The 56,424-nt window shown below is 65.1% G+C and carries 53 protein-coding genes, 1 tRNA gene and 1 pseudogene; 33 read left to right on the top strand and 22 right to left on the bottom strand.

Annotated elements, in window-relative coordinates:
* The first annotated feature begins 95 nt into the window (after positions 1-95).
* Positions 96-168: transfer RNA gene (locus J1902_RS12155), tRNA-Ala, on the top strand.
* An 80-nt stretch (positions 169-248) separates the two neighbouring features.
* On the opposite strand, the gene J1902_RS12150 is transcribed toward J1902_RS12155, so the two are convergent.
* The gene (locus J1902_RS12150; protein ID WP_207616516.1) at positions 249-626 is read right to left on the bottom strand and encodes a cupin domain-containing protein; all 378 of its coding nucleotides are present in this window, start codon (positions 624-626) and stop codon (positions 249-251) included.
* Between the two features lie 162 nt (positions 627-788).
* On the opposite strand from J1902_RS12150, the gene J1902_RS12145 reads away from it, so the two are divergent.
* The 5 genes from J1902_RS12145 to J1902_RS12125 all read left to right on the top strand — a co-directional run bounded on the left by J1902_RS12145 (position 789) and on the right by J1902_RS12125 (position 6,572).
* Positions 789-1,922 (top strand): class I SAM-dependent methyltransferase, encoded by a 1,134-nt coding sequence (locus tag J1902_RS12145; RefSeq protein WP_307794438.1) that lies wholly within the window; start codon positions 789-791, stop codon positions 1,920-1,922.
* A 182-nt stretch (positions 1,923-2,104) separates the two neighbouring features.
* Positions 2,105-3,307: an ROK family transcriptional regulator gene (locus J1902_RS12140; protein WP_207616515.1), complete on the top strand. Its 1,203-nt coding sequence runs from the start codon at positions 2,105-2,107 to the stop codon at positions 3,305-3,307.
* Positions 3,308-3,405: 98 nt separating this feature from the next.
* Complete coding sequence (locus J1902_RS12135) at positions 3,406-4,761, top strand: extracellular solute-binding protein (RefSeq protein WP_207616514.1); 1,356 nt, start codon at positions 3,406-3,408, stop codon at positions 4,759-4,761.
* A gap of 90 nt (positions 4,762-4,851) precedes the next feature.
* Positions 4,852-5,697: a carbohydrate ABC transporter permease gene (locus J1902_RS12130; protein ID WP_242701946.1), complete on the top strand. Its 846-nt coding sequence runs from the start codon at positions 4,852-4,854 to the stop codon at positions 5,695-5,697.
* Complete coding sequence (locus J1902_RS12125) at positions 5,694-6,572, top strand: carbohydrate ABC transporter permease (protein WP_372434493.1); 879 nt, start codon at positions 5,694-5,696, stop codon at positions 6,570-6,572. The genes J1902_RS12130 and J1902_RS12125 overlap by 4 nt, the downstream gene beginning before the upstream one ends.
* Before the next feature lie 28 nt (positions 6,573-6,600).
* Here J1902_RS12125 and J1902_RS12120 read toward each other — a convergent pair whose 3' ends face one another.
* Complete coding sequence (locus J1902_RS12120) at positions 6,601-6,804, bottom strand: hypothetical protein (RefSeq protein WP_242701938.1); 204 nt, start codon at positions 6,802-6,804, stop codon at positions 6,601-6,603.
* A gap of 448 nt (positions 6,805-7,252) precedes the next feature.
* Here J1902_RS12120 and J1902_RS12115 point away from each other — a divergent pair, with 448 nt between their 5' ends.
* On the top strand, positions 7,253-8,221 hold the full coding sequence (locus tag J1902_RS12115) for a methylenetetrahydrofolate reductase (RefSeq protein ID WP_207616511.1): 969 nt from the start codon (positions 7,253-7,255) through the stop codon (positions 8,219-8,221).
* A gap of 61 nt (positions 8,222-8,282) precedes the next feature.
* Positions 8,283-10,625, top strand: coding sequence for a 5-methyltetrahydropteroyltriglutamate--homocysteine S-methyltransferase (gene metE, locus J1902_RS12110; RefSeq protein ID WP_207616510.1), 2,343 nt, complete (start codon positions 8,283-8,285; stop codon positions 10,623-10,625).
* Positions 10,626-10,698: 73 nt separating this feature from the next.
* Here metE and J1902_RS12105 read toward each other — a convergent pair whose 3' ends face one another.
* Both J1902_RS12105 and J1902_RS12100 read right to left on the bottom strand, forming a co-directional pair.
* The gene (locus J1902_RS12105) at positions 10,699-11,205 is read right to left on the bottom strand and encodes a DUF2004 domain-containing protein (RefSeq protein WP_207616509.1); all 507 of its coding nucleotides are present in this window, start codon (positions 11,203-11,205) and stop codon (positions 10,699-10,701) included.
* A 50-nt stretch (positions 11,206-11,255) separates the two neighbouring features.
* Positions 11,256-12,221: a LysR family transcriptional regulator gene (locus J1902_RS12100; protein ID WP_242701937.1), complete on the bottom strand. Its 966-nt coding sequence runs from the start codon at positions 12,219-12,221 to the stop codon at positions 11,256-11,258.
* Positions 12,222-12,717: 496 nt separating this feature from the next.
* Here J1902_RS12100 and nrdH point away from each other — a divergent pair, with 496 nt between their 5' ends.
* From nrdH to J1902_RS20005, 5 genes are all read left to right on the top strand, one after another.
* Positions 12,718-12,960, top strand: a complete 243-nt coding sequence (nrdH, locus tag J1902_RS12095; RefSeq protein ID WP_028267421.1) for a glutaredoxin-like protein NrdH — start codon at positions 12,718-12,720, stop codon at positions 12,958-12,960.
* Positions 12,961-13,033: 73 nt separating this feature from the next.
* Positions 13,034-13,504, top strand: a complete 471-nt coding sequence (nrdI, locus tag J1902_RS12090) for a class Ib ribonucleoside-diphosphate reductase assembly flavoprotein NrdI (RefSeq protein WP_207616508.1) — start codon at positions 13,034-13,036, stop codon at positions 13,502-13,504.
* Positions 13,505-13,518: 14 nt separating this feature from the next.
* Complete coding sequence (nrdE, locus tag J1902_RS12085) at positions 13,519-15,660, top strand: class 1b ribonucleoside-diphosphate reductase subunit alpha (protein ID WP_307794439.1); 2,142 nt, start codon at positions 13,519-13,521, stop codon at positions 15,658-15,660.
* Positions 15,661-15,780: 120 nt separating this feature from the next.
* A complete protein-coding gene (nrdF, locus tag J1902_RS12080) occupies positions 15,781-16,755 on the top strand; it encodes a class 1b ribonucleoside-diphosphate reductase subunit beta (RefSeq protein ID WP_207616507.1) in 975 nt (324 codons plus the stop codon).
* Between the two features lie 350 nt (positions 16,756-17,105).
* Positions 17,106-17,372, top strand: a complete 267-nt coding sequence (locus tag J1902_RS20005) for a hypothetical protein (RefSeq protein WP_504739365.1) — start codon at positions 17,106-17,108, stop codon at positions 17,370-17,372.
* 47 nt (positions 17,373-17,419) lie between these two features.
* Here J1902_RS20005 and J1902_RS12075 read toward each other — a convergent pair whose 3' ends face one another.
* On the bottom strand, positions 17,420-17,722 hold the full coding sequence (locus J1902_RS12075; protein WP_207616506.1) for a hypothetical protein: 303 nt from the start codon (positions 17,720-17,722) through the stop codon (positions 17,420-17,422).
* Positions 17,723-18,138: 416 nt separating this feature from the next.
* Here J1902_RS12075 and J1902_RS12070 point away from each other — a divergent pair, with 416 nt between their 5' ends.
* Entirely contained in the window at positions 18,139-18,387 is a 249-nt protein-coding gene (locus J1902_RS12070; RefSeq protein WP_207616505.1) for a type II toxin-antitoxin system Phd/YefM family antitoxin, read from the top strand.
* A complete protein-coding gene (locus tag J1902_RS12065) occupies positions 18,384-18,644 on the top strand; it encodes a type II toxin-antitoxin system RelE family toxin (RefSeq protein ID WP_207616504.1) in 261 nt (86 codons plus the stop codon). The genes J1902_RS12070 and J1902_RS12065 overlap by 4 nt, the downstream gene beginning before the upstream one ends.
* A gap of 38 nt (positions 18,645-18,682) precedes the next feature.
* Here J1902_RS12065 and J1902_RS12060 read toward each other — a convergent pair whose 3' ends face one another.
* From J1902_RS12060 to J1902_RS12035, 6 genes are all read right to left on the bottom strand, one after another.
* The gene (locus J1902_RS12060; RefSeq protein WP_207616503.1) at positions 18,683-19,162 is read right to left on the bottom strand and encodes a hypothetical protein; all 480 of its coding nucleotides are present in this window, start codon (positions 19,160-19,162) and stop codon (positions 18,683-18,685) included.
* Positions 19,163-19,222: 60 nt separating this feature from the next.
* Complete coding sequence (locus J1902_RS12055) at positions 19,223-22,417, bottom strand: type I restriction endonuclease subunit R (RefSeq protein ID WP_207616502.1); 3,195 nt, start codon at positions 22,415-22,417, stop codon at positions 19,223-19,225.
* Positions 22,414-23,505, bottom strand: a complete 1,092-nt coding sequence (locus J1902_RS12050) for a PDDEXK nuclease domain-containing protein (protein WP_207616501.1) — start codon at positions 23,503-23,505, stop codon at positions 22,414-22,416. Before J1902_RS12050 ends, J1902_RS12055 begins: the two co-directional genes overlap by 4 nt.
* A 160-nt stretch (positions 23,506-23,665) precedes the next feature.
* Positions 23,666-24,892: a restriction endonuclease subunit S gene (locus J1902_RS12045; protein WP_207616500.1), complete on the bottom strand. Its 1,227-nt coding sequence runs from the start codon at positions 24,890-24,892 to the stop codon at positions 23,666-23,668.
* Positions 24,889-26,520 (bottom strand): class I SAM-dependent DNA methyltransferase, encoded by a 1,632-nt coding sequence (locus J1902_RS12040; protein WP_207616499.1) that lies wholly within the window; start codon positions 26,518-26,520, stop codon positions 24,889-24,891. Before J1902_RS12040 ends, J1902_RS12045 begins: the two co-directional genes overlap by 4 nt.
* Positions 26,520-28,571: a hypothetical protein gene (locus J1902_RS12035; protein WP_207616498.1), complete on the bottom strand. Its 2,052-nt coding sequence runs from the start codon at positions 28,569-28,571 to the stop codon at positions 26,520-26,522. Before J1902_RS12035 ends, J1902_RS12040 begins: the two co-directional genes overlap by 1 nt.
* Before the next feature lie 244 nt (positions 28,572-28,815).
* Between J1902_RS12035 and J1902_RS12030 the strand changes: the two genes are divergently transcribed.
* Positions 28,816-29,466 (top strand): Rv1352/Rv1906c domain-containing protein, encoded by a 651-nt coding sequence (locus tag J1902_RS12030; RefSeq protein ID WP_207616497.1) that lies wholly within the window; start codon positions 28,816-28,818, stop codon positions 29,464-29,466.
* Positions 29,467-29,506: 40 nt separating this feature from the next.
* Positions 29,507-30,142 carry a DUF4352 domain-containing protein gene (locus J1902_RS12025; RefSeq protein WP_207616496.1) on the top strand — a complete coding sequence of 212 codons (636 nt, stop codon included), beginning with the start codon at positions 29,507-29,509 and terminating at the stop codon, positions 30,140-30,142.
* Between the two features lie 420 nt (positions 30,143-30,562).
* Here the strand turns inward: J1902_RS12025 and J1902_RS12020 are convergent, their stop codons facing one another.
* Positions 30,563-31,453 carry a ribonuclease Z gene (locus J1902_RS12020; RefSeq protein WP_207616495.1) on the bottom strand — a complete coding sequence of 297 codons (891 nt, stop codon included), beginning with the start codon at positions 31,451-31,453 and terminating at the stop codon, positions 30,563-30,565.
* A gap of 106 nt (positions 31,454-31,559) precedes the next feature.
* On the opposite strand from J1902_RS12020, the gene J1902_RS12015 reads away from it, so the two are divergent.
* Positions 31,560-32,534 carry a dienelactone hydrolase family protein gene (locus J1902_RS12015; protein WP_207616494.1) on the top strand — a complete coding sequence of 325 codons (975 nt, stop codon included), beginning with the start codon at positions 31,560-31,562 and terminating at the stop codon, positions 32,532-32,534.
* Positions 32,535-32,630: 96 nt separating this feature from the next.
* Here the strand turns inward: J1902_RS12015 and J1902_RS12010 are convergent, their stop codons facing one another.
* A complete protein-coding gene (locus tag J1902_RS12010) occupies positions 32,631-33,272 on the bottom strand; it encodes an endonuclease/exonuclease/phosphatase family protein (RefSeq protein ID WP_242701936.1) in 642 nt (213 codons plus the stop codon).
* On the opposite strand from J1902_RS12010, the gene J1902_RS12005 reads away from it, so the two are divergent.
* The 6 genes from J1902_RS12005 (at position 33,271) to J1902_RS11980 (ending at position 38,923) form a co-directional block, all read left to right on the top strand.
* On the top strand, positions 33,271-33,486 hold the full coding sequence (locus J1902_RS12005) for a hypothetical protein (protein WP_207616565.1): 216 nt from the start codon (positions 33,271-33,273) through the stop codon (positions 33,484-33,486). The genes J1902_RS12010 and J1902_RS12005 overlap by 2 nt on opposite strands.
* Positions 33,455-34,273 carry a CPBP family intramembrane glutamic endopeptidase gene (locus J1902_RS12000; RefSeq protein ID WP_207616492.1) on the top strand — a complete coding sequence of 273 codons (819 nt, stop codon included), beginning with the start codon at positions 33,455-33,457 and terminating at the stop codon, positions 34,271-34,273. The genes J1902_RS12005 and J1902_RS12000 overlap by 32 nt, the downstream gene beginning before the upstream one ends.
* Positions 34,274-34,285: 12 nt before the next feature.
* On the top strand, positions 34,286-34,813 hold the full coding sequence (locus J1902_RS11995; protein ID WP_207616491.1) for a DNA alkylation repair protein: 528 nt from the start codon (positions 34,286-34,288) through the stop codon (positions 34,811-34,813).
* A gap of 79 nt (positions 34,814-34,892) precedes the next feature.
* Entirely contained in the window at positions 34,893-35,696 is an 804-nt protein-coding gene (locus tag J1902_RS11990; protein ID WP_207616490.1) for a thioesterase family protein, read from the top strand.
* On the top strand, positions 35,696-36,460 hold the full coding sequence (locus J1902_RS11985) for a lipoate--protein ligase family protein (RefSeq protein ID WP_207616489.1): 765 nt from the start codon (positions 35,696-35,698) through the stop codon (positions 36,458-36,460). The genes J1902_RS11990 and J1902_RS11985 overlap by 1 nt, the downstream gene beginning before the upstream one ends.
* 159 nt (positions 36,461-36,619) lie before the next feature.
* Entirely contained in the window at positions 36,620-38,923 is a 2,304-nt protein-coding gene (locus J1902_RS11980; protein WP_207616488.1) for an FdhF/YdeP family oxidoreductase, read from the top strand.
* Here the strand turns inward: J1902_RS11980 and J1902_RS11975 are convergent.
* A complete protein-coding gene (locus tag J1902_RS11975) occupies positions 38,920-39,546 on the bottom strand; it encodes a DUF998 domain-containing protein (RefSeq protein WP_207616487.1) in 627 nt (208 codons plus the stop codon). The two genes, J1902_RS11980 and J1902_RS11975, sit on opposite strands and share 4 nt — an antisense overlap.
* 76 nt (positions 39,547-39,622) lie before the next feature.
* On the opposite strand from J1902_RS11975, the gene J1902_RS11970 reads away from it, so the two are divergent.
* On the top strand, positions 39,623-40,705 hold the full coding sequence (locus J1902_RS11970; protein ID WP_207616486.1) for a class I SAM-dependent methyltransferase: 1,083 nt from the start codon (positions 39,623-39,625) through the stop codon (positions 40,703-40,705).
* 120 nt (positions 40,706-40,825) lie between these two features.
* On the opposite strand, the gene J1902_RS11965 is transcribed toward J1902_RS11970, so the two are convergent.
* The 3 genes from J1902_RS11965 to J1902_RS11955 all read right to left on the bottom strand — a co-directional run bounded on the left by J1902_RS11965 (position 40,826) and on the right by J1902_RS11955 (position 42,975).
* Positions 40,826-41,470: an MBL fold metallo-hydrolase gene (locus J1902_RS11965; protein ID WP_207616485.1), complete on the bottom strand. Its 645-nt coding sequence runs from the start codon at positions 41,468-41,470 to the stop codon at positions 40,826-40,828.
* Positions 41,467-42,552: an S-(hydroxymethyl)mycothiol dehydrogenase gene (locus tag J1902_RS11960; RefSeq protein WP_207616484.1), complete on the bottom strand. Its 1,086-nt coding sequence runs from the start codon at positions 42,550-42,552 to the stop codon at positions 41,467-41,469. The genes J1902_RS11965 and J1902_RS11960 overlap by 4 nt, the downstream gene beginning before the upstream one ends.
* A gap of 165 nt (positions 42,553-42,717) precedes the next feature.
* Positions 42,718-42,975, bottom strand: a complete 258-nt coding sequence (locus J1902_RS11955; RefSeq protein WP_207616483.1) for a mycoredoxin — start codon at positions 42,973-42,975, stop codon at positions 42,718-42,720.
* 150 nt (positions 42,976-43,125) lie between these two features.
* Between J1902_RS11955 and J1902_RS11950 the strand changes: the two genes are divergently transcribed.
* Complete coding sequence (locus J1902_RS11950) at positions 43,126-43,875, top strand: SOS response-associated peptidase (protein ID WP_207616482.1); 750 nt, start codon at positions 43,126-43,128, stop codon at positions 43,873-43,875.
* Positions 43,876-43,894: 19 nt separating this feature from the next.
* Here the strand turns inward: J1902_RS11950 and J1902_RS11945 are convergent, their stop codons facing one another.
* Positions 43,895-44,284, bottom strand: coding sequence for a hypothetical protein (locus J1902_RS11945; RefSeq protein WP_207616481.1), 390 nt, complete (start codon positions 44,282-44,284; stop codon positions 43,895-43,897).
* A gap of 169 nt (positions 44,285-44,453) precedes the next feature.
* Here J1902_RS11945 and J1902_RS11940 point away from each other — a divergent pair, with 169 nt between their 5' ends.
* A complete protein-coding gene (locus J1902_RS11940) occupies positions 44,454-45,299 on the top strand; it encodes a PhzF family phenazine biosynthesis protein (protein WP_207616480.1) in 846 nt (281 codons plus the stop codon).
* 175 nt (positions 45,300-45,474) lie between these two features.
* Here the strand turns inward: J1902_RS11940 and J1902_RS11935 are convergent, their stop codons facing one another.
* From J1902_RS11935 to J1902_RS11920, 4 genes are all read right to left on the bottom strand, one after another.
* Positions 45,475-46,083, bottom strand: a complete 609-nt coding sequence (locus tag J1902_RS11935) for a copper resistance CopC family protein (protein ID WP_207616479.1) — start codon at positions 46,081-46,083, stop codon at positions 45,475-45,477.
* Between the two features lie 84 nt (positions 46,084-46,167).
* Positions 46,168-46,797 (bottom strand): hypothetical protein, encoded by a 630-nt coding sequence (locus J1902_RS11930; protein ID WP_207616478.1) that lies wholly within the window; start codon positions 46,795-46,797, stop codon positions 46,168-46,170.
* Positions 46,798-46,858: 61 nt separating this feature from the next.
* A complete protein-coding gene (locus J1902_RS11925; protein ID WP_207616477.1) occupies positions 46,859-47,236 on the bottom strand; it encodes an ArsR/SmtB family transcription factor in 378 nt (125 codons plus the stop codon).
* The gene (locus J1902_RS11920; protein ID WP_207616476.1) at positions 47,196-48,482 is read right to left on the bottom strand and encodes an MFS transporter; all 1,287 of its coding nucleotides are present in this window, start codon (positions 48,480-48,482) and stop codon (positions 47,196-47,198) included. Before J1902_RS11920 ends, J1902_RS11925 begins: the two co-directional genes overlap by 41 nt.
* A gap of 247 nt (positions 48,483-48,729) precedes the next feature.
* On the opposite strand from J1902_RS11920, the gene J1902_RS11915 reads away from it, so the two are divergent.
* The 6 genes and pseudogenes from J1902_RS11915 to J1902_RS11890 all read left to right on the top strand — a co-directional run.
* Positions 48,730-49,104: a hypothetical protein gene (locus tag J1902_RS11915; RefSeq protein ID WP_207616475.1), complete on the top strand. Its 375-nt coding sequence runs from the start codon at positions 48,730-48,732 to the stop codon at positions 49,102-49,104.
* On the top strand, positions 49,101-52,616 hold the full coding sequence (locus J1902_RS11910; RefSeq protein WP_207616474.1) for a DNA polymerase III subunit alpha: 3,516 nt from the start codon (positions 49,101-49,103) through the stop codon (positions 52,614-52,616). Before J1902_RS11915 ends, J1902_RS11910 begins: the two co-directional genes overlap by 4 nt.
* 120 nt (positions 52,617-52,736) lie before the next feature.
* A complete protein-coding gene (gene thrS / locus J1902_RS11905) occupies positions 52,737-54,746 on the top strand; it encodes a threonine--tRNA ligase (RefSeq protein WP_207616473.1) in 2,010 nt (669 codons plus the stop codon).
* Positions 54,747-54,764: 18 nt separating this feature from the next.
* The gene (locus J1902_RS11900) at positions 54,765-55,358 is read left to right on the top strand and encodes an HIT family protein (protein ID WP_207616472.1); all 594 of its coding nucleotides are present in this window, start codon (positions 54,765-54,767) and stop codon (positions 55,356-55,358) included.
* Complete coding sequence (gene pgsA / locus J1902_RS11895; RefSeq protein ID WP_207616471.1) at positions 55,348-55,977, top strand: phosphatidylinositol phosphate synthase; 630 nt, start codon at positions 55,348-55,350, stop codon at positions 55,975-55,977. Before J1902_RS11900 ends, pgsA begins: the two co-directional genes overlap by 11 nt.
* A 214-nt stretch (positions 55,978-56,191) precedes the next feature.
* Positions 56,192-56,424 (top strand): annotated as a pseudogene (locus tag J1902_RS11890) (pyridoxal 5'-phosphate synthase lyase subunit PdxS); the annotation flags it as partial.

Below are 56,424 nucleotides of genomic sequence, written 5' to 3'. Positions count from 1 at the left end.
AACCGGCCGATTTCGCATCTCACACCATTGTGGTTTAGTATTGATGAGTTGCTTCGACGGGAAGAGAAATCTACCGGCCGGAAAGCGGCAAGTCCGGGGCTGTGGCGCAGCTGGTAGCGCACCTGCATGGCATGCAGGGGGTCAGGGGTTCGAGTCCCCTCAGCTCCACTCTGGAAGAAAGACCCCGCTCGTTGAGCGGGGTCTTTCGGTTTTCCGGGCACTGCCGCGGCAGGAACGGGAGACGGTGGCTACTCCGGCTTCACTGCGAATTCTGCTGCACTCAGGAACTCTATGCCCGAGAAGCCCTCGTCGCCCACAACCCAGGCGGTGTGGCCCGGCGGGATGGTGTACGAATCTCCTTTGGTGATGCTGATCTTCCGGCCGTCGTCGGTCTCGACCTCCAGGGACCCGGAAAGGCAGTGGCCGACGTGGCTGAGCTGGCACGAATCGGTCTGGACCACCGGTTTGATGCAGTCGGCCCAGGTCCAGCCCGGTTCGAACGTGGCACGGCCGATGGTGTAATCCCCCACAGTGACGATCTCCAGCACGGTTTTGTCCGGGCGGCGCGTTTCGTCGGGGGAGTTGTGCGACTTCACTTCAAGCTGCGTGACAACATTGACAGTCATGGTTTGCTCACAGGGGTGGAAGGAATCACTGGCATTCTCAACCATCCTCCGCAGCGATCGTGTTGTCGAGAGTTTCCGCGGGGGATAGCGCGGGGATAGATTGTCGGAGGCCGCGGACCATTCCCGCACGTCCCCAAAAGCGAAAGTAGGCCCGAGTTCAGCGTGACCCCATTGGATCTTGATGCCTTGTTCGGCAGCCTCCGCCGCTTCCCCGACGTCGAGGCGGCGAACCTGCAGGCCCATGACGCCACGGACAGGTTCCTCCTCGAAACCGCTGCCGGATACGTCACGGGGCCGGAAACCCGCGTTGCCGTGATCGGTGACCGGTACGGTGCCCTGACGCTCGGCGCATTGGCGGTCCTCGGCGTCGGGCATGTCCGGGTGTCCCAGGACTTGTACACGGGCAGGCTGGCCCTGCAGCGCAACGCAGAGGCCGCCGGCCTGTCCGGCCGCCTCGAGCAGCTCGGCCTGGGGGCCGCACTGCTGGACGGCGCCGAGGTAGTGCTCCTGCAGTTGCCCAAGGCGCTTGCCGAGCTGGAGGAAATCGCCGACGCCGTGGCACGCTTTGCTGCCCCGGGTGCGGTCCTGCTCGCCGGGGGCCGCGTCAAGCACATGTCCCTGGGCATGAACGCCGTCCTTGAACAGAGTTTTGGCTCGGTCCAGCCCCAGCTCGCGCAGCGCAAATCCCGGATCCTGGTGGCGACCCAGCGGAAGGCCGTACCGGCGGAACCGCCGTTCCCGGTGTCCGAGGAGAACAGCGAACTCGGCATTACGGTCTGCGCCCACGGCGCAGCCTTCTCGGGGACCCGCCTGGACATCGGCACGCGGTTCCTGCTCGGCTTCCTGGACCGGCTTCCGGACGCACGCCATGCGATCGATCTCGGCTGCGGCACCGGCATCCTGGCCACGATGTACGCCAAGAGCCGGCCGGGCACCCACATCACGGCCACCGACCAGTCGGCCGCCGCCGTCGCCTCGGCCAGGGCAACCGCGGCCGCCAACGGACTGGCGTCGCGCATCACCGTGGTCCAGGACGACGCCATGTCCACGTTCGACGCCGGAAGCGCGGACCTCATCCTGTTGAACCCGCCGTTCCACCTGGGCGCCAGCGTCCACGCCGGCGCCGCCCTGAAGATGTTCGAGGCTGCGGCCAGGGTCCTGGAGCCTGGCGGTGAGCTGTGGACGGTCTACAACAGCCACCTGCAGTACCGTCCGGCGCTGGAACGGCTCATCGGCCCCACCACCGAGGAAGGCCGGAACCCCAAGTTCACGGTGACCCGGAGCGTCCGCCGCTGACCGCTTCAGGCCCAACATCACAAGCCGTACGGTTCCTCCAGCGTGTGGAAGTACCGGGACGGTCAGGGGTATCGTACGATGCAGACACCAAATATATGGCGAATACTTTTCCGAATGACTTAGGGGATTCAGTGACCGAGATCCGGCAGCCGACACCGAGGCGCGGAACGAATCTGCCCCGGATGGGTGACTTCAACTTGACCGTCATCCTGGACGCGATCAGGCGGACAAGCGGCGGGCTGAGCCGGGTGGAACTGGCACAGATTGTCGGGCTGTCGCCGCAGACAATTTCGAACATCTCACGCAGGCTCCTGGACCAGCATCTGATTGTCGAAGCCGGCAAGGAGGGCACGGGGCCCGGGAAGCCACGCACCATCCTGCGCCTGAACCCTTCCGGCATGTACGCCATCGGCGTCCATCTCGACCCTGCGGTCATCACCTTCGTTGTCCTCGACCTGGTGGGCGACGTCGTCAAGCATTCCCGGATGGCGACGCCGGCCGGCAGCGACCCCGCAACGGTGATCACCACCATCGCCGACGAGATCAAGATACTCATCCAGGACTCGGGCGTGGATCCGGCGAAGGTCGCGGGCCTCGGCGTGGCCGTCCCCGGCCCGATCGACCTCGACGAGGGATCAGTGGTTGACCCGCCCTTGCTGCAGGGCTGGAACAGGGTCCGCATCCGTGAGGCCCTGGCGCAGGCCACCGGCATGGAAACGCTCGTGGACAAGGATGTCACCAGCGCCGCCGTGGCCGAAACGTGGGCCGGCGGCCAGAGCGGCACCGGCAGTTTCATCTTCATGTACATGGGCACCGGCATCGGCTGCGGGATCGTCCTGAACGACGAAGTCATCCGCGGCACCTCCGGAAACGCCGGCGAGATCGGCCACATCATCGTGGACCCCGGCGGTCCCCAGTGTGATTGCGGGCTCCGGGGCTGCGTGAAGTCCTCCTGCATCCCCGTCGTGGTCGTGGCCGAGGCCGAGGCCGCCGGCATCCTGGACGGCAACCGCAACAGCACGGAAGGGCCCGACGTGCAGGAGTACTTTGCCAGGCTGTGCGACGCCGCGGATGCCGGGGACGAGAAAGCCATTGCCATCCTGGACAGGTCCGCCGTCCTCGTCGGACGCGCCGCGGCCGTGGTGACCAACACGCTGGACGTGGAACGGGTGGTCTTCGGCGGTCCGTTCTGGGGCCGCATGTCCAAATATTTCCTGCAGCGCGTGCCGGGCATCATCGAGGAAAACAGTGCCGCCCGGCGGATCCACAGCATCGAAGTCGTCGGCACCGGCGTGGGGGAGGACGTGGGCGCGATCGGCGCGGCCTGCCTGGTTCTGGAACACACGCTGGCGCCACGCGCCCAGAGGCTCCTCCTGGAAGGGTGACTCTCCCTGCCCGCAACCGGCGGACCACATCTGAATATCCGCAAAGGCTGGGCCAGCTGAAGTGGGGGGCTGCAGCCGCTTTCACCGAATGGAGCACCATGCACCGTCCAGCGCGGTTCGCCGCAACCCTAGCCGCCGTTGCGGCCCTCCTGGTGGTAACCGCCTGTTCTCCGACGCCGGAGGGGCCGGAGAGCAAGACCCTGAAGGTCATCTACCAAAAATCGGACTCCTTTACCGCCCTGGATGAAGTCCTCCAGGAAGCGAAGAAGGAATTCGAGGCCGCCTACGGCGGAGTCACCGTTGAGCTGCAGCCCATCCAGGCCAACGACGACGACTACGGCACCAAGCTCGCCCTCGCCCAGCGTTCCGAGGACACGGCCCCCGACGTCTTCTATGAGGACACCTTCAAGGTCCGCTCCGATGTCGACGCCGGATACCTCCTGAAGCTGGACGGCTACCTTCAGAACTGGGACGACTGGTCCCAGTTCAACGAAGGGGCGAAGGCCGCAGGGCGTGGAGACGACGGCGGCATCTACGCCGTGCCGCTCGGAACCGACACCCGGGCCATCTGGTACAACAAGACCGTCCTGCAGAAGGCCGGGATCCTCGTGCCGTGGCAGCCCACCACCTGGGACGAGATCCTGGACGCGGCCCGCAAGATGAAGGCCGCCGATCCCACGCTGATTCCCTTCAACATGTACGCCGGCAAGGGCACGGGCGAAGGGACCGTCATGCAGAGCTTCTACGAACTGCTCTACGGCACCGGAAGCACGCTCTATGACGAGAACGAGAAGAAGTGGGTGGTCGGCTCCCAGGGCTTCACGGACTCCCTCGCCTTCCTGAAGACCCTCTACGACGAACAGCTCGCGGTGACACCGGCGGAAGCGCTTGACTCCAATGTGTGGAAGAGGGTCTTCGGCGAATGGCTGCCGCAGGGCAAGATGGGCGCCACCGTGGAAGGCTCCTACACGCCGTCGTTCTGGCAAAAGGGCGGCATCTACGAGTGGGCCGGCTACACGCAGGACATGGGTGTTGCCCGGTTCCCCACGCAGAAGGGCCAGGCGCCCGGCGGGGTGAGCATGTCCGGCGGCTGGACGCTGGCCGTCGGCGCCAAGAGCAAGGACCCCGAGCTCGCGTTCAACTACCTGGCCACCGCCGTGAGCAAGAAAAACGCCCTGGCCTTCGACATCAACAACTCGCAGATCGCGGTCCGCAAGGACGTGGCCGCCGAGCCCAGTTACCAGGCGGCCAACCCGTTCGTGAAGGACGTCTCGGAGCTCGTGGCAGTGACGCACTACCGCCCGGCCACGGCCGACTACCCGCGGATCTCCACCGCCGTGCAGGTGGCAACGGAATCCGTCATCACTGGCCAGCAAAGCCCCGCCGACGCTGCTGCCGAGTACGACCGGACCGTTGAGAAGCTGGTGGGCGCCGCCAAGGTGCTCAAGAAATGACGCATGGCTTCCCCTAGCGCCCTGCCCCGTGCCGGGGAGGGCGGCCGCCCAAGACGCCGTCCCCGGTCCGCCGTGCAGCGCGGCCTGAGGATGCTGCCGGTGGTGCCCTCCATCGTGTTGCTTCTGCTGTTTCTCCTGGCCCCGGTTCTGTGGTCGTTCTACGCCTCGTTCACGGATGCCTCCCTGTCCGGCAGGGGAGCCCGGGACCCGCAGTGGACCGGACTGGACAACTATGCGCGGATGCTGGGCGACTCGTCGTTCCCGCTGTCCGCGTGGCTGACCCTGGTGTTCGTGGTGGCCTCGGCGATCCTGGGACAGAACCTGCTGGGCCTCGTCATTGCGCTGCTGATGACGCGCGCCCGCGGGCCGGTCTCGTCGGTAGTGGGCATCGCGGTGGTGGCTTCCTGGGTGCTGCCGGAGATCGTGGCAGCCTTCGCTGCCTATGCCTGGTTCAGCAAGGACGGGACCCTCAACCAGCTGCTCGCGCCCGTGGGCGCAGGGGGCACCAACTGGCTCTACTCGTTCCCGCTGATGGCGATCGTCCTGGCAAACATCTGGCGCGGCACGGCCTTCTCGATGCTCGTCTACCGCGCGGCCCTGGCCGAGGTGCCGCAGGACATTTCGGAAGCTGCCCTGGTTGACGGGGCCCGCGGCTGGCAGCGGCTGCTGTTCGTCACCGTGCCGCTGATCCGGAGCAGCATCGCCACCAACCTCATGCTCATCACCCTGCAGACCCTCGCCGTGTTCACGCTCATCTGGGTCATGACGGCAGGCGGCCCGGCCAATGCCAGCACCACCCTGCCCGTGCTGGCCTACCAGGAGGCCTTCAAGTTCGGCGACATCGGCTACGGCACAGCCATCGCCTCCGTGCTCATCCTCATCGGAGTGGTGTTCGGCGCCGCCTATGTGTGGCTCCTGCGGGAGAAGCGGCCATGACGATGCTGCGCCGCACCGTCCGTCCGCCGGCACCGGGCCCGACGGCGGCCGGCAGCGCCCGCCGTCGGGCCCGGCTCCCTGCGGACATCGCGCTCGCCGTGATCGGCGCCTGCTTTGCCCTTCCCCTTCTCTGGCTGGTCCTTGCCGCCGCGGACCCCCAGGCCGGATACCAGACGCGCTGGCCGCAAGCGCCGTCGTTGGCGAATTTCCAGGCGGTGCTGACGCCGGAGCTCCTGTTCCAGCCGCTGGCGAACAGTTTCCTGCTGTCCGCGGGGACCGCCGTCGTGAACCTGGTCGCCGCGGTGCTGGCGGCCTATCCGCTGTCCCGGTACCAGTCCCGGTTCAACAGGCCCTTCATGTATTCGGTGCTGTTCGGGACCTCGCTGCCCGTCACGGCGATCATGGTGCCCGTCTACGGGCTGTTCGTGCAGCTGCACCTGCTGGACTCCATGCCGGCCACGATTTTCTTCATGGCCACCACCACGCTGCCCATGGCGATCTGGATGACCAAGAACTTCATGGATGCGGTGCCGGTGGAGCTCGAGGAGGCCGCCTGGATGGACGGCGCCTCCGCACTGGCTGCCCTGCGGACCATCGTGCTGCCGCTCATGAGGCAGGGCCTGGGGGTGGTGTTCATCTTCGTGTTCATCCAGGCCTGGGGGAACTTCTTCGTGCCGTTCATCCTGCTGTTGACCACGGCAAAGCAGCCGGCCGCGGTCTCCATCTTCAGCTTCTTCGGCCAGCACGGGGCGATCGCCTACGGCCAGCTGGCAGCCTTCTCCATCCTCTACTCGGTCCCGGTCCTGGTGCTCTACGTTGTGGTGGCCCGGGGCCTGGGGAGCTCCTTCGCACTGTCAGGGGCGATGAAGGGCTAGGCCGGCTGCGGCAGCGGGAGCCGGCCGGCTAGTCGATGTCCTCCACGATTTCGCCGTACGGAATCGAATCGTCCAGGTGCGCCTGGTGGCCGGTGGGTCCGGGGTTGTACAACACGCGGACGCCGTGCTGCTGGTCCGCGGCCGACTGCATCAGGATGGGGCGGACGGTCTGGATGAAGCGCTCGCTCTTGCCGGCGAGGTATTCCTGGTAACTTGCTGGAAGCTGGATCATGGCAAAAGGATAGCCCTGCAGGCCGGCCATGGGGAGACCCTGCCGCTGCGGGCTTCGGCAGCCGCGCCGGCGTGGGGGGTGGCGGCCGGGTGGCCGGTCATGGCGAACAAAGTTCATGAATGTGGCTCCATGAGTCGTAAAACTGCGTCTTAATTCGGCCTCCGAGTTGAACGGCTCGTTTCACCGCCCTAGAGTCGTAGACAAGTTACCGCGGTAACGTGTCAGCGATCCTCCGCTGGATCTGCCTCGCAAGGGCAGAGAGGAGGGTGTGGGTGCCCCCATGTGGGCCTGACATTTGCACACGGACAGCTTCAATCCAGGCGTAACAGTCGCGACTGCGTCCTGCTGGAGTTCGTTGCGTGTATCCCAAACTCAATTCATCGATCGTGCGGCCATATACCCCACCGGGTGCCGGCCACCCTTTCGCTGACCAAAGCCAAGGACGCAAATGTCACCTCCTAGCCTTATTGACGTACATCCGAATCTTGCCGGAACCGCCCCGGTGGCGCTCTCCTACGAGCTCTTTCCGCCGCGTTCCCCGCAAGCCGCCGAATCCCTCTGGACCACCATCGGCGAGCTCGAAGCCACCGATCCGGACTACGTCTCCGTCACGTACGGAGCCAGCGGCTCCAACCGGGACACCGCCGTCGAACTCATCAACCGCCTGCTGCTGGAGACCACCCTCCGTCCGCTGGCGCACCTGACCTGCGTCGGCAACAGCCCCGAGGAACTGGCCGAAATCATCGGCGAGCTGCTCGACCACGGCGTCCGGGGCATCCTGGCCCTCCGCGGCGACCTGCCCAAGGACGGCGGCGTGCCTGCCAGCGGCTCACTGCGCTACGCCCAGGATCTGATCGAACTCATCCGCCGCGTGGAGCAGCGCCGATCGGCCCTGCTGTGCGCCGGCAAGGTGGCCGTGGGCGTTGCCGCCTACCCCACCCGCCACCCCGAGTCCCCGAGTGAGGGCCACGACATCGAGGTGCTGCTGGCCAAGCAGCGTTCCGGCGCGGACTTTGCCATCACCCAGGTGTTCTTCCACACCGAGCAGTACGCGGACCTTGTGTCCCGTGCCCGCAGGGCCGGCGTCACCATCCCGATCATCCCCGGCGTCATGCCGCTGACCAGCCTGCGCCGCCTCAAGCGGCTCGGCGAGCTCACCGGCGTCGAACCGGCACCGGAACTGATCGAGCGGCTGGCCGCTGCGGACAGCGACGCGGAGCGCCGCAGGATCGGCGTCCGCGCCACCGTGGACCTCGCCAACGCGGCCCTGCACGCCGGAGCCCCGGGAATCCACCTGTACACCTTCAACGAGCACGCCTGCGCGCTGGACGTCCTGGACAAGCTCGCGCTGCCGCGCCCGGCACGGCCCATCAGCCGGCTCAACGCGATCGCCCGCCGCCAGGAACTGGCCAGCTGACGCTGGCCCCCTGGCCCCACAGACAAACAACCATTTCACCCACTTCTTCAAGGAAAAAGCCATGACTGAACAGAACACCACTGCAACCACCCCGTTCCCGGCAGCCTCGCTGCTCGGCTACCCGCGCATCGGCCGCCGCCGCGAGCTTAAGAAGGCCATCGAAGCCTACTGGGCCGGCAAGATCGACGCCGCCGCGCTGGACGCCGCAGCCAAGGACATCCAGCTGACCATCGCCAAGCGCCTCCAGGAACTCGGCCTCACTGAAGCGGCCGCCGTCCCGGGCACGTTCTCCTACTACGACCAGGTCCTGGACGCCACCGCCCACCTCGGCGCCGTCCCGGCCCGTTTCGGCAAGCTCCTCAACGCTGAGGGCCAGCTGGATATCGATGGCTACTTCACCCTGGCCCGCGGCAACAAGGACCAGCAGCCGCTGGAAATGACCAAGTGGTTCGACACCAACTACCACTACCTCGTTCCGGAAATCGGCCCGGAGACCGAGTTCACGCTGGCCTCCACCGCCAAGGTTGACGAGTTCGAATTCGCCCTGGCCAACGGCATCGAGACCCGCCCGTACATCGTGGGCCCGGTCACCTACCTGCTGCTCTCCAAGGCTTCCGACGACGCCCCCGCCGGCTTCGCCCCGCTGTCCCGCCTCGAGGACATCCTGCCGGTCTACGTGCAGCTCCTCGAAAAGCTCGCCGCAGCAGGCGCCAGCTGGGTCCAGCTCGACGAGCCCGCCCTGGTTGTTGACCAGGACACCCCGGCCGCCGAGATCCAGGCAGCCGTTGCCCGTGCCTACGAGGTCCTCACCGCTGCTGCCAAGCGCCCGCAGATCCTCGTCTCCACGCCGTACGGCGCCCTCGACGGCCAGCTCGGCACCCTTGCAGCCACCAACATCGACGCCCTGCACATCGACGTCTTCAAGGGTGCAGTTCCGTCCGCAGCAGCCCTTGCCGGCCTCGGCAACAAGACCCTGGTTGCCGGCGTCGTGGACGGCCACAACATCTGGCGCAACGACCTCGCCGCTTCCGCCGCCAAGCTGGACGAGCTGAAGGCCGCCGCCGGCAAGCTCGCCGTCTCCACGTCCACCTCCACGCAGCACGTCCCGCACGATGTTGCCGAGGAAACCCAGCTCTCCGAGGAGCTGCGCAGCTGGCTCGCCTTCTCCGACCAGAAGGCCGTCGAGGTCAAGACCCTCGCCGACTACCTGGCCGAGCCGGCGTCCGCCAAGGCAGCCATTGACGAAGCATCCGCCGTGATCGCTTCCCGCGCCACCGCTGAAGGCGTCCGCCGCGACGACGTCCGTGCCCGCACCGAGGCCCTGACCGAAGCCGACTTCAACCGCTCCGAGTACTCGGTCCGTGAAGCCGCCCAGGAAGCTGCCCTGCACCTGCCGCCGCTGCCCACCACCACCATCGGTTCCTTCCCGCAGACCTCGGAAATCCGTTCCGCCCGTGCCCGCAACAACAAGGGCGAGCTCACCACGGCGCAGTACGAGCAGCTCATGAAGGACGAGATCAAGCGCGTCGTCGAGCTGCAGGAAGAGCTGGGCTACGACGTCCTGGTGCACGGCGAGCCCGAGCGCAACGACATGGTCCAGTACTTCGCGGAGAACCTCGAAGGCTTCGACGTTACGGTGCACGGCTGGGTCCAGTCCTACGGCTCCCGCTGCACCCGTCCGTCCATCCTCTGGGGCGACGTCACCCGCTCGGCACCCATCACGGTCGCCTGGGCCGAGTACGCACAGTCCCTGACCGAGAAGCCCATGAAGGGCATGCTCACCGGTCCGGTCACCATCCTGGCCTGGTCCTTCGTCCGCGACGACCAGCCGCTGGGCGAGACCGCCAACCAGGTCGGCCTGGCCCTGCGCGACGAAATCGCGGACCTCGAAGCTGCCGGCATCAAGGTCATCCAGGTGGACGAGCCCGCACTGCGCGAGCTCCTGCCGCTGCGCAAGGCCGACCACGCCGACTACCTGAAGTGGTCCGTGGACTCCTTCCGCTTGTCCACCGCCGGTGCAGCCGACGCCACGCAGATCCACACCCACCTCTGCTACTCGGAGTTCGGCGTGATCATCGACGCGATCGACGGCCTCGACGCCGACGTCACCTCCATCGAGGCAGCACGCTCCCGCATGGAGGTCGTCCACGACCTCGAGTCCCACGGCTTCGGCCGCGGCGTTGGCCCGGGCGTCTACGACATCCACTCCCCGCGTGTTCCGGGCGAAGCCGAGGTTACCGAACTCCTGGCCACCGCCGTGAAGCACGTCCCGTCCCGCCAGCTCTGGGTCAACCCGGACTGTGGCCTGAAGACCCGCGGCTACGCCGAGACCGAAGAGTCCCTGCGCAACCTGGTCAAGGCAACCCAGACGGTCCGCGCCAGCCTGCTGGAGTCCGCAAAGTAGCCTGACCCTCGCCTAAACAGCGCGGCGGCCGGTCACCTGAGAAGGTGACCGGCCGCCGTCGTTGTTTAAGTCCTCAGGATTCCCAGAGGATTTCGTCGTCCACCACACCGTCTTCGTCTGCTGAGACCACCAGCAGTTCGTCCGTGAAGTGCGATCCGAGGGTGAAGTCCATGACGAAGTAGCGTTCCGGCTGGCCGGGGTAGATGCCCACATGGCCGAGCTTGAGGGCCTTGAGGAACACCTCATGGGTGAGTTCGGCCTTGTCCCGCACGCCGAACACCGCCTGGAGCTGCTCTTCCTTGAGCTGCGTGCTGTGGAAATGCAGGAACTGCTGGGGGTTGGTGCCGTCCTGGTCCAGCTCCTCGGCAATCATGTCGCGGACCTGTTCCACGAGCTCGGGCAAATACCCCAAGCGGTAGTCCACCTTGTGGACTGCGGCCTCGTCAAAGTGGTCATGGGCCGCGACGTTCAGGTCCAGTTCCAGCGTGGTGCCGGCGAGCTCGTGCGAGGCCACGTAACAGTGTTCCCGCCCGTGGTTGAGCTCTATTTCCCCGAAATGTTTGCTCGCTACCTTGCTCATGCCTTCAATCTAGCCCCAAGAACCGGCCTGTTCCAGCATCCTGGCAGAATTCACGTGTGGCGTTTGGGGGCAGCCTTGGCCCGTGCCGCGGCGCCGCTTCCAGGGCCCGGGGCGGGTGTGCCGCGGAGGGTGTCGGCCAGCAGTTCGGTGAACAGCTGCACCTGTGCCGTGCGCTTTTCGTTGATGAGCAGGGCGAAGACGTTGCGGGCGAGCCGGATGTCCGGCACGTCCAGGACCACGACGCCGGGCGGCCGGCGCCGCAGCGCAAGCTCGGGTACCAGCGCGGCGCCGAGTCCGGCGGAGGCCATTTCGAGGCTCGCGTGGAAGTCGTCGCTGTAGGCCACCACGCGTGGGTGCAGGTTGCAGCTGGCAAAAAGACGTTCGATCACCAGGGCGTCGCTGGTGCCCGGGTGGTGGATGATCCAGGGCATGTCCGAGAGCTGGGCCGCCTGCATTTCGGCGTCTTCCCGGATTCCCCAGGACGCCGGCAGCACCACGCGGAAGTCGTCGTCGCCGATCCACTGCCGCTCCAGCGAGTGCGGCCAGGCCAGCCCGGACTGGCCCACCTGGTAGACGAGGGCGACATCGAGTTCGCCGCCGCTGCGCAGGCCCTGGATGGTCTGGGCCGGTTCGGCCACGGACACGCGCAGTTCGATGCCGAGCGTGTTCCAGCGCGGATTGCGGAGGATGTCCGGCAGTACGTAGGTGGCCAGGCTGGGGAAGATGCCCAGGCGCAGTTCCTGGGCGGGGGAGTCGTGGGTCCTGGAGGCCGCCGCCAGCAGGGCCTCGACGTCGGTCAGCACCTTGGCGGCGTGCCGGGTCATGGTGGTGGCCGCTTCGGTGGGGACGACGCTGCGTGCCGAGCGGTGGAAGAGTTCGACGCCGGTATCGCGTTCCAGCGCCGCCATCTGTTGGGAGACGGCCGACGCCGTGTATCCGAGTTGGGTGGCCGCGGCGGCGAAGGAACCCTGCCGGGTCACCTCCAGCAGGGTCCGGAGGTGGAGAAGGTTGACCATCAGCGTTCCTTTGGCTCTGCCGGCGTGGCTCTTGCCGGCCGGATTCCGTGCCCAGCCAGCATAGCTGTGTGAGTTCGGTCTCCGCGGGCTTCCCGGCGGCTCCCCGGATGTGGCGGGCACCTCAGAAATCGCCGGGTTTCATTGTGTCGCGACACGCCGGGATCCACGCGACACGCTGGTGTTTAAATGTGGCTAACTCATCCACAGGGTGTGGATTTCATCTCCGGATTTGGCGGAATCACGGACATTTTGAGGCACCTGGCCTGTGGACGGGCGGTGCATTAAATGACATACTTGTAATACATCATCTTGGGGTCCCACCGAGGAGCTTGCACTACATGTAGTATCGATTTACGGATTGGGCGGGAAACCAGCACAAGACCAAACAGAGCGTGATGGCTGCCACAGCAGCCCAGCGGGCGCCGGAGTCAGTAACTAGTTCCGGATGGGCCTGCCGATACGAAGAGCAATGACTTCAACTAAGGGGACAGGGATCATGACCGTTACGGTTTACACGAAGCCGGCTTGTGTTCAGTGCAACGCGACCTACCGCGCACTCGACAAAAAGGGCATCGCGTACCAGAGCGTTGACATCTCCCAGGACGCCGAGGCCCTCGAGCGCCTCAAGGCACTGGGATACATGCAGGCCCCCGTTGTGGTGACCGAGCAGGACCACTGGTCAGGCTTCCGCCCCGACAAGATCGAAGAGCTGGCCCTGGCCGCGGCTTCCGTGGCCTAAGTCCCTCCGGACACCGGCCGGCACGGCACCGGCCGGCACGGCAAAGAATTTCAATGTAGGCGAGGTGACTCCCATGACGGCGCTGGCAACAGTCCCTGCACGTGATGCAGCGGAAGCTGTCAGCACGCGGAGTCACCTCATCTATTTTTCCTCGACATCTGAGAACACCAAGCGCTTCGTCCAGAAACTGGGCAGGGATGCGGCACGCATCCCGCTCCATGCCAAGGATGCGCCGCTGCTCGCGCTTGAACCCTTCGTCCTGGTACTGCCCACCTATGGCGGCACCAACGGTGAGGGTTCGGTTCCCAAGCAGGTCATCAGGTTTCTGAACAACCCGCAGAACAGGGAACTGATCCGGGGCGTGATCGGTGCGGGAAACACCAACTTCGCGGACAACTACTGCATGGCAGGCGACATCATCGCCGCCAAGTGTGGCGTCCCGCATCTATACAAATTTGAACTCATGGGGACGCCCGAAGACGTTGATCGGGTAAATCAAGGATTGGAAAAGTTTTGGACACTACTGTCGCAGAAACAGAAGTAACCGGGAGCAAGACCGTGGATACGGCCAAGAAGCCGCTGCCGGAGGCCTATAAGGGCCTGGGCTATCACGAGCTCAACGCCATGCTGAACCTGTATGGCCCGAACGGCGAGATCCAGTTCGACGCCGACCGCGAGGCCGCGCACCAGTACTTCCTGCAGCACGTGAACAACAACACCGTGTTCTTCCACGACCTGGAAGAGAAGCTCGACTACCTGGTCAAGAACCAGTACTACGAGCGCGAAACCCTGGACCAGTACACGATGAACTTCATCCGTGAGCTGTTCAACCGCGCCTACAAGAAGAAGTTCCGCTTCGAGACGTTCCTGGGTGCCTTCAAGTTCTACACCTCCTACACGCTCAAGACCTTCGACGGCAAGCGTTTCCTGGAGCGCTACGAGGACCGCGTCTGCATGGTGGCCCTGCACTTGGCCCGCGGCAACGAAGAACTGGCCAGCCGCCTGGTGGACGAGATCATCGACGGCCGCTTCCAGCCGGCAACGCCCACGTTCCTGAACGCCGGCAAGGCCCAGCGCGGCGAGCTGGTCTCCTGCTTCCTGCTGCGCATCGAAGACAACATGGAGTCGATCGCCCGCGGCATCAACTCCGCCCTCCAGCTGTCCAAGCGCGGCGGCGGCGTGGCCCTCTCGCTGACCAACATCCGCGAGCACGGTGCCCCGATCAAGCAGATCGAGAACCAGTCCTCCGGCGTCATCCCGGTGATGAAGCTCCTCGAAGACAGCTTCTCCTACGCCAACCAGCTCGGTGCCCGCCAGGGCGCAGGTGCCGTGTACCTGCACGCCCACCACCCGGACATCTACCGATTCCTGGACACCAAGCGTGAAAACGCCGACGAGAAGATCCGCATCAAGACGCTGTCCCTGGGCGTCGTGGTTCCGGACATCACGTTCGAGCTGGCCAAGAAGAACGAGGACATGTACCTCTTCTCCCCGTACGACGTCGAGCGCGTCTACGGCGTCCCGTTCTCCGACATCTCGGTCACCGAGAAGTACTACGAGATGGTGGACGATTCCCGGATCAAGAAGACCAAGATCAGCGCCCGCGAGTTCTTCCAGACCCTCGCGGAGATCCAGTTCGAATCCGGCTACCCGTACATTATGTTCGAGGACACCGTGAACCGGGCCAACCCGATCGCCGGCAAGATCACCATGAGCAACCTGTGCTCGGAGATCCTGCAGGTCTCCACGCCGTCCATCTACGCCGAGGACCTCAGCTACGAGACCATCGGCAAGGACATCTCCTGCAACCTTGGTTCGATGAACATCGCCAAGACCATGGATTCCCCGGACTTCGGCCTCTCGATCGAGACCTCCATCCGTGCCCTGAGTGCCGTCTCGGACATGTCCTTCATCAACTCGGTGCCGTCCATCGCCCAGGGCAACGCCCAGAGCCACGCCATCGGCCTCGGCCAGATGAACCTGCACGGTTACCTGGCCCGCGAGCGCGTGCACTACGGCTCCGAAGAAGGCCTGGACTTCACCAACATCTACTTCTACACGGTGCTGTTCCACGCCCTGCGTTCCTCGAACAAGCTCTCCATCGAGACCGGTGAGACCTTCGGTGGCTTCGAGAACTCCACCTACGCGAGCGGCGAGTTCTTCGACAAGTACACCGAGCAGGAATGGACCCCGGAGACCGAGCGCGTCCGCGAGCTCTTCGCCGGGATCCACATCCCCACGCAGGATGACTGGCGCGAGCTGAAGGCTTCCGTCATGGAGCACGGCATCTACAACCAGAACCTGCAGGCCGTGCCGCCCACCGGTTCCATCAGCTACATCAACAACTCCACGTCCTCGATCCACCCGGTGGCCGCCAAGATCGAAATCCGCAAGGAAGGCAAGCTCGGCCGCGTCTACTACCCGGCGCCGTACCTGGACAACGACAACCTGGAGTACTACCAGGACGCGTATGAGATCGGCTACGAGAAGATCATCGACACCTACGCCGCTGCCACGCAGCACGTGGACCAGGGCCTGTCCCTGACGCTGTTCTTCAAGGACACCGCCACCACCCGCGACATCAACAAGGCGCAGATCTACGCCTGGCGCAAGGGCATCAAGACGCTCTACTACATCCGTCTCCGCCAGCTCGCGCTGGAAGGAACCGAGGTGGAAAATTGTGTTTCCTGCATGCTATGACAACTGATATCGGTTGATTTTCGCGGCAAGTGCCGCACCTGAAAAACTGAAGAGTGCGACGCCGGGTATGCGCCCGGCGTCGTACGCTTACCTTAAAGAACCCAACGCTAAGGGGATGAAATGACCGCGAAGGTCAAACTGCTCAGCCATGTCGAGGCGATCAACTGGAACAAGATCCAGGACGACAAGGACGTGGAAGTCTGGAACCGCCTGGTCAACAACTTCTGGCTTCCGGAGAAGGTGCCGCTGTCCAACGACATCCAGTCGTGGCACACGCTGACGCCCGCGGAACAGCAGCTGACCATGCGCGTGTTCACGGGCCTGACCCTGCTGGACACCATCCAGGGTACGGTCGGCGCCGTCAGCCTCATCCCCGACGCCATCACCCCGCATGAAGAAGCCGTGTACACGAACATCGCCTTCATGGAGTCGGTGCACGCCAAGAGCTACTCCTCGATCTTCTCCACGCTGTGCTCCACCAAGGAGATCGACGACGCCTTCCGCTGGTCCCTCGAGAACGAGAACCTGCAGAAGAAGGCCCAGATCGTCATGGACTACTACCAGGGCAACGACCCCCTCAAGCGCAAGGTGGCCTCCACCCTGCTGGAGAGCTTCCTGTTCTACTCGGGCTTCTACCTGCCCATGTACTGGTCCTCGCGCGCCAAGCTGACGAACACCGCCGACCTGATCCGCCTCATCATCCGCGACGAGGCCGTGCACGGCTACTACATCGGCTACAAGTTCCAGAAGGGCCTGGAGGGCCTGTCCGAGGAACGCAAGCAGGAGATCAAGGACTACACCTTCGAGCTGCTCTTCGAGCTGTACGAAAACGAAGTCCAGTACACGCACGACCTCTACGATGGCGTCGGCCTGGCCGAGGACGTCAAGAAGTTCCTGCACTACAACGCCAACAAGGCCCTCATGAACCTCGGCTACGAGGCCATGTTCCCGGCGTCCGTCACCGACGTGAACCCGGCCATTCTTTCGGCGCTGTCCCCGAACGCCGACGAGAACCACGACTTCTTCTCGGGCTCGGGTTCGAGCTACGTGATCGGCAAGGCTGTTAACACTGAGGATGAGGACTGGGAGTTCTAGGAGCTTCTCTCTGATGCCCCGCCCGAAAGGGCTGGTCAGAGGCCCGGACCTGCGAGATTTCGCTGGTCCGGGCCTCTTTTTTGCCTTCTCCGAATGAACAGAGGAGGACGGAGATGAACAGGAATGACCGCCCAGGATGGCACGCGGATGGCACGTGTGCACCGTCCAGATGGGAACGAGGCAGCCAGTTGACCCGAATGCTGGATTGGCTTGATGCCGAGGCCGTGCCAGTTAGTGCCACAGGTCGCTCGATGGAGCCCTGATATCCGCGGAATTACGCGGATGTTGGGGTCTCTGCGAGTCGAGTGGCACGACTGGCAGGGAGCGTCCGTTCGAGTCCAAGGGAGGGCATGATGAGAACAGTGAAGCGAGAGGCATGGGGGAGCCTGCGAAAGCTTCCTTCTGGCCGCTGGCAAGTGCGGTATCTCGGGCCGGACGGTGAGACGTACACGGCACGGACCGAGGACGACAAGTCTCTGACGTTCCTCACGAAGACGGCCGGTGCTGATCGTGCTCATGGTGGTCTTGCAGCAGGCCTCCCGAGACGGGGTCATTCCGGCGGCACCGAACGTCTCGATTCCGCGACAAGATTCGGTGCGACACGACGCCGATCATGACGCCGGAATTGGGACTGGTGGCGATGCAAGTAGGCTCGCGCCCAGTTCTAGGGCTGCGACTCGCCGGCCTGCCTGACGATCCCCTTGGCGACAGGCTTCGGAGGACGCCAGTCAACGCCGCTGCCTCGCCAGTAACGGTCAAAGTCCGCTTCGATCTTGGACTTCAGTTCGTCCAGGTGGGCATAGAGCGCTTGCTCGGCCTTGCTCAGGCCCGGACCCTTCATCTGCTCTTTGAAGGCGTCGATCTCGTCCTGTACAAGGCGCAGGCTTATGCTAGCTGCCCTGGTGAAGCCCTTTCGGTGCATGTCGTCACCACGATCACTCAACGTCTGTCGAGCTGACTCCTGCACGGCGTCCTGTATTAGCTGGCCTGTCTGCCGGATGCGCTCAATCAGTCTGGCTCTTCCTTTCGCTCGTTCAGGGCTGGTGCGGTTTCAGGGTACGCCAAACTCCTGTCGTGATCCGGGAAACTGGTCGGGTACCGTGCTCGACAAGTAGACGTTGATGACGTGCCACCCACCAGCCCCGGCGGGTGGAACCCCGTTCTGAGTACGAGTGGCACGCAGTGGGCACAGGAGCACTGTGACCGCAGAGAACCCGCAGAATCATGCGACTGACGACTATTACTGGGAGTTCTAGTCTGAATTGCTGGTGAGTGACGGCAACTGCCGCCAAGGAAGTGCACGGTACCTGATCGGGTGCCGTGCACTTTTCGTTCACTGAAGGGTCTATGTACATCCAGTGCGCTCAGATGTACATTTAAGGCATGTCAACCATCAACATCACTGACGCGCGATCCCGACTTCCGGAGCTCCTTAGTATCGTCGAGTCTGAGCCAGTGTTCATTGAGCGGCGGGGGCATCGCGCAGCGGTTCTGGTGTCGCCGGAGCGTTACGAACAAATGCTTGACGCCCTGGAGGAAGTGGAAGACATTGCAGCGTTCGACGCGGCCATGGCCGAAGAAGGCGACAATATTCCGTGGGCCCAGGTTAAGGTCGATCTCGGCTGGGCATGACCAGGTACCGGATTGAGCTTCGTCCAGCGGCCGTCAGGGCACTCAAGCAGGTCCATCCCAGTGACCGCGAACGTATCCACGGTGCCATCGCGCTCCTTGCTTCCGATCCTCGGCCGCCCAAAGCGCTTGCCCTGCGCGGCCGGCCGGGCTTTCGCGTGCGTGTCGGTGACTATCGAATCATCTATACGATTCAGGACGATGTCCTGCTGGTCGTGGTTGTGAACCTCGGCCACCGACGCGACGTTTACGACAAGTAGGCAACCTCTGAGCCGACATGCACTTCAGCATGGTCAGATCAGCGTTTGCGGCGTGACCGCTCAACTCCACGGATAATCAATTCGCCCGCAAAGCCGAGGCCGACCAGAGCCAGCAAACTTCCATTCCGAGTGGTGCTGGCGGCAATGTAGCTATTCTGTGAGGCCTGGACTATAGCAATGTCATTGGCATACCAGCCGTTGACAACTGACTGTTGTGGCGCGCCCTTTGTGTCTCCGTTGTTCAATCCGTTCTTGATGGCGGCCTGACTAAGTTGCGACTTCCATTCGGAAGGATTGCCCGCGTCGTTGAGACTCGGGTTGCTGCCAAACCATGTGACCACCAAGAGTAATGCGATAACAGCTCCGAGAATGACGCGAGCGACGTTCGCACCTCCGGCATTGGCGAGAAGAGCTTTCACCTTGGTCTTTCGGGATCTGTCGACAAGCTGCGGCTCGCGGTCTGGTGCTGGCGGCAAGGATTGAGCCGCGGTGCTATCGCTTGATTCGTAGGTAGTCATGTTCCCCATTTTTCATAGTGCTTCTTCATGATGTCCGCCGTTTGGCGGCAACTCGTTGTGCTAACCCCGCGCCTCAACAAACCGCGGCGCCATCGATTCCATCTGCTCCATCACGAGCTTGATGGCTTCCGGCTGCTTGTCCGGCGGGTACCCGAAGCGCACCAACAACCGTTTGATCGAGGAGCGGAGTTTCGCCCGTACGTCGTCGCGGACGGTCCAGTCGGTCCGGACGTCGCGGCGCATCACGGCCACGAGCTCGCGGGCGATGTCTGCCAGGACGCCTTCGCCCTGGACTTCCACAGCCGACTCGTTGGAGGCCACGGCATCGTAGAACGCGAGTTCGTCGGAGTTCAGCGGGGGGGTGAAGTGCTCGCCGCGCCGGGATTCGGCTGCCACCTCCCGGGCCAGCTCCACGAGCTCGGCAATGACCTCGGCCGAGGTGAGCTGCTGGTTGGTGTACTTCTTCATCAGCTCGGTGATGCGCTCGGAGAACGCACGCTGGCGGATCACGTTGTTGCGCATGGCGGTGGCGGACTCGTCGGCGATCAACTTCCGCAGGGCCTCAATGGCAAGGTGCGGGTTGGGCGCCTTCTTGGTCTTGGCAATGAACTCGGGCGTCAGGTCATCCAGCGACGGCTTGGGCATCCCGGCCGCCTCGTAGATGTCCAGCACGCCCCCCGGGGACGTCGCCGAATCAATCAGTTCACCCAGCAGCCGATGGATGTCCTCCGGCACGGGCTCGCCCCGGCCCTGTCGTTCCGAAGCATCGTATTTCGCCATCCACACGCGGATTTCCTCGTACACCCGAATTTCCGGGCGCAGCTCGGCCAACGTCTGCGAGCCGGAAGATACTGCCCACGCCCGCGATAGCTGGCTTGAGAACCGGCGGTACTTCGAAGCCAGCGATTCCTCGCCCTCGGCCGGCTGGTTCCCCGGCGTGGAGGGCGAGCGCAGGTAGTTCACGGCACCGGTGACGGCATTGATGAACGCCTTGGGCCCGCCCTTGAGCCACACGGCCTTCCAGTCGTAGCCGGCCAGCAGCCCCCGCAACGTCTCCACGAGGGTGCGCGCCAGGTCGGCCGCTTCGTCGATGTTCCTGCCGACGGGCCGGTGTTCCTGGTCCGTCTTGGTGTATTCGCTCAGCGCCTTGGCCAGGTTCTCCGCCAGCGGCGCGTACGCCACCAGCAGGCCGTCCTCCTTGCCGCGGAAGGTGCGGTTCACCCGGGCGAGGGTCTGCATGAGCAGGGCCCCCTTCAATGGCCGGTCCAGATACAGCGTGTGCAGCGGGGGAGCGTCGAAGCCGGTGAGCATCATGTCCTTGACGATCACCAGTTCCAGCTCGTCGTCCACGTTCTTGAGCCGTTCCTTGACGGTGGCGTTCTGGGAGTCGCGCCGCACATGCTCGGACACAGGAGGCGTGTCCGAGGCGGTCCCGGAATAGGCCACCTTGATCTTGCCCTTGTCCAGGTCATCCGAATGCCACGCCGGCCGCAGCTCCACGATTGCCGTGTACAGCTTGGCGCAGATCTCGCGGGTGCCGCCCACGATCATCGCCTTGCCCGGCGCCTCGATGAACTTGCCCATCCGGTCACGCCGGTTCTCCCAGTGCGCCACGAGGTCTTCGGCCAGCGCGGCGATGCGCTTGGGCGCACCGTACACGGCGTTCACGACGGCGACGCTCGCCTCGATGCGCGCCCGCTCGGTATCGTCCAGGCCGGCCGTGTATTCGTCGGCGGCCTCGTCCAGTACGTCTTCCGTCAGGTCCGAAGCCAGGCCGACCTTGATGAGGCGCGGCTCGAAGTAGACAGGCACGGTGGCGCCGTCGTCCACTGCGCGGGTGAGGTCATAGATGTCGATGTAGTCGCCGAAGACTTCGCGCGTGTTGCGGTCCTCGAAGGTGATCGGCGTCCCGGTGAAGGCGATCAGCGTGGCGTTGGGCAGGGCGTCGCGCAGGTGCCGGGCGTAGCCGTCCAGGTCGTCGTAGTGGGATCGGTGGGCCTCATCCACGATCACGATGATGTTCCGCCGGTCCGAGAGCAGCGGGTGGTCCGTCCCGGATTCCTTCTCGGCCTGGCTGCGCCCGAATTTCTGCAGTGTGGTGAAGTAGATCCCGCCCGTGGTGCGGTTGCTCAGCTCATCCCGCAGCTCGGTGCGCCGCCGGATCTGCCGGGGCGTTTCGGCCAGCAGGAGGCTTTTCGCGAAGCCCTCATAGAGCTGGCCGTCCAGTTCGTTGCGGTCGGTGATGACCACCACGGTGGGGTTCCGCAGCCGGGGGTGGCGGAGCACCTGGCTGGTGTAGAGCTCCATTTCCATGGACTTGCCGGAGCCCTGGGTGTGCCAGACGACGCCGGCCTTGCCGTTGCTCTCCACCGCCTGCACGGTGCTGCCGACGGCCTTGGCGACGGCGAAGTACTGGTGCGGCTTGGCGATCCGTTTGGTGAGTCCGTCCGGTCCCTGGTCAAAGGCGGTGTAGGAGCGCAGCAGCTGCAGGAAGCGGTCCTGGTGGTACAGCCCGTAGAGGGCGGTCTCCAGCGCGGTGACGGCGTCGCCGTCGTCGAACGTTCCCGGCGGTACCGGATCGCCGTCGTCGTCGACGTTCCACGGTGAGAAGTGGTTCAGGGGGGTGAAGGGCGTCCCGTATTTGTCCTGGATGCCGTCCGAGGCGAGGGTGAAGACGCAGAAGCGGAAGGCCAGCGGGAATTCGCGCAGGTAGGTCTGGAGCTGGGCGTGCGCGGCGGCGACGTCGGCGTGGAGGCTGCCGGCCTTCTTCAGTTCGATGACGCTGACGGGCATGCCGTTGCAGTAGAGCACGACGTCGAAGCGGCGCTTGTAGTCGCCCTGGATGATGGTGACCTGGTTGACGGCGAGCCAGTCGTTCTGGCTGGGCTCGGTGCTGATGAGGCGGATGGTGGGGTTGGCTTCGCTGCCGTCGGCGTCGATGTAGCTGAGCCGGTACCCGTCCACCAGGTAGGCGTGGATGCGGTGGTTTTCGGTGATGGCGTCGTTGGAGCTGGGCGCGGCGATCTCGGCCAATGCCTGGTGTAGGTACTGGACGGGAACGTCGGGGTTGAGCCGCTGCAGCGCTTCCATGAGCCGGGGCCGGATGAGCAGTTCGTCCCAGCTGTCGCGCTCGCCGGATCCGGGCGCGATTTCGTCGCCGCGCTTCGGTCGCCAGCCGAGCGGTTCGGCGAGTTTCTCGAGTGCCAGGCCTTCCCAGTCGGCTTCGGAAAAGGTTGCTGCGGGTGCTGCTGTCACGGTGATTCCCCCTGGTTGACCGTTTCGATGGTGATGTCTTGCGAGAGCTCGGCCTCGAGCTCTTCGATACTGGGCAGTGTGGCCGCGAATTCCTCGGGCAGGGACTTCACGATCTCGGACTCCCACTCGGCAATGCCGATCGGTTTGGAGAATCCGCGAAGCGAATACTCAGCCACTACGTTGTTCTTGGTCTTGCACAGCAACAGGCCAATTGTTGGCTGGTCGTCGGCGTGTGACAGTAAATCGTCCACGGCAGACATGTACATGTTGATCTGTCCTAGATATTCGGGCTTGAAGGCAGTGGCTTTGAGTTCGACTACGACGAAGCAGCGCAGTTTGAAGTTGTAGAACAGCAGGTCGGCAAAGAATTCGTCGTCGCTGATGGTCAGCCGCACCTGCCGGCCCACGAAGGCGAAGCCCTGACCCAGTTCCAGCAGGAACTTCTCCACATGCAGGATCAGCTGTCCCTCGAGCTCGTGTTCGTTCCGTTTTCCCGTCATGGACACGAAGTCAAAGACGTAGGGGTCCTTGAAGGACTGCTGGGCAAGATCCGACTCAGACGGCGGCAGGGCCACCTTGAAGTTGGTGATGGCCTTACCGGAGCGTTCATGAAGCCGCGTATCAATCTGGTGGACCAACACGTTTCGAGACCAGCCCTGATCGATCGCGGACGCTGCATACCAGAGCCGCTCATCCGCACTTTTGAGCTTCTCCAGGAGAGCGATGTGGTGATACCAAGGCAATGTTGCAAGCGGCGCTTGCAACATTGGGAACTCAGGCCAAGCCTCAGCAAATGACTTCATGTAGCGGAGGTTTCGAGGCGAGAAGCCCCTGGCCTCGGGAAAGGCCACGCGGACGTCTGCCGAGAGCCTAGTGACGACTTTGCTGCCCCAACCCTGTGCGGATTCCCGTTGGGTCAGTTCATTGCCGATGGCCCAGTAGGAAAGCAGCATCTCCCGGTTGGCGGCTGAGATTGCCTTCGATCTGCCGGAATGAATCTGGCGTGTCACCGATGCCAATAGGTCCGGGTACCAGTGCGGGATACCGGACTTCGCGGGCGTTGATTCAAACGACGCTGGTGATGACATGCTGATCGGTTCCTTCCCTGGCGGTCATTTCACAATGAATGTATCGGTGGGCGCCGACATTATTTGCCGGTCAATTTTGCAGGCGGGGCTTGCAAGATTTCCCCGTGGCATGTCGGTAATTGTGCAGCGAGTGCTGCACAATTACCGACAGGGCTTGGCGTTACACCCCAACCTTGGCCAACTCAGTCTCGGCATCTTTGACCCGGAGCTTGCCGGACATGAGCTGGGGGAGAAGTGTGTCGCGGGTGGCGGCGAGGGTGATGTTCTCTTCAAAAAGGACACGTTCCATTTCTGACATGGAGCTGAACCTCTGTCCCAGGACTGACTGAACTTCCAATGCTGGCAGTTTCAATCGAAGCTTTCCGAGTTCTACCCGGGAGAGTTCGGTTTGCCCGGTGCTTCCTTCGCCCATTTCCACGATGGTGTCTTGCAGCCCGAGGAGCCCGATTCCAGCGGTGACCGGGTTGGCGCGGCTGGCATTGAAACGGACAATGGTGATGTGCGAGTCAACAGTGGCCTGATTTGAGTTGGTCCAACGGGCGACGCGGCCAAGAGTGCCCTGACCAGTGGAGTTAACCAGAACATCATTTGGTTGAAGGAGTTTGTCTTCACGAACTTTCGACAACAGAGTTCGTCGGGCAGGGTCTAGATCGACGCGTTGACCGCGGACACATTTCTGGTTAAGCACCATCATCGTGTCCTCCTCCTCTGAGTATTTGGGCGTAATGCCGCGACTAAGGAGGGTGGTAATGTCCGAAAGTACGAATTCGCTCGAGGAAGTTCGAACCGCTTCGGTGAAGATGGCAGTTGCCAGTGCTGCTGACGTGGCGGCGAGTTTGGTGTTGGCGGCGATCTTGTCGTCGAGGGCGCCCAGAACTTCCGCAATCGCCTCCTGCTCCCGCAACGGAGGAAGCATCACGGTGGTTGCTTCAATGCGAGTCGGAGATGTGTGCAGGATCTTGCTGCCGGATGCCGTCACGAAGAGTTGACGGTTGAAGTCAGCTGATCGCGCCAGTTGGAACATGAAATCTGAATTCAGAACGTCAGGGCGGTCGACGATCAAGCGGCCAATTCGTTGGTTGTGGAGGTAAACTCGGCCGTCGTTGGGAACTCGAGCGGGCACACCGAGAATTTCTCCCCCTTCCGTTTGGCAAGTCATCACAAGCAGGAGGTCGTTAGGGTTGAGGATGTATTCCGCTGGAAAATCTCCCGTATAGCGTTTCACGGTTGAGTCTTGAAACCGGAATCCTCCGGAGTAGTTGAAGTTTCCGATGGCGACTACTACAGGGAGGTGTTCGCCTTCGGTGGCAAAGGATTCGCTCTTGAACGGCCATCCATGAACGACATGGGCCGCGTCACCCAGCCGCGTCACCGTCCAGCTGCTCACGAAACCCTCCCCAGCTGCTCGCGCACAACAGCGGCCAAGCGCTCGGACTCCTCAAACTGTGCAAACAGTTCCTTCGAAAGCCGCGCGATCTTTTCCTCGATCGGCTCGCCGTCGTCTTCCGCCTCGGCGGCGCCGACGTACCGTCCCGGCGTCAGCGCGTAGTCGGCTGCCTTGATCTCCGCGAGGGTGGCCGAATAGCAGAAGCCGGCTTCGTCGTCGTACTCCAGCCCGGCCGAAACGGCGGAAGCCGTGCCGCGCCAGGCATGGTAGGTATTGGCGATCTTGGCGATGTCCTCGTCGGAGAGGGCGCGCTCGGCGCGGTCCACCATGTAGCCCAGGTTCCGGGCGTCAATGAACAGCACTTGGCCGGTACGGTCCACGGAGCCGTGCGCACCGGCGGTCTTGTCCTTGGCGAAGAACCAGGTGCATACGGGGATGCCAGTGCTGCGGAACAGCTGGGTGGGCAGCGCAACCATGCAGGAGACCAGATCGGCTTCCACGATCTGGGCCCGGATATCGCCCTCGCCGCCGGAGTTGGAGGACATGGAGCCGTTGGCCATGACCACGCCGGCCGAACCGCCGGGGGCCAGCTTGGAAAGGATGTGCTGGATCCAGGCGTAGTTGGCGTTGCCGGCAGGCGGCACGCCGTACTTCCAGCGGGGGTCGGACTCGGAGCGGGCCCAGTCCTTAATGTTGAAGGGCGGGTTGGCCATGATGAAGTCGGCCTGCATGTCCGGGTGCTGGTCGCGCGCGAAGGTATCGCCCCAGCGGGAGGCCAGGTTGGCGTTCAGTCCGTGGATGGCGAGGTTCATCTTGGCCATCCGCCAGGTGCGCTCATTGAGTTCCTGGCCATAGACCGAAATCGCTGTGCGGTCCTCCTTGTGGGCATCCAGGAACTTCTCGGTCTGCACAAACATGCCGCCCGAACCACAGGCGGGGTCGTAGACGCGACCACTGTGCGGCTCCAGGACCTCCACCAGCACGCGGACCACCCCGGCCGGGGTGTAGAACTCGCCGCCGCGCTTGCCTTCGGCACGGGCGAACTTCTCCAGGAAGTACTCGTAGACCTCGCCCAAAAGGTCCCTGGCGCGGCCGGCGCCCATGCCGGTAAAGCGAGCCGAGTTGAACAGGTCCAGGAGTTCGCCCAGGCGGCGCTGGTCCACATTGTCCCGGTTGAAGATGCGGGGGAGCGTGGCGCTCAGGCTGGGGTTGCTGCCCATGATCAGATCCATGGCCTCATCGATCAGCTGCCCGATCGACTTCGGCGCCTCGCCGTCCAGAGCCGGCAGGCCCTTGGCGTTCTCCGCCAGGTAGCCCCACCGTGCCCGGGCCGGAACCCAGAACACGCCGTGGCCGGTGTACTCGTCCACGTCGTCGATCAGCTGCGCGATCTGCTCTTCGGCCAGGCCATCGGCCTCAAGCTCGGCCAGGATGATCCCGCGGCGCTCCTCAAACGCGTCCGACACATACTTCAGGAACACCAGGCCCAGGATAACGTCCTTGTACTGGGAGGCATCCATGGAACCGCGCAGCTTGTCGGCGGCCTTCCACAGGGTGTCCTTGAGCTCTTTCATGGTGGACGGGGCGCCGTTGGGGTTGGCGCGGTCCACTTTCAATTTCGGAGGCATTAGCGGGTTCCTTCTGTTGTTGCAGTGCTTGTGGGGTCTGTCAGGGTGAGGCTTCCGCCCGCTACGCCGTCCAGAATCAGCGTAGCGAGTTCATCCAACTGTTGGAGTCGTTGTCTGGTTAGGTCCTGTTCGTGTTGCAGCTCGGCCAGCGCGACCTCGAGCGGGCGACGCTGACGGTACGGCGTCCGGCGCAGACGCCACTGCCGCCAGGCCTTGTCCTGGGGCGGCAGCGAGTTGATGTCCGCGGCAAGAACCGCGGGGACCAGCCCGCCGGGGTCGCCGGCGTCGATCCGCAGGACCCTCGCAGGAAAAACGACGACGGCGCCGCCCTCCGCGTCCACCATCGCTGCGGGCCGCGGGCTGGTACAGAAGACGACGTCGCCGGGTTCGGTGAGGCGGCCGGAAGGGTACTTGGCGGCGAAGTCCAGAATGCTGATGCTCCGTGGTTTGGTGGCTTCCTCATCCAGGAGTTCTGCGGTGCCAATCACCCTGGTGCGTTCCCTGGCGCTGAGGTCCGCGGGATCGAGGCGGTTGCCCTTGATGTACCGGAGGGTGCCGGCCGAAAGGAGCTCCTGAACGGTGGCCGGCGCAAGGCGGCCACCGGACTGGGCGAGGACCGAGACGGCGGCGGGGACGCTGCCGTCGTACTTCATCAGAAGCTCCTGCAGCTCTTCGATGCGGAGGGCGGCCTCGGCTCCTGCCGCGGCTTCCCCCGCTCCGCCACGGGACGGGAGCTCCACCAGGGAACCCCGGCTGGCAAGCAGGTGCCGTGTGGGAACCAGCCGCGCGAAGCGGAAGGAATGCGCCCGGACCGTGGCCCCGCTGCCCATCGAGGCGACGACGTCGCTGACGAGGTCGTGGACCACGTCCGGCGTGAGCCGCGCGGCCGTCAGGTCCGCCACCATGGTCCACCTGTCCGCAATGTCCACCTCGGCGAAGGACGGGCCAAGGACCCACAGGCACTGGGCTTCGCGGGGCTTGCGGCGCAGAAGGCCTTGGGGAAGCCTGACGATGGCACGGACCCTGCCCGAACGCAGGAGCTCCGACCTGTGTGCTCCCGCGCTTGCGGTGAGGGCGCCATCGCACAACGTCGATGCGGGCGCGATGATGACGGCACGCTGCGAGTCGTCCATCTGCATGACGATGGATTCGATGGCCGCGAGGATCCCTCCGGCGTCCATGCCTGGCTCGCCAGGGGACGGATACTGGGCGAGGTGAACGGCGGGGCCGTGGACATCGAAAGTGCCGCCGGCCTGCATTTTCAGGAGCTGGCTGTCGATTCCATGCGCCGCGAGGCGACGGCGCACGAGACGCGCCGAAGCGTCGTCGCCGTCAGGGGTCAGTGCGGTGATCGGCAGCCCATCCCCGGCGGCGCGGACGATGCCCAACAGCAGATCGCTGCCGCCCGGCGTCGGGTCGACGAACACGGGTTCGGACTCCAGCGACAATGCCAAGGCAAGCGCTGCCGAAGCAACAAGGTGTGTGGCTGCTTCTGTCAGGGCGGTATCGGCGTGCTCGCGGATTCCGGAGCGGAAGCGGTCCGCGAGGAGGGTTTCGAAGGCAGCGGGAACACTGTAGGCGCTGTCGATCAAGCGCTCGGCGTACTCGGCGGTGCTCTCGAGCCCGTCAGCCAGCGCCTCGATCTCGGAGTACAGGAAGGCATCGTCGGGGTCGGACTCGTCGGCGGCGTCGAGGAGGCTGTCGCGGTCGCGGCCCGTCAGGGGAGTGCCAGTGACCGCCCGCAACGCAAGCAGAGCCGTGACGGCGTCGAAGACGTTCCGGTTGTCCCGCCCGACGCCGGCACGGACGGCGAAGGCTGCGGCATCGCCGCTGGCCTCGGCATTGTTGCCGCGGCCGGTGGCCTCAAGCCAGGCGGCAACCTCATCGGCGTCGAAGACCTCAAGGCCGCGCTCGACGGCGAGCGCCTGGGGGAAGGGGGCCGGGCCGTGGGCGCTGCGCGTGCGCCACATGGACACGACGGGGCGCTGGACCTTGGCAAGGGCGGCCACATCACTGAGCGTCATGCGGAGCTGTACCGCTGAGCTGTTCATGCCGTTCCCCTTCCAGCCGTTCGTATCTGGACAGCGTAGTGCACAGTTCATCTGACTTGCTTTGTATCGCTGATAACAGGGGTTATCAGTACTTGTACGGTTCAAATCTGCAGTTCGGACCTACCTTGATTCCACGGAGACCAGCCACGGTTCGGACTCCGAGCGGCGGGTGCGAACCATCAGGAATTGGGGGATGGTTCGCACGCCACCGCAGCACCCACCCTCGATGCAATTGGAGCGAACCATGGAAATGGGCCAGGAAAACACTGAAGCCCCGGAACCCGCGCCTGGCGTGGACCCTCCGGCCCCGGCCACCGAAGAAGATACGCCGACACCCAGGAAGCGCAGAGGCCTCAGGTTTCTTGTGGCCAGCGCCGGCGTGCTCGCCGTACTTGGCGGCGGCGTCGGAATCGGCACCACCTTGCCGGACCCCACGGCCAGCGATGCTTACAGGACCCTTGTGGCGGACAAGGCTTCAGTCGAAGCCGACCGCGACACCGTGAAGTCGAAGTACGACACACTGCTGAGCGGCATCACGGGCCGCGAATCGAAAGTGGCAGCCAAAGAGGCCGAGGTGGCCAAGGCCGACGCCGCAGTCCAAGCAGCTGACGCCGCGGTCAAGAAGCGCGAGGAAGCTGTGACCGGCGCTGAAAAGACGAAGGCAGCAAACACCGTGGGCGACGGCACCTGGACGGTAGGAACCGATATCACCCCGGGCACCTACCGGGCTGCCGCAGACGTCGGCTCAGGCTGCTATTGGGGCATCTACGCCTCCGGTTCCAACGGAAGCAACATCATCGACAACGATCTTCCCGGCGGTGGCCGGCCGACGGTCGCACTCTCCGTAGGCCAGGACTTCAAGTCCAGCCGCTGTGGCAAATGGGAAAAGCAGTAACACCGCAGCATCACTAAACGCACTCTCGAAAGGCACCACCATGTCACACCAGAAATTTGATTCAATCCCGCCCCTGCCGCTCGCTGCTGTCCCCGCCAAGCGCCCGTTTTACAAGAAGAAGCGCTTCGTGATTCCGGCTGGCGTCCTGCTGCTCGGTATGATCATGGGCTCCTGCTCCAGCGGCAGCAAGCCCGCTGCGGATACCAGTCCCGCGCCTTCAGCGGCTGCGTCCGCGGCCCCGGCGGCAGCACCGCCGTCGGCTGCTCCTGCACCGGCGGCTCCCGCCGGACCGACGGTGGGGGCACCATTCACGGTGAAGATGCGCAACGGGGACGTCGCCAGGATCACGATCGTCTCCGCTGTGCGGACGGACACGGTGACCACCACTGCCCTTGCGAAGCCGCCGAAGAATGGAACGTACCTCCTCCTGGATGTGCTGTGGGAGACTGAGGCTGGCAAGACCAGCTCGAACCCGCTCTATTTCTCCGCCAAGGATGCCAGCGGCCGGAAGGCTGACCGTTACCTCTTCGTTGACAACCAGTTGGGCTCCGGTGACGTCCTGCCGGGCGACAAGTCCCGTGGTTCCATCGCCTTCGACATGGCGCCCGGGGCGGCGACCGTGATGATCTCCGATCCGCTGCTGCAGGAAGCGGCGCGGATCCAGATCCCGGGGTGACGACTGAGGAGGAGGACTGGGAGTTCTAGTTTTTTCTCCTTCCCAGGGCGGGCAGCGCAGCTGCCCGCCCCTTTTGGTCCTGGTGGTGCCTCGATAGTGCCTCGGAGTGTTGAATTTCGGTTGTTCGGCTGACAAAGTAAGGCCATGATCGCCTATTGGACAGTTACGGTTCCCTACTCTGACGCAACGGGTGCACCACACACCCGGGACCAGGCAATCATCAAGGCTCGAGAAGAGCTACGAGCTGGATTGGCGGGCAAGGGAATCTCGGTGACTGTCGAGGACATCGCGAATAATGCTCTTGTAACGGACTCGTGGAATACTTCCGGCGGGGATATGAGAGCGGACGCTACCGAGGCTCACGTACATCTCTCCTGGCCGGCCAACTTCTGACTTCTTCGCGGCTGTTTCCGGCCACACCTACGACGATGGCCGCCGTTTCGGGAAAGCGATCCGGTCAAGGTCGTTTGCAGCCACAACAGTTGCCCCGCCGGCGCGGGCCCGGGCCTGTTCAGCGAGCAGGCTGACGTCCGCATAGCGTGACGAGAAGTGGGTGATGACCAGCGTGATGACGCCCCCGGCGGCAGCCAAGGCGCCGGCCTGTCCGGCGGTGAGGTGGCGGTGCTGCTTGGCGAGGTCGCCGTCGTCGTCGCTGAAGGTGGATTCGGCCACGAGCAGGTCGGCCCCGTCTGCGAGCTCCTCGGCTCCGGCACATGGTGCGGTGTCCATGACGAAGGCGAAGCGCTGGCCGGGCCGCGGCACGCTCACGTCTTCCAGTCGCACGCCTCGCAGGCTTCCGTCGTGCTGAAGACGGCCGACGTCGGGACCCGCAATTCCGGCAGCCGCGAGCCGCTCTGGAATGAGGCTGTGGCCGTCAGGCTCGGCCAACGTGTATCCGAATGTCTCGATGCGGTGGAGCAACGGGCGCACCTCCAGTCCCGGCGCGATTGGCCCGGCCTCCCCGTGCGGATAGAGTCGCAGGTCAATACCGGGGGAGGCGACGCCTAGGAGCGCCGAGATGATGTCCTCCCCGGAGGCGGGATAGTGCAGGCGGACGGGATGCGTCACACGGTCGAGGGCCATGCGCGAAAGCACGCCGGGCAGCCCGAAGCAGTGGTCACCGTGGACATGGGTGATACAGATGCGTGTGATCTCCGAGGCCGAGACACCGGCGTGGATCATCTGCCGCTGGGTGCCTTCCCCGGGATCGAAGAGCAGGCCCTCCCCGTCCCAACGGAGCACGTATCCGTTGTGGTTCCGGGCCCGCGTCGGGACCTGGGAGGCGGTGCCGAGAACGACTAATTCACGCATGGAACCGAGTGTCTCATTCGTTCGCGCCTTAGCCCATCGCTCGGGCGCCCCTTGCCGGATGCCGGGCTTCGGAGGAGGATATGCGGCAAACTCCAGGAGGCCCTTCATGACCCAGCTTGGCAAGTTTGAGAAGTACCTGATCGAGGAATTCTTCGACGACTACCGTTCCGGCGCCATGTCCCGGCACACGTTTACGCGGCGCGTGGCCTTCATCACCGGCAGCATGGCCGCAGCAGCGGCCGCAATGGCGCTGGTCGGCTGCACCCCGGGGGAACTGCCACGCAGCACCGACCCCATGCCCACACCCACGTCATCCGGGGCCTCGTCGGCAGGGACATCCACCACAGGAGCCGTCCCCGGTGCCAAGAGCCCGCTGTCCGTCCCGGAAGGCGCCCCCGGCCTGACGACTGCAACGGTGAAGTTCCCGTCCGCCGGCGCCGAGATCAGCGGGTACCTTGCCCGGCCGGAGGGCGGCAAGGCCGGCCCCGCGGTGCTGATCTGCCACGAAAACCGTGGACTCACACCCCACATCCAGGACGTGGCCCGCCGCTTCGCGAAGGCCGGCTACGCAGCCCTGGCCCTGGACCTCCTGAGCAGGGAAGGCGGGACGGCATCAATGGATCCGGACGCCGTCCCCGGTGCACTGACGCAGGCGGGAGCCCAACGCCACGTGTCCGACTTCTCCGCAGGATTCGATTACCTGCGGTCACAGGACTTCGTCGACCAGGGGCGGATTGTCATGAACGGCTACTGCTTTGGCGGCGGCATTACCTGGCAGGCGGCGACGGAAATATCCGGGCTGAAAGCCACCGCAGCGTTTTACGGACCCGCTCCCGATCTGAACAAGGTCCCTAACATCAAGCCGGCGGTCTTTGGCGTCTACGCCGAACTGGACCAGAGGATCACCGGCGCAATGCCGGCGCTCCGCGATGCCCTGGCTGCCACGAACGTCCGACACCAGCTCACGGTCTATCCCGGCGTCGACCACGCGTTCCACAATGACACGGGACCGCGCTACGTCGAGGCGCAGGCGACTGCTGCTTGGAACGACACGCTGGCCTGGTTCGGTCAGTACGTCTGAGGGTGCGCATGTTGGCGGAGTCGGTGTCCGTCCGGGCGGTCCACTCCTTGCCGCCGTGGCCGTGCACGAACGTCTGCTCGGGCGCTCTGTCTGCCGCTACACCACGTCCAGAATGAGGGGCATGTGATCACTGTGCTGCAGCCAGGTGTCAGGAGTGCCGAGCTCGAGCCTTGCGTCGACTCCCTTGGTCAGGAAGGCGTAGTCGATGTGATGGCCGAACTGGAGTTTGCGCCTGTGAAAATACGTCTTATCCATCTCCGAACCCTGCGCGGCGTCTGACTGACGGTGAAAGACGCTGTCCAGTCCCAGCTGGTCCAACTTGTCGACCAGCATCGTGTGGTTCCGGCCGGGATGTTCCCTGTCCCACGTTGAATTGCTGTTGAAATCACCCATGATGAGGCTACGAGCGGATCCGAGGAGCGTGGCATGTTGGTCCGCGATGTCGTGGGTGACCCGCACATAGCGAAGTTCCCTGGTCAACTGATGCGCCCACAAAGCGATGACGTTGAGTCCGTCCGCGGTGAACGGGATATGCCAAGGCAGTGCCGGATCTGCCGGGCCGAGCGCATAGGAACCGGGGGTGCATCCGATGACACCCAGTCCCTTGTTGGGGTTCGACCCGGCCCATGCCGCGAACGGTTGCTCGCCGGCCTCGATGTCCTTCCGGGAGACCTCCTGCAGAATTATCACATCAGGCTCCAGCGACTCGATCAGGTGGCGCTTCTTGTGGTAAGCCATGGCGCAGTTCCAGGAAACTATCCGCATTTGTGTCCTTGCATTCGGCGATTTGGTGAATTGCCTTCTCGGCCATGTTTCCGAGAAGAATGGCAAGCACCATCATGCGCCGGCGCTCGCGTTCTGCCAGGCACAAAGCTGCCAGCGGCGTTTCCTGAAGTGGCCGTCGCTGACAAGCTGGAGGGGTGACCTCGATCTCGACTCAAGCACCGCGTAGCGCGCTCACTTGGAAGCTGGCGCCAGCGGTACTGCTCTCGGTGTCTGGCGTGCTGATTTTCGGAGTCGAGAACGACCTCATGGGCTACAGCGTGCTCGCCTTGAGCCTGGTCACGGCCGCAGTCATCGACCGCGAATTCGTGCGGCACCTCGCGCTGATCGCGGCGGGAATGGTGATCATCAGCCTGGTTCCGCTGAACGCCGATTTGAGCATCCCGCACATGACCCTCATGGGTGGTGCACTTGCGTTGGCCGTGCTGGTGCCGTGGCTGGTGTCGCGGTTCGTATACCGCGAGAAGATCATCAGATTTCCTGTGAACACGGGCCGCAAATGGCCGTTGAGCGCGAAACTGTACCTGATCGCTGTGGTAGTTCTCGGCTACTTCATTCTGCCGGTCTACCTGATCCGCACGGAGGTGTATCAGAACTGGCCGGATGCCTCCGAGCCCACCATCTTCTGGAGGCTCTTCCTTGGCGTGAACGCTGTTGGTATTTGGGACGAGCTGTTCTTTGTCTGCACCACCTTCACCTTGCTGCGGCGGCACTTCCCGGACTGGCTCGCCAACATCCTGCAGGCAGTGGTCTTCTCGTCGTTCCTGTGGGAGATCGGGTACCAAGCCTGGGGGCCACTCCTGACGTTCCCGTTCGCGCTGCTGCAGGGCTACACCTTCAAGCTGACCAAGTCGCTCAGCTATGTCGTGTCAGTGCACCTGCTCTTCGACGTCGTGCTGTTCCTCGCACTGGTGCACGCGCACAACCGCGACTGGCTGCCGATTTTCTTGTACTGACAGAATGGACGCGTGAGTGACGCCGGTGAATTCGTGGACCTCGCGCTGCAGCGTGAATCCTCATGGGAAAAGGCCATGGAAACCCGCGGGCGCCTCGGCGGCAGCCTGAAGGTCTACGGTGCCTCGGTAGGGGCGGTTCGCGGGACGGTCCGCGACGCCCTGAACCGGCACAAGAATCTCGGCCATGATGACATCACCGCGTTGAGTTCCGAACTGTGGGTCGAACCGGTCTTCGAGCGGCGGCTGGCCGCCGTCGTCCTTCTGCAGACCAAAGTTGGAGTCCTCCTCAACACAGATCTCACGCGCCTCGAGGGCTTCCTGAGGCAAGCAGGCACGCGTGAGCTGGCAGACCCCTTGGCCGCCGACGTCGTCCGCCCGCTGCTGGCCGGACTTGAGGGGCAGGCGAGGGAACGCGCGGAGCGCGTCCTGGACCGCTGGGCTGCGGACGCAGATCCGTGGTTACGCCGGGCAGCGCTCCTTTCGCGCGCGGGCCAGGTGATAACCAGCGACGGCGATCCGGACGGATTCGCGCGACGCTGACTCGGCGGCGTCGGGCGCATTCCTCCGCAGCGGATAAAGTGGTCTGACTTGCACAGCTGAAATGGCGAAAGGGTCAGAGTTGACTACAGCACTACCGGAGCTGGCAGACGGCGACTTCTACTACCAGTCCCTCGGCGGCGGGCGCTTCCGATCCACCATCCATGCGCAGGGCGCCTGGAATCCCCACGAGCAGCACATGGCGCCGGCGTCCGGCATCCTGGCAGATGCGCTGGACCGGCATGAGCCCCGCGACGATGTCCGCATGGCACGGATCAGCTACGAAATCCTGGGCCTGATCCCCGGCGGCGAATTCGAGATCACCACCACCACGCTGCGCCCGGGCCGGACCATTGAACTGCTCCAGGCCGAACTCTCGGCGGGCGGGCGCGTTGCCATCCGGGCCACCGCCTGGCGCATGGTCACCAGCGACACCAGCGCCGTGGCCGCCGTCGAGGACCCGTCCATGCCGCCGCCGGACGAATGCAAGCCGTGGGATGGTGCCAGCGTGTGGCCCGGCGGCTACATCCGCTCGCTCGAATTGCGCATGGCCGAGGGCCACCGTGCGGGCTCGGGCAAGGTCTGGATCCGTACGGAGCGCCCGTTGACCGACACCGCGGACAGCAGCGACCTTGCACGGCTCATGGGGCTCGTGGACACCGCCAATGGCATCGCGGCCCGCGTCCCCCCGGGCAAGGACAGCTACATCTTCCCCAACGTGGACCTGCAGATCCACATGTACCGTGCGCCCGCCGGCGAATGGCTGGGCCTGGACAACGCCGTCTCCTTCGGCAGCGACGGCATCGGACTCACCTCCACGGTGCTGCACGACCTCAATGGCCCCTTTGGCCGCGCCGAGCAGATCCTGACCCTGAGGAAGGGCTGATGGCCCAGGCAGCCGCCGGTCACCAAAACGCGGAGCACAAGACCCTGACCGTTGTCCGGCAAAAGGAAACGCTGGGGGCGGCCGAGGACCTTGACTTCGGCCTGGAGCTCCTGCGCCGCGCCCGGACAGGGCAGCTCGGCCCCACGCTGCGCCTCTACCGGCCGCGGCCCACCGTGGCCTTCGGGCAGCGCGACGCCAATTTGCCGGGCTTCGCCGCGGCCGCGGATGCCTGCCGGGAACTCGGCTTCGAGCCGCTGGTGCGCAAGGCCGGCGGCCGCGCGGCCGCGTATCACGAGGGGACCCTGGTGATCGACCATGTGGAGCCGCATCCTGACGCGATTGTGCGCGCCAAGGCCCGTTTCTCCGAGTTCGGCGAGCTGCTGGCCGGTGCGCTGCGCAGCGTCGGCGTCCCCGCCGCCGTCGGCGAAATCCCGGGGGAGTACTGCCCCGGCGAGTTCAGCGTCCACGGCCAGGACCCCGACTTCCCGGCCCACCAGGTCAAGCTCATCGGCACCGCCCAGCGCGTGGTGTCCGGCGGCTGGCTGTTCAGCTCCGTGGTGGTGGTGGAGAACTCCGTCCCCATCCGTGAGGTGCTGACCGCCAGCTACGCCGCCCTCGGCCTCGACTGGGACCCGGCCACCGCCGGCGCCGCCAACGATCTCCTGCCGCACCTGGACGTCCCGGCCGTGGAGGAAGCTGTCATCAAGGCGTACGCGGGCTACGCGGAAATCGTCGACGGCGACTTCCGGAGCCTGCTGGTCTGAGCCGGGGCGCCTGTATTGACGGGCCGGGGCCGCCGGAGGCCCGGCTGTGGGCCCGCCGCGGGAGCGCGGGCCGTTGAAGGCCGGCACCGCCGGGGCTAGGCTGGACGCCAGACCTCCATGGTCCATGGATGCCTGCCTGCGAAGGGAAGGTGCTAGCCGATGGACAGGAAACCGCCGGTGGTCCACGATAGCGACGCCGAGCTGCGCGTGAGCGCGCCGAAGCGATCAGCCGCGGGCCTGCCCAGCCTCACCGAAACCCTGCCGCACGCCGTCCAGCAGATGGGTCCGGCCCGCGCTTGGAAGACCCTGCGGGCGATGAACCAAAAAGACGGCTTCGATTGCATGAGCTGCGCCTGGCCCGATCCACCTGACCGCAAGCTGGCGGAGTTCTGCGAGAACGGCGCCAAGGCAGTGGGCTGGGAAGCCGATCCGCTGAAGATCCCTGCCGGGTTCTGGGACGAGAACGACGTCGGCTCGCTCGCCGGCCGCTCCGAATACTGGCTTGGCCAGCAGGGCCGGCTGGTGGAACCGGTCTACAAGCCGGCCGGATCGGAGCACTACCGGCCGGTCAGCTGGGACGAGGCGTTCGGCATCATCGCCCGGGAACTCCACTCCCTGGACTCACCGGACCAGGCCACCTTCTACACCAGCGGACGCACCAGCAACGAGGCGGCCTTCCTCTACCAGTTGTTCGTGCGCGCCTTCGGGACCAACAACCTGCCCGACTGCTCCAACATGTGCCACGAGTCCACCGGGCTGGCCATGGGGGAGACCATCGGCGTGGGCAAGTCCGCCGTCAGCTACACGGACTTCGCCAAGGCGGAGCTGATCATCATCATGGGCCAGAATCCGGGAACCTGCCATCCGCGGATGCTGACCGCCCTGGAAGAGGCAAAGCTGGCCGGCGCCAGCATCGTCGCGGTGAACCCGCTCCCGGAAGCCGGACTGATCAACTTCAAGAACCCGCAGCGGCCCCGCGGCCTGATCGGCAAGGGCACGGACCTGGCGGACCAGTTCCTGCAGATCCGCCTGGCCGGCGACATGGCGTTGCTGCAGGCCGTCTCCAAACGCGTCCTGGATGCCGAGGCGAAGGCGCCCGGGACTGTCCTGGACCACGCCTTCCTGGCCGAACACTGCCAGGGCCTGGCCGAATTCCAAGCGCACTTGGCGGACCTGGACGAACAGGAGGTGCTGGCCGCGACCGGCCTGCGGAGCGGGGAAATCGACGAACTGGCTGCCCGCTACCTGCGCGCGGAGAGGGTCATCATCACCTGGGCCATGGGACTGACCCAGCACAAGAAGGCCGTGCCGACCATCAAGGAAATCGTCAACCTCCTGCTCCTGCGCGGCAACATCGGCAAGCCCGGGGCCGGCCCCTCGCCCATCCGCGGCCACAGCAACGTCCAGGGCGACCGCACCATGGGCATCTGGGAAAAGATGCCGCCAAGATTCCTGGACGCCCTGCAGCAGGAGTTCGGGTTCGAGCCGCCACGCAAGGACGGCGTGGACGTCGTCGACAGCATCCGCGGCATGCGGGACGGCCGGATCAAGGTGCTCATCGCCCTCGGCGGAAACCTGGTGCACGCGGTTTCCGACACCGCCGTGGCCGAGGCCGCGGTTCGCAGCACCCGGCTTTCGGTGCAGATCTCAACCAAGCTGAACCGCTCCCACGCCGTGGTCGGTGAACAGGCGCTGATCCTGCCCGCCCTGGGCCGCACCGAAATCGACCGCCAGGCCGGCGGGGAACAGTTCGTGACCGTGGAGGACACGGTCTGCGCGGTGCACGCCTCGGCCGGGCGACTCGAACCGATCTCGGCGGATGCACTGTCAGAGGTGTCGATCGTGTGCCGGCTCGCACGGGCGGTGCTTGGCGACAGTGTTCCGGCGGACTGGGCGGCCCTGGAAGGCAACTACGATGCGGTGCGCGAGCACATCTCGCATGTTGTTCCGGGCTTCGAGGACTTCAACACGAAAATCCGGCACAGCGGCGGCTTCGTCCTGCCGCATGGGCCGCGGGACGAACGCAGCTTCCCCACGGCCACCGGAAAGGCGATGTTCACGGTCAACGCGCTGGAGACCATCCAGGTGCCGGCCGGCCGCCTGCTGCTGCAGAGTGTGCGGTCCCACGACCAGTTCAACACCACCATGTACAGCCTGAACGACCGCTACCGGGGCGTGAAAAAGGGCCGGATGGTCCTGTTCGTCCACCCCGGGGACCTGGCGGAGCTGGGCCTCAGCGACGGCGGCTATGTGGACGTCCACAGCGAAGCCGACGACGGCGTGGACCGGGTTCTGCGGCAGCTGCGGCTGATCTCGTACCCGACAGCCCGGGGGTGCGCGACTGCCTACTATCCGGAAGCAAACGTCCTGGTGCCACTGGACTCGACAGCCGAAGGCAGCAACACCCCGGCCTCTAAGTCGGTGGTTGTCCGGCTGGAGCCAGCGGCTGCGCCGCAGTACTAGGTCACCCAAGGCGCCGTATGCCCAAGCAGACCACAAACGCCCATCCGAGAATCCCCGCGAGGCAGAGCCGCTCGGCGAGTCCCCAGCCCAAGTCCGCCGTCCAGGCCCAGCCACAGGAGCCCGGCGGCCGCCATGCCCGCAAAAACCATCGCCGCCGGCACCGCTCCGGTCAGCCCAGGGCTGCTGCGAAGCCAGACTGTCAGCACAATGACAGCCGAGAGTGCGGCCAGGAAACCCAGCCCGGCAACCCAGAGATGAACGAGTCCGCTGGCCGTTGGGCCCCGGGACCCGATGCCGGTAGCGACGTCGGTCGCGAAAAACGCCAGAGTTGCCGAGCACGCTGCTGCGATGGTGAACAGCATCATCCCGATCCGCCGCAGACTGGATGGCCGGTCCGTCCGGCCAATCGCCGCGACCATGCACAGGGTGGTTGCCGCCCGGCCGAGAAAATTCAGGTTCATGACCCAGCCGAACGTGCCCACCGCCAGGTTGCTTTCCGCCTCGTGAATCGCACTGTAGTGCGGTGGCAGCAACTGGAGACAGACATCCACCAGAACGTAGACGACAACACCTCCCATTGCGGCGGCGGCACATCGCCGTCGGAAAGAGGTAGTCAGCGTCATGCGTTCCAGCCTCGCACAAGAACATGCAATCCTTCCGAGAATCCGAGAATCCGAGAATCCGAGAAAGGGAAAGATCATGACCACAACAGACGCGGCCCCCACTACCGGGCCGGACCCGTCCGGCGTTGAGGCAGCGGCCGGGCGGCTTGTCGGCATCTTGAACGATGGCGCCACGGCCGTACTCGCGAGCATCGGCTACCAGACGGGACTCTTCGAGACGCTGGCCACCCTGCCGCCGGCGTCGAGCGGGCAGATCGCAGACGCCGCCGGGCTCAATGAGCGCTACGTCCGCGAATGGCTCGGCGGCATGGTGACGGCCCGGCTCGTGGAGTATGACCCTGCGGCAAGCACCTACCTGCTGGATCCGGCGGTTGCCCCCTCTGTCAGCGGAGCCGGCGTGGAGAACCTTGCCAGGTCCATGCTGTACGTCACCCTGATGGGCGAAGTGTCCGGGAAGATCGCGGACAAATTCCGGACCGGCGGCGGACTGGGCTACGCGGACTATCCGGGCTTCGTGCAGATTCAGGCGGCAGACAGCGGCTCGGTCCATGACGCATCACTCGTGGAGACAATTCTCCCGCTCTCCGGCTGCGTTGATCGGCTGGGCGCGGGAATCGACGTCGCGGATGTGGGCTGCGGAGCCGGCCACGCCATAAACCTCATGGCTAAGGCGTTCCCCGCGAGCCGCTTCACGGGCTACGACTTCTTTGAGGAAGGCCTCATCGCCGGGCGTGCGGAAGCCGAGCGCCTCGGGCTGGACAACGCACGATTTGAGTCGCTCGACGCCGCGAAGCTCGATGTGGTTGCGGGTTTTGACCTCATCACGGTCTTTGACGCGATCCACGACCAGGCGCACCCTGCCACGGTCCTGCGCAACATCCATGCCGCGCTCCGCCCGGGCGGCACCTTCCTGATGGTGGACATCAAGGCCTCGAGCAATCTCGAAGACAACATGGACCTGCCCTGGGCAACGTTCCTGTACGCCATCTCGACGAGCCACTGCATGTCCGTGTCCCTCAGCCAGGGCGGCGACGGGCTGGGCACCGTATGGGGTGTGCAGCTGGCCGAATCCATGCTCCGGGATGCCGGCTTCAGCGCTGTGGAGGTCAAAGACCTGGAGGAAGACCCTTTCAACGCCTACTTCGTGGCCACAAAGTAGCGGAACACCAAGTAACCGGAAACCAGTCAGGCCTCGGCATCGAGATGACGGGGCCCGACTGGTGCCGCCGGAGCAGCGGGCTTCGCGACTGCCGCTGGGCTTGTCGCCGGGACTGCTCAGTTAGTGCCCGCGGGCGATCCATTCCTCCAGCTGCGGCGCCTCGGCACCGATGGTGGTGGAATCCCCGTGGCCGGTCAGCACCACGGTTTCCTCCGGCAGCGCCAGGAGACGGGTCCGGATGGAATCGATGATGGTCGGGAAGTCGCTGTAGGACCGTCCCGTGGCGCCCGGGCCGCCCTGGAAGAGCGTGTCACCGCTGAACAGTGTGCCCTCGCTCTTCAGGTGGAACGAGACCGAGCCGGGGGAGTGCCCGGGCGTGTGGATGGCCTTGAGCTGGACGCCGGCAACGGCGAAGGTCTGGCCGTCGGTGATGACGGCGTCCGGGTCCATTTCCGGGTACACCGCCCGCCAGAGCATCCAGTCGGCCTGGTGCAGATGGATCGGGGCCTTGGCCAGGTCCCAGAACGCGCCCGCCGACGCGATGTGGTCGTCATGCCCGTGGGTCAGCAGGATGGCCTTCACGGTCCGTCCGCCCACCGCCTCAAAGATGGCTGCGGGATCGTGGGCCGGATCGATCACGATGCACTCGGAGTCGTCGCCGACGATCCAGACGTTGTTGTCCACCTCCCAGGTGCCGCCGTCGAGCGAGAACGTCCCGGACGTGACGACGCGGTCGATCCTGATGCTGCCGGTTGTGCGGGTCACAGCACTACCACCGAGCGGAGGACGGAGCCTGCGTGCATCTTGTCGAACGCTGCCTCGATCTCGTTAATGCCGATGCGTTCGGTGACGAAGGCGTCGAGGTTGAGCTTGCCCTGCTTGTAGAGGTCCACCAGCATGGGGAAGTCCCGGGACGGCAGGCAGTCGCCGTACCAGGAAGACTTGAGGGAGCCGCCGCGGCCGAAAACATCCAGAAGGGGAAGTTCGAGGGTCATCTCCGGCGTCGGGACACCCACCAGGACCACAGTGCCGGCGAGGTCGCGGGCGTAGAAGGCCTGCTTGTACGTTTCGGGACGGCCGACGGCGTCGATCACCACATCCGCGCCGAAGCCGCCGGTGAGTGCCCGGATCTGCTCCACAGGGTCGCCCAGGGAAGAGTCCACGGTGTGGGTGGCGCCGAGTTCCTTGGCGCGCTCGAGCTTCTTGGCGTCGATGTCGACGGCGATGATGGTGGTGGCGCCGGCAAGGGCGGAACCGGCGATGGCGGCCACGCCCACGCCGCCGCAGCCGATCACGGCCACCGAGTCGCCGCGCTTGACGCCGCCGGTGTTGATGGCGGCACCGAGGCCGGCCATCACACCGCAGCCAAGCAGCCCGACGGCGGCAGCATCGGCGTCGGGGTCCACCTTGGTGCACTGCCCGGCGGCCACGAGGGTCTTTTCGATGAACGCCCCGATGCCGAGGGCCGGCGAGAGTACGGTGCCGTCCTCGAGCGTCATCTTCTGGGTCGCGTTGTGGGTGTTGAAGCAATACTGGGCCTGGCCGCGCTTGCAGGCCCGGCAGTTGCCGCAGACGGCACGCCAGTTCAGGACGACGCGGTCACCGGGTTCGATCTCGGTGACGCCGGCGCCCACGGCACTGACCACGCCCGTGGCCTCGTGTCCGAGCAGGAACGGGAAATCATCGCTGATGCCGCCCAGCTTGTAGTGAAGGTCGGTGTGGCACACACCGCTGGTGAGGATGTCCACCAGGGCCTCGCCCGGGGCCGGCTCCGGAACCAGAATTGTTTCCAGAGTGGCCGGTGCGCCCTTGGAACGGACAACAACGCCTTTGACTGCATGGACCATGAATCTCCCCTTAAGAGCATTGCGGAATACGGACTCGCCGTCCGATATCGATCTCAAACTGTCTATCACAGAGGACAGACAAGGGGATGGTGCCGGCCGGAGTCCGGGCGCAATGGTGTCTTGTATGACAGACGGCATCCGCCCGGACCCTGGCGGCTCACGGAATCAGGCGGCGAGGCGCGCTTCAACCTCTGCTGCGGAGGGATTGGTGGCGGCCGTGCCGTCCGGGAAGAGCACCGTGGGGACCGTCTGGTTGCCGCCGTTCAGCTGCTCCACCAGTGCCGCGGTGCCCTCGACCTCCTCGATGTTGATCTCCTTGTAGCCGATGCCCTTGGCGTCCAGCTGCTTCTTCAACCGATTGCAGTAGCCGCACCAGGTGGTCGAAAACATGGTGATGGTGCCTGATTCGGGGGTGAAATCCACAGAGCTCTCCTGAGTATTTGAATGGTGGGTCTTCCACGTCAACGGTAACCCGGCCGCGGATATTCCGTTTTGTGCGGGGCGCTGCGTGACGTGCTCGGATTCCGGCGCGGGGTGCTGGTGCATGCCGGCGGGACGCGGCAGACTGAACGCATGTGTGGACGCTATGTCATGGCACGGGCCGTGGGGGACCTGCTGGCTCAATTCGACGCCGAACTCGAGCACGATCTGGAAGTGGCCAGATCGTGGAATGTTGCCCCTACGGCGAGGGTTCCCATTGTCCTGGAGCGGCTCGTCGAGGGAGCGGTGAAACGGCAACTGCATGTTGCGCGCTGGGGACTGGTGCCGTCATGGGCCAAGGATCCGTCGGGCGGAGCGAGGCTCATCAACGCCCGCAGCGAGACGCTTCTGGAAAAACCGTCGTTCCGCAAGGCCGCGGTCTCCCGCCGCTGTGCCGTGCCGGCCGACGGCTACTACGAATGGAAGCAGGGGCCCGGCAAGAGCAAACAGCCGTACTATGTGCACGCTGCCGACGGCCAGGGCATGGTCTTCGCCGGGGTGTATGAATGGTGGAAGGACCCCGGCAAGGAATCCGGAGATCCCTTGCGCTGGCTGCTCTCAACGTCCATCGTCACCGCGGATACGCCGACCTCCCGGACCGGCGCCTCCGTTTTCGATGAGCTGACAGCCCTGCATGACCGCGTCCCCCTGCCCATGAGCACCGAAACCATGGAGGCGTGGCTGGATCCGCAGGCAGACGACGCCGCCGGGTTGCTGGACATGGTCCGATCAGGGGCCCACGACGCCGCGTCCGGCTGGACGCTCGACGCGGTGGGTACCGCCGTCGGGAATGTCCGCAACGATTCGCCGGAGCTGATCAAGCCCGTGGAAGGGCTCTTCTAGCGCTCCGGCGCGCGGTTCCTTAGAGGGCTTCGGAGACCGCAACGCCCGCCTGGAACTCGCGGCCGTCCGCCTCGCTGAAGGCCGTGATGAGGTGCCCCTTGCCGAGCCCGTGGATGGCCGACGCCGGGAAATGGCCCGTGATGGTGTTGCCGGAGTGCTCCACGCCTTTGAGGTCGTAGTTCTCCTCCGTGCTCTGTGCGTGGTTGAAGCAGTAGAAGGCAATTGCCTCGCCGTTCATGAATTCAATGCCCAGCCGGCGCTGGGAGGAGTGGTCCTCGCTGGAGGCGACGAGGCCCACGACATACGCACCGGAACCCGGTATGTTGCCGTCGATCTCGAACTTGGCCACCACGGTGGCGTTTGTGGCCGTGAGGCTGGCCTGCTTCAGGAGTGCGTCATGGGTGCTCATGGCTCAATCCTGCTCTGTCCTCCCCGCGCCGTCCAGCCCTCAGTTTCGACAGTCCGCCGTCGGCTTGCCAGTTTTCCAAACTGGACCTTTATTTCAAGGCCAGTTGGAAATTATTGTGGTGCTGAAGCGTGCAAAACAGCCGCTGTTCCATAGCAAGAGAAAGAACCCCATGACCTCCGTACCCCAACGACTCTTCTCCCAGGTGGATGTCTTCGCTCCTGGACCCAAGGCCGGCAACCCGGTGGCGGTCGTCCATGACGCAGAGGGCTTGTCCACCCAGCAGATGCAGAGCTTCGCCAACTGGACGAACCTGTCGGAGACCACCTTCCTGCTGGCGCCAAGCGACCCGGCGGCAGACTACAAGCTCCGCATCTTCACTCCGAGGACTGAAGTCGCCTTCGCCGGACACCCGACCCTCGGATCCGCCCACGCCTGGCTGGATACGGGCGGGCAGCCACAGGCTGCGGCGCATCTGGTGCAGGAGTGCGGGGCCGGCTTGATCACCATCCGGCGCTCGGGCGATGAACTGTCCTTCGCTGGGCCCCCGCTGCGCAGATCGGGGCAGGTGGAGGTGTCCGTGCTTGAGCAGGCAATCGCAAGCCTTGGCCTCCAGCCCGGGCAGGTCCTGGGGAGCAATTGGGTCGACAACGGCCCTGGGTGGATCGGAATCCGCCTGAAATCGGCTCAGGAGGTCCTGGACCTCCGCCCCGACTTCGGCGTCATGGATGAGCTCAACATAGGTGTCATTGGTGCATATGGCGAGGATGGGCCGGCCGATTTCGAAGTCCGGGCGTTCGCGCCAGGCCACAACGTGGACGAAGACCCCGTGACGGGCAGTGTCAATGCCGGACTGGCTCAATGGCTTTGCGATGAGGGCGTGGTCAGCGGCAGCTACACCGTCCAACAGGGCACAGTGCTCGGACGCGGCGGACGGCTGGCCGTCAGCGTGGAAGCTGACGGCGTCTGGGTCGGCGGCATCAGCCGCACCATCATCAGGGGGCAGGTCTCCTTCTGAATCCGCGTCCCTCGACGCCAGCAATCCGGCTGCCGACTGATCATTCTATTGATGGACCTCCGAGTAGGTTTCCTCCGAATGGCCCAGCTTGTTTTGTCGCCAGAGATCGGGCGCACGAAGCCCCGCCCGGTGCAGGTCCGGACGGGGCTTCTCGTTGGTGATGGGAGCTGGGTTGCTACTTGGTTCGGGCCTTGTTGCGGCGGGTGAGGAGGTAGATCACGACGGCGACCAGGCCCAGGATGATGGCGCCGGTTCCGATGAGGAGTCCTGTGTTGTCCGGGCTGGTCTGCGCTGTTGGTGTCGAAGCCGGCTGCTCCGAAGCCGACGCTGAAGACGATGGGGCCGCGGGGGTCGTGCTGGCCGCGGGTGAGGCGGGTGCAGAAGTGGCGTCTTCGGCTCCGGCGTAGGTGAAGGAGAAGGTTCCTTCGATAGGGTGCCCGTCGGCGGAGACGGCGCGCCAGTCCACGGTGTATTTGCCGGGGTGGTCGATGTCGGCGTCGATGCTCAGGGTGGCGCCGTCCTCGGTGATGTCTCCTGTGCTGACGACATGTCCATCGGGGGCGGTGACCCTGATGATGTTCGAGCCGGGGAGTTTGGTGTCCGGCGCCTTGGTCAGGGTGATGGAGACTTTGCCCGGGTTGGTGGTGATGGTTTGCCCGCCGGCGGGGTTGGAGGAGGCCAGGGCGTCGTGGGCGTGGGCCGGGCCGGCTCCCAGGAGCGCGGTCAGGGCAAGGGCTGCGAAGGCGGCGCCGGTCATCCGGGCGCGGCGGAGGGAAAAGCTCATGGGTGTGTCCTTTCAGGACGGCCTGAACCCGCTGTGCGGGCAGACTTAAAGACTGTCAATAGAAGTGAGGTGGGCGCCGGGCGCTCAGAAGGACGGGTGTGTCCTGAGGGGCAGCTGCGGCGGGCCTCTGAGGGCAGGAATCCGCAGGCCGGGGTGCGGCACCGCAACGGACTCACTCCGCAGGGACCGGATTCGGGCGCGGGCAGGCATGTCGATGGGGCGCAGGATTGCGGCAAGTGGTTTGAGCCATGCCACCAGCTGCCAGAGGGTGGCTTCGCCGTGGGCCAGCAACAGCGCGGTGGCGGCGGTGGCGAGCGCGTGCGCGGCAAGCATGGAGGCGCCGGGCAGCCCGGCGAGTAAATGTCCTGAAACAAGGTCACCGGCGGTCGCGCAGTCCGGGATGGCGAAGGCCTGGTGGTGTCCGTGTCCGGGAATTCCCGGGCCGGTGCAGTGTCCTGTGGTTCCGGCGAGGGCCGTGAAGGCCAGGTGCAGGGCGGTTTGGCTGGTCGTGAGGATTCCGGTCATGGCCGCGAGGCCGAGCCGGTATCGGGAGAGCAGCATGACCGGGGCCAGGGACAGGACTGCGAGCAGGGCAAGGATGTGGGTGTCGGGCAGGTGCCCGCCGGCGGCGGTGTGCGCGGCGGCTGCGAGGGCGACGGTGGCGGTGCTGATCAGGCAGGCACGCAGAAAGCGCAGGGGTGCGTGTTGGTGCATGGTCCGGCCTTTCACGTGCGGAGGGTCGGCTGCCCGGTGCCGTGACTGAATCCCCGGTGGGTCAGTCGTGGGTGGGTTCGCCGGTGACCTGGTGGTCGGCGTGGTTGATGGTTTCCTGGATGAGGCGGAGCAGGTGGCCGTCGTGGAGGGAGTAGATGACGTGCCGGCCGTCTTTGCGGGTGTCCACGAGTCCGCTGAGCCTGAGTTTGGCCAAGTGCTGGCTGACCACTGTCCGCGGAACAAGGGCGTCGTCTACGAGCTCGGTGACGGTCTTCGGGCCTTGGGCGAGTTGCCAGAGCAGGTGCAGGCGGGTCGGTTCGGCCAGCATCCGCAGTGTGCCGGCAGCGTTCTCGAGCAGCTCCGGCCCGGGTGTGACCGGGTGGAACAGCGAGGGCTCGTCAGGAGCGTCGCGGAACGGGCTGCTCGATTGGCTGCTCAACGCTGTGCTCCTTCGTGACGGGTTCCCTGGCTCCCGTGACGGTGCGCCCGGGCCAGGACAGGAATGCTCCTGCACTGCCTAGTATCGCAAGGATTGTCAGCGCTGCCGCAGCCGGGCCCAGGCCGGCGGCCGCGCCGAGCCATCCGGCCAGCGGGTAGGCGAGGATGTAGCAGGCGTGCGAGAGCGAGAACTGGGCGGTGAACACATACGGCCGGGTTTGTTCCGTGGAGGCGTCCCTCAGCAGCCGTGAGGACGGAGTGAGGATGGTTGAATTGCCGGCGCCGAGCAGGAACCACAGCCCCAGCAGCCACCACCATCCAGCGTCGGGGTCGGCCAGGACGGTGACTGCCGTGGCGCCGGCAAGGGTCACCGGGATCAGTATTGCTCCGGTGAGCATCACGGCCCGGTCCCCGAAACGCTCCAGCACCCGCGGCGCCGAGATCGCCACGATCATTGACCCGACCCCGAAACAGGCCAAGGCCAGGGCCAGGTCCGTCTCGGGCCGGTGCAGGAACTCCCTGACATAGACCACGGAGTTGACCAGCACCAGGGCTGTCGGAGCGGCGACCACCAGATTCAGGGCGAGCAGGGACCGCAGGCGGCGGGTGTTCCAGAAGATCCGGGCGCCCAGGGTGGTCCGGTGCCACAGCGATCCCGGCGTTCCCGCACCAAGGTCGGCTTTGGGCAGGGCGGTGATGGCGACCATGCCGGCGGAGAGCAGGAACCCGGCCACGGTGCCCAGGAACAGCCTGTTGTAGCTGACCATGCTCAGCAGCAGGGCCGCCGCGGCCGGGCTGACGAGTGCTTCCATGTCATAGGCCAGCCGGGACAAGGACAGCGCGTGGGTGTAGTCCCGCTCATCCTTGAGCACCGTAGGAATCAGGGACTGGAAGGCCGGGGTGAACGTCGCCGACGCCGACTGCAGCAGGAAGATCACCACATGGATCTGCCACGCCTCCGTGATGAACGGCAGGCACAAGGCCATCGCCGCCCGCACCAGGTCCGCGCCGACCAGCACCGGCTTCTTCGGCAACCGCGCCACCAACGCGTTGATCACCGGAGCGAAACCCACGTAGGCCAGCATCTTGATCGTCAGCGCCGTGCCCATCACCGCCCCCGCATTGCTGCCGGCTAGATCAAACGCCAACAGCCCCAGCGCCACCGTCAGCAGACCGGTCCCCACCAGGGCCACGATCTGCGCCGAAAACAACCGCCGGTACGTCTCATCCCGCAAAACGGACAGCATGGGGATCCCGCCTTCAAGCCAATTAAGTGCATACGTGCATATATGTGCACTTAAATTCTAGCGCCCACTCCCCTGCTGGGCCTGGCGATGCAACATGGCGGGGAATGGGTTTTGTCAGAGCCTTTGCGTAAACTGGATTTATTCGAACATATATTCGAATTATTGATGGTTTCCGCGATACGGCAGCGGTTCTGTCCCCGGGGCCTGCCCGGAACGTTGCCGGGGAATGAATCAGGAAGGTGCGCCTGTGGGGATATTCAGCGAGTCCATCGATGTCGACTGCACACCCGACGGCCAGCCGGCGGAACTCCGGTGGAGGGGCCTCAGCTATGTGGTCTGCGCCGATCCGCTGCGCTGGTATGAAAGACGCCAGTGGTGGGTGGAGGAAAGCCGCGCCCCCTTGGGAAGCGGTGCGGGCCTGGTGGACCACGAGATCTGGCGGGTGCAGCTCAAGCGCTCGCCGGACCCCCGCACCCGGGAAGCCGGGGACGCCGCAACGGAGCCCCCGCTCACCCTCGACCTCGTCCGGCACGTTGGCAGCGGACGCTGGCGCTTGCTGCGCATCCACGACGCCGCCCAGTCCCGGACCGCGGAACCGGACGAACCGGCACAGTACGCATGAGCTTCACCCACCTGCATGTATCCACCGCCTTCAGCGCCCACTACGGGGTGTCCTGGCCCGAGGAACTCGCCCAGGCCGCGCACGCAGACGGAGCCACCGCGCTCGCCTGCACGGACCGCGACGGACTCTACGGCACCGTCAAGCACCTGAAAGCCTGCATGGAAGCCGGGATCGATCCGATCGTGGGCGTCGACCTCGCGGTTTTCGACGACGACGGCGACCACCGCACCCAGGTGGCGGGCCGCGTCGTCGTACTGGCCCACGGCCACAACAACGGCGCCGGCTACCGGGCCCTGTGCCGTCTGGTCTCGGACGCCCATGCCCGCACCTCGGGGAAGGCCGGCGGGCCCGTCCCCGTGGCCGTGACCCGGGCGGAGCTGGCATCGCGGACCCTGCACCCCGAAACCCTGGAACCGGTGCTGACGGTACTGATCGGGCCGGACTCCGACGTCGGACGCGCGATGGGCGGGCGGCGCTACCTTCGCCCCCGGACCCTTTTCAAACGCTGGCTCGACGCCATGCCACCCGGAACCATCGCCGCCGAGGCCGTCACCCAACTCAGCGCCCCCGGGGAGCCGTACAGCACGGCACACGCCGTCCGCATGCTCAAGCTCGCCTACGAACACAACGTCCCCGCCGTGCTGAGCAACGCCGTGCGCTACTGCGCCGAAGACGGCGCCGCCACGGCGGACGTCCTGGAATCGGCGCGCACCCTGAAATCGCTCCCGGAACTTTCGGCGGCGCCGATGCTCCAGCCCAACGGGCAGGGCTGGCTGAAATCCGCGGAACAGATGCTGGAACTGGGCAAGGAAATCATCGGCGCCGCAGGCTACGGTGCGGCCGCCCTGGGCACGCTGCTGGCCGAAACCGAGGCGCTCGCCGACACATGCCGCATTGACCCCGTCCTGGACATGGGCTGGAAGCAGCCGCTTGTCCCGGAAGCCTCAGTGATCGGCATTGGGGGAGACCCGCTCAGGGAGCTGTCCCAGCGTTGCGATGCCGGAATCACCAGGCGGTTCCCGGGAATCAGCGGCCAGGCCAAAGAGCGCATGCGCTCGCGGCTTGAGCACGAACTGGCGATCATCGGCGATCTCGGTTTCGCCTCCTACTTTCTCACCGTGGCCGAGGTCTCGAAGATGATCACCGGGATGGGTGTCCGCTCGGCGGCCCGCGGCTCCGGGGCCTCGAGCCTGGTCAACTACCTGACCGGCATCAGCCAGGTGGACCCGCTCCAGCATGACCTCATTTTCGAGCGGTTCCTCTCCGGGGACCGCTCCACACTGCCGGACATCGACATCGACGTCGAAAGCGCCGAGCGGCACAAGGTGTACAGGATGATCTTCAAACGCTTCGGCGCCGAACGGGTCACCCTGATGAGCATGCAGAACGGCTACCGGGCGCGCGGGGCTGTGCGGGACGCCGGTCTCGCGCTGGGCATGGACGACGGCGACGTCGGCGAAATTGCCAAGCAGCTGTGGCGCTTTTCGGCACGCAAATTCCGCGAAGCGCTTGTGGAGAAGCCCGAACTGCGGGACTTCGCAGGGCGGGTGGAAGCCGGCCGTGGGGAGCAGGGCGGCATGGAGGAGAACGAACAGCTGGACATGCTCGTGGACCTCACCGAACGGCTGGACCGGCTGCCGCGGCACATCTCCATGCACCCGTGCGGGGTGATCCTGGGGGACGCCACGCTGCTGGACCGGACCCCCGTGCAGCCAAGCGGGCTGGGGCTGCCCATGAGCCAGTTCGACAAACACGACATGGATCCCATGGGCATGCTCAAGCTCGACGTCCTGGGTGTCCGGATGCAGAGCGCCATGGCCTTCGCCGTCCGTGAGGTCATCCGGCTGCACCCCTCCAAAGCCGAGGTGGTGGAAGCGGGACGGCACCCGACAGGCCCGGACGGGACCGGCCCGGACTACATTTTCACGGACGGCACCATCGACCTCAATGCCGTGCCGCTCGATGACGAACCCACCTACGAGCTGATCCGCAGCACCCACACGCTGGGCTGTTTCCAGATTGAGTCGCCCGGCCAGCGCGAGCTCGTGGGCAAGATGGCGCCGCGGGACTTCAACGACCTCATCATCGACATCTCGCTGTTCCGGCCAGGACCCATGAAATCGGACATGGTCCGCCCGTTCCTGGAGCACCGGCACGGCTTCGCGCCTGAGGTCTACCCGCATCCCGACCTGAAGCCGGTGCTGCAGGAGACCCATGGCGTGACGGTGTTCCACGAGCAGATCCTGAGGACCTTCGACGTCATGACCCAGTGCGGGCTGGCGAAGGCCGACGAGTACCGCCGCCTGCTGGGCAGCGAAGCGGAACCGGAAGTGGAGGCAATCTTCCGGCGCGAGGCAAGGGCGCGGAATTACCCGGCCGAGGTGGTGGACAAGGTCTGGGGGACTTTGAAGGCCTTCGGCAGCTTCGGGTTCTGCAAGGCCCACGGAGCCGCCTTTGCGGTGCCCACCTACCAGTCGGCCTGGCTGAAGGCGCACCACCCGGAGGCATTCCTTGCCGGGCTGTGGGAACACGATCCCGGCATGTACCCCAAGCGGCTGCTCATGGCCGAGGCCCGGCGCCTGGGGATTCCCATCCTGCCGCTGGACATCAACCGGAGCCGGGCCGAATACCGGGTGGAACGGATCGAGGGAGGCCCGGAGCGCGGCAAGCTGGGAATCCGGCTGAGCCTGACCGGCATCTACGGGCTCTCCGGCACGGAACTGAAGCGCATCGTGGCCGGGCAGCCCTATGACTCACTCGCCGATCTCCGGGCCCGGGCGCGCGTGAGCAAGCCGAATATCAAACGGCTCGCCCAGCTGGGTGCCTTCGATGCGCTTCACCGGGACTCCGGGGGAGCAGCCAGCCGGGCCGATCTTGTGCACCACCTGCAGATGCTTCAGAACCGGCCTTCCAGGAAGGGCATCGAACTTGTTGAAGGGCAACTGGCCCTGCCATTGGGTGATGTGGAACTGCGGAACCTGGCGCCGGAACTGCCCGAGCCCACCATGGTCGACAACGTGCGCGCCGAACTGGACCTTATGGCGGTGGACGCGAGCGGACACCTCATGGAGAGCCACCGGCCGCTGCTGGACCGGCTGGGCGTCACCACCGCAGACAAGCTCCTCGGCCTGCGCAACGGCAGCGAGGTGCTGGTGGCCGGCGTCCGCATCGCCACGCAGACCCCGCCCATGCGCGGCGGCCGGCGGGTGGTCTTCATCAGCATCGACGACGGCACCGGCTGCGTGGACACGGTCTTCTTCCACGAAGCCCAGGAACAGTCCGGACCGCTGCTGTTCGGGACGCGGCTGCTGCTGATCAGGGGGACCACGCGCCGCACCGGACCGAGAGGCATCAGCCTCAGCGCCAGCATGGCCTGGGACCTCAGCCGCCCCGAAACGCTGCCCTTGGGCCAAAACCCGGCCGCCGGCGTCGGGATCCCGGAGGAATTCACGCATCCTGGACCCCTCGACGGCATCTCCCGCAACCTCGCGATCACCGGCCTTGGCAGCTGAATCCGGCGCGGCGGCGCCTGCTTTGGCCGCCCTCGCCGAAGCGGATACGATTGACGATGGCTGGCTGTGGTCCCCGTACGCCACAAGCTATGAAGCCTCCACCATGAATAGGAGACACCCGTGTCAGATGCCCAACAGATCACCCTCATCGTCGATGGCGAAGAGACCAAGGTGACGGAGGGGACTACCGGCGCGGAACTCTTCTTTGAGCGCCGCGACGTCGTAGTGGCCCGCGTCGACGGCGTTCTGAAGGACCTTGACCAGACGCTGCCCGAAGGCGCGCAGGTTGAAGGCGTCACCATTGATTCCCCGGACGGACTCAACGTCCTGCGCCACTCCACCGCACACGTCATGGCCCAGGCCGTGCAGCAGCTGCGCCCCGACGCCAAGCTCGGCATCGGCCCGTACATCACCGACGGTTTCTACTTCGACTTCGACGTCGCCGAGCCGTTCACCCCGGAAGACCTGCGCCAGCTGGAAAAGATGATGCAGAAAATCATCAACCAGAACCAGAAGTTCGTGCGCCGCGTGGTCAACGAGGACGAGGCCCGCGAGGCCATGAAGAACGAACCGTACAAGCTCGAGCTGCTGGGCAAGAAGAACGACGCCGCCAGCGCAGGTGAAGGCGTCAACGTCGAGGTCGGCGCCGGCGACATCACCATCTACGACAACGTGGACCGCAAGAGCGGGGACTCCGTCTGGTGCGATCTGTGCCGCGGCCCGCACCTGCCCAACACCAAGCTGATCTCCAACGCCTTCGCCCTGACCCGGTCCTCGGCCGCGTACTGGCTCGGCAACCAGAACAACCAGCAGCTGCAGCGCATCTACGGCACGGCCTGGCCCACCAAGGACGCCCTGAAGGCCTACCAGGAGCGCATTGCCGAGGCCGAGCGCCGCGACCACCGCAAGCTGGGCGTCGAACTGGACCTGTTCTCCTTCCCGGACGAGCTGGGCTCCGGCCTGCCCGTGTTCCACCCCAAGGGCGGCATCATCCGCAAGGAGATGGAAGACTACTCCCGCCAGCGCCACGTGGAGGCCGGCTACGAGTTCGTCTACACCCCGCACATCACCAAGGGCCACCTCTACGAGGTCTCCGGGCACCTTGACTGGTACAAGGACGGCATGTTCCCGGCCATGCACATCGACGCCGAGCTCAATGAAGACGGCACCGTGCGCAAGCCCGGCCAGGACTACTACCTGAAGCCGATGAACTGCCCCATGCACAACTTGATCTTCCGCTCCCGCGGCCGCTCCTACCGTGAACTGCCGCTGCGCCTGTTCGAATTCGGCTCGGTGTACCGCTACGAGAAGTCCGGCGTGGTGCACGGCCTGACCCGTGTGCGCGGCATGACACAGGACGACGCCCACATCTACTGCACCCGCGAGCAGATGAAGGACGAACTCACCAAGACCCTGAAGTTCGTGCTCGACCTGCTGAAGGACTACGGCCTGGACGATTTCTTCCTGGAGCTGTCCACCAAGGACCCGGAGAAGTCCGTCGGCGAGGACGCCGCCTGGGAAGAAGCCACCCGCACCCTGGCCGAGGTGGCCGAGGAATCCGGTCTGGAACTGGTAGCGGACCCGGGTGGAGCCGCGTTCTACGGCCCCAAGATCTCCGTCCAGGCAAAGGACGCCCTGGGACGCACCTGGCAGATGTCCACCATCCAGCTGGACTTCAACCTGCCTGAGCGTTTCGAACTCGAGTTCCAGGCCGCCGACGGCACGCGCCAGCGCCCCGTCATGATCCACCGTGCCCTCTTCGGCTCGATCGAGCGGTTCATGGGTGTGCTCACCGAGCACTACGCCGGCGCCTTCCCGGCCTGGCTGGCTCCCGTCCAAGTGGTCGGCATCCCGGTGGCCGAGGCCTTCAATGACTACATGTTCGACGTCGTTGACCAGCTCAAGGCGGCAGGCATCCGTGCGGAGGTTGATATTTCCTCCGACCGCTTCCCGAAGAAGATCCGCACCGCCAGCAAGGACAAGATCCCGTTCGTGCTGATCGCCGGCGGCGAAGACGCCGAAGCGGGCGCGGTTTCCTTCCGCTTCCGCGACGGCAGCCAGGACAACGGCGTGCCCGTGTCCGAGGCGGTCCGCCGGATCGTCGACGCCGTCAAGAACCGCGAGAGCTGACAGGACGGATCCAGGACGGTGCAGGAGAACACAGGCGCGTCAGGCGAGTATCCGGGCGACGCCGAAGCAACCGATGACTTCGGTCTGGCAGGTGTCCCGGACGCTTTCCAGCGCCTGTGGACTCCGCACCGCATGGCCTACATCAAGGGCGGGCAGGACCAGTTCAAGGGCAAGGACGACTGCCCGTTCTGCGTGGCTCCGCAGCGCAGCGATGAGGAATCCCTGATCGTCTACCGGGGCAAAACCTGCTACGTGGTGCTCAACCTGTTCCCGTACAACCCGGGCCACCTCCTGGTGTGCCCGTACCGCCATGTGCCCGACTACACGGACATCACGGCAGAGGAAACGGCGGAGTTCGCCGAACTCACGCAGACCGCCATGCGTGTGCTCCGCAAGGTCTCCAACCCGAGCGGCTTCAACCTGGGCATAAACCAAGGCATCACCGGCGGGGCGGGCATCGCTGCCCACCTGCACCAGCACGTGGTGCCGCGCTGGGGCGGTGACGGGAACTTCTTCCCGATCATCGCCCAGACCAAGGCCATCACCCAGACCCTAGACGAGGTCCGCCGGCTTGTTTCGGAAGCCTGGCCGGGGGAGTCGAATGCTCAATAGGCATGCACGCGGTTTCTTCACCTCCTTGTTTACCCCTCTTGCCCGCTGGCTGCTCAGGATCGGAGTCTCTCCGGACGCCGTCACGGTGGTGGGCACCGCCGGAGTCATGGTGGGGGCCCTGGTCTTCTACCCGATGGGCCAGCTGTGGTGGGGTTCGCTGATCGTTGCGGTCTTCGCGTTCTCCGACGTTGTGGACGGCATCATGGCCCGGCAGCTGGGTGCCAGCGGCCGCTGGGGCAACTTCCTCGATTCCACCCTTGACCGGGCGGCCGACGGCGCCATCTTCATGGGGCTGACCATCTGGTTCTTCACCGAGGGCGCGGACCGCCCCATCGCGGTTTCCGCAATCGTCTGCCTCGTCCTGGGAATGGTGGTCTCCTACGCCCGGGCGAAGGCCGAATCGCTGGGCTTTTCCGCCAATGTGGGCATCGCGGAACGGGCCGAACGGCTTGCCTCCGTCCTGCTGGTCGCCGGACTAACCGGCCTCGGACTGCCCCCGGTGGTGCTGCTGGTGACCCTCGTTTTGCTTGCAGTGGCCAGCGCGGTCACCATCGCCCAACGCATGGCGGCTGTCCGCAGACAGGCGATGGCCGCAGCCGAAGGCGCGGCCTCCGCATAGCACTGCGGGCCCCGCGCGGCGCCAGTGCACCAGTACGCACCGCCTGTCGACACCAGTGCAACGCCGCATGACGTGGCTGGTGAGTTTGGCCACCCGTCTGCACCGTATGATGAGATGTACTCCTTTTACCTACTCCTAGGGGCTTTTTGTGTCCAGCAGTGAAGAGACTTCAGCTCAGGTTCCCGTCACCGGCAGCAACCGCGTCAAGCGTGGCATGGCGGAGATGTTGAAGGGCGGCGTCATCATGGACGTCGTCAACGTCGAGCAGGCCCGCATCGCCGAAGATGCCGGTGCCGTCGCGGTCATGGCGCTCGAACGCGTCCCGGCCGACATCCGCGCCCAGGGTGGCGTTTCCCGCATGAGCGACCCGGACATGATCGACGCGATCATCGCCGCCGTGTCCATCCCGGTCATGGCCAAGGCCCGCATCGGCCACTTCGTCGAGGC

The sequence above is a fragment of the Arthrobacter cavernae genome (genome assembly GCF_017368795.1).
In the GTDB taxonomy this organism is placed as follows: domain Bacteria; phylum Actinomycetota; class Actinomycetes; order Actinomycetales; family Micrococcaceae; genus Arthrobacter; species Arthrobacter cavernae.
The sequence above is the reverse complement of the archived record's forward strand: the minus strand, read 5'-3'. Positions and strand labels throughout refer to the sequence as shown.

Coding starts and splice junctions, on each gene's coding strand:
- J1902_RS12150 (WP_207616516.1), bottom strand. CDS start 626: ATGACTGTCAATGTTGTCACGCAGCTTGAAGTGAAGTCGCACAACTCC.
- J1902_RS12140 (WP_207616515.1), top strand. CDS start 2,105: ATGGGTGACTTCAACTTGACCGTCATCCTGGACGCGATCAGGCGGACA.
- J1902_RS12135 (WP_207616514.1), top strand. CDS start 3,406: ATGCACCGTCCAGCGCGGTTCGCCGCAACCCTAGCCGCCGTTGCGGCC.
- J1902_RS12130 (WP_242701946.1), top strand. CDS start 4,852: ATGCTGCCGGTGGTGCCCTCCATCGTGTTGCTTCTGCTGTTTCTCCTG.
- J1902_RS12125 (WP_372434493.1), top strand. CDS start 5,694: ATGACGATGCTGCGCCGCACCGTCCGTCCGCCGGCACCGGGCCCGACG.
- J1902_RS12120 (WP_242701938.1), bottom strand. CDS start 6,804: ATGATCCAGCTTCCAGCAAGTTACCAGGAATACCTCGCCGGCAAGAGC.
- J1902_RS12115 (WP_207616511.1), top strand. CDS start 7,253: ATGTCACCTCCTAGCCTTATTGACGTACATCCGAATCTTGCCGGAACC.
- metE (WP_207616510.1), top strand. CDS start 8,283: ATGACTGAACAGAACACCACTGCAACCACCCCGTTCCCGGCAGCCTCG.
- J1902_RS12105 (WP_207616509.1), bottom strand. CDS start 11,205: ATGAGCAAGGTAGCGAGCAAACATTTCGGGGAAATAGAGCTCAACCAC.
- J1902_RS12100 (WP_242701937.1), bottom strand. CDS start 12,221: ATGGTCAACCTTCTCCACCTCCGGACCCTGCTGGAGGTGACCCGGCAG.
- nrdH (WP_028267421.1), top strand. CDS start 12,718: ATGACCGTTACGGTTTACACGAAGCCGGCTTGTGTTCAGTGCAACGCG.
- nrdI (WP_207616508.1), top strand. CDS start 13,034: ATGACGGCGCTGGCAACAGTCCCTGCACGTGATGCAGCGGAAGCTGTC.
- nrdF (WP_207616507.1), top strand. CDS start 15,781: ATGACCGCGAAGGTCAAACTGCTCAGCCATGTCGAGGCGATCAACTGG.
- J1902_RS20005 (WP_504739365.1), top strand. CDS start 17,106: ATGATGAGAACAGTGAAGCGAGAGGCATGGGGGAGCCTGCGAAAGCTT.
- J1902_RS12070 (WP_207616505.1), top strand. CDS start 18,139: ATGTCAACCATCAACATCACTGACGCGCGATCCCGACTTCCGGAGCTC.
- J1902_RS12065 (WP_207616504.1), top strand. CDS start 18,384: ATGACCAGGTACCGGATTGAGCTTCGTCCAGCGGCCGTCAGGGCACTC.
- J1902_RS12060 (WP_207616503.1), bottom strand. CDS start 19,162: ATGACTACCTACGAATCAAGCGATAGCACCGCGGCTCAATCCTTGCCG.
- J1902_RS12050 (WP_207616501.1), bottom strand. CDS start 23,505: ATGTCATCACCAGCGTCGTTTGAATCAACGCCCGCGAAGTCCGGTATC.
- J1902_RS12040 (WP_207616499.1), bottom strand. CDS start 26,520: ATGCCTCCGAAATTGAAAGTGGACCGCGCCAACCCCAACGGCGCCCCG.
- J1902_RS12035 (WP_207616498.1), bottom strand. CDS start 28,571: ATGAACAGCTCAGCGGTACAGCTCCGCATGACGCTCAGTGATGTGGCC.
- J1902_RS12030 (WP_207616497.1), top strand. CDS start 28,816: ATGGAAATGGGCCAGGAAAACACTGAAGCCCCGGAACCCGCGCCTGGC.
- J1902_RS12025 (WP_207616496.1), top strand. CDS start 29,507: ATGTCACACCAGAAATTTGATTCAATCCCGCCCCTGCCGCTCGCTGCT.
- J1902_RS12020 (WP_207616495.1), bottom strand. CDS start 31,453: ATGCGTGAATTAGTCGTTCTCGGCACCGCCTCCCAGGTCCCGACGCGG.
- J1902_RS12015 (WP_207616494.1), top strand. CDS start 31,560: ATGACCCAGCTTGGCAAGTTTGAGAAGTACCTGATCGAGGAATTCTTC.
- J1902_RS12005 (WP_207616565.1), top strand. CDS start 33,271: ATGGCGCAGTTCCAGGAAACTATCCGCATTTGTGTCCTTGCATTCGGC.
- J1902_RS12010 (WP_242701936.1), bottom strand. CDS start 33,272: ATGGCTTACCACAAGAAGCGCCACCTGATCGAGTCGCTGGAGCCTGAT.
- J1902_RS11985 (WP_207616489.1), top strand. CDS start 35,696: ATGGCCCAGGCAGCCGCCGGTCACCAAAACGCGGAGCACAAGACCCTG.
- J1902_RS11980 (WP_207616488.1), top strand. CDS start 36,620: ATGGACAGGAAACCGCCGGTGGTCCACGATAGCGACGCCGAGCTGCGC.
- J1902_RS11975 (WP_207616487.1), bottom strand. CDS start 39,546: ATGACGCTGACTACCTCTTTCCGACGGCGATGTGCCGCCGCCGCAATG.
- J1902_RS11970 (WP_207616486.1), top strand. CDS start 39,623: ATGACCACAACAGACGCGGCCCCCACTACCGGGCCGGACCCGTCCGGC.
- J1902_RS11960 (WP_207616484.1), bottom strand. CDS start 42,552: ATGGTCCATGCAGTCAAAGGCGTTGTTGTCCGTTCCAAGGGCGCACCG.
- J1902_RS11950 (WP_207616482.1), top strand. CDS start 43,126: ATGTGTGGACGCTATGTCATGGCACGGGCCGTGGGGGACCTGCTGGCT.
- J1902_RS11945 (WP_207616481.1), bottom strand. CDS start 44,284: ATGAGCACCCATGACGCACTCCTGAAGCAGGCCAGCCTCACGGCCACA.
- J1902_RS11940 (WP_207616480.1), top strand. CDS start 44,454: ATGACCTCCGTACCCCAACGACTCTTCTCCCAGGTGGATGTCTTCGCT.
- J1902_RS11935 (WP_207616479.1), bottom strand. CDS start 46,083: ATGAGCTTTTCCCTCCGCCGCGCCCGGATGACCGGCGCCGCCTTCGCA.
- J1902_RS11930 (WP_207616478.1), bottom strand. CDS start 46,797: ATGCACCAACACGCACCCCTGCGCTTTCTGCGTGCCTGCCTGATCAGC.
- J1902_RS11920 (WP_207616476.1), bottom strand. CDS start 48,482: ATGCTGTCCGTTTTGCGGGATGAGACGTACCGGCGGTTGTTTTCGGCG.
- J1902_RS11910 (WP_207616474.1), top strand. CDS start 49,101: ATGAGCTTCACCCACCTGCATGTATCCACCGCCTTCAGCGCCCACTAC.
- pgsA (WP_207616471.1), top strand. CDS start 55,348: ATGCTCAATAGGCATGCACGCGGTTTCTTCACCTCCTTGTTTACCCCT.